Annotated in this window: 53 protein-coding genes and 1 pseudogene (2 of these 54 running past the window's edge); 20 read left to right on the forward strand and 34 right to left on the reverse strand. The window is 61.7% G+C overall.

The window, feature by feature from the left end; genetic code table 11:
- On the forward strand, positions 1–403 hold the end of the coding sequence (locus tag HX613_RS01305; protein ID WP_235343669.1) for an oxidoreductase. The gene continues 491 nt to the left of window position 1, outside the view; the window shows 403 of its 894 coding nt (coding positions 492–894); its start codon lies off the left edge, out of view; its stop codon occupies positions 401–403.
- 1 nt (position 404) lies between these two features.
- Here HX613_RS01305 and HX613_RS01310 read toward each other — a convergent pair whose 3' ends face one another.
- The 3 genes from HX613_RS01310 to HX613_RS01320 all read right to left on the reverse strand — a co-directional run bounded on the left by HX613_RS01310 (position 405) and on the right by HX613_RS01320 (position 4,487).
- Positions 405–1,271, reverse strand: coding sequence for a uroporphyrinogen-III synthase (locus HX613_RS01310; RefSeq protein ID WP_235343670.1), 867 nt, complete (start codon positions 1,269–1,271; stop codon positions 405–407).
- 100 nt (positions 1,272–1,371) lie between these two features.
- Entirely contained in the window at positions 1,372–3,066 is a 1,695-nt protein-coding gene (locus tag HX613_RS01315) for an SLC13 family permease (RefSeq protein WP_235343671.1), read from the reverse strand.
- A 257-nt stretch (positions 3,067–3,323) separates the two neighbouring features.
- The gene (locus HX613_RS01320) at positions 3,324–4,487 is read right to left on the reverse strand and encodes an enolase C-terminal domain-like protein (RefSeq protein WP_235343672.1); all 1,164 of its coding nucleotides are present in this window, start codon (positions 4,485–4,487) and stop codon (positions 3,324–3,326) included.
- A gap of 133 nt (positions 4,488–4,620) precedes the next feature.
- Here HX613_RS01320 and HX613_RS01325 point away from each other — a divergent pair, with 133 nt between their 5' ends.
- Entirely contained in the window at positions 4,621–5,304 is a 684-nt protein-coding gene (locus HX613_RS01325; RefSeq protein WP_235343673.1) for a GntR family transcriptional regulator, read from the forward strand.
- Positions 5,305–5,328: 24 nt separating this feature from the next.
- Here the strand turns inward: HX613_RS01325 and HX613_RS01330 are convergent, their stop codons facing one another.
- Positions 5,329–5,814 (reverse strand): DUF2000 family protein, encoded by a 486-nt coding sequence (locus HX613_RS01330; protein ID WP_235343674.1) that lies wholly within the window; start codon positions 5,812–5,814, stop codon positions 5,329–5,331.
- Between the two features lie 48 nt (positions 5,815–5,862).
- Here HX613_RS01330 and HX613_RS01335 point away from each other — a divergent pair.
- The 7 genes and pseudogenes from HX613_RS01335 to HX613_RS01365 form a co-directional block, all read left to right on the forward strand.
- A pseudogene (locus HX613_RS01335) lies at positions 5,863–6,207 on the forward strand (AraC family ligand binding domain-containing protein); the annotation flags it as partial.
- Between the two features lie 290 nt (positions 6,208–6,497).
- Complete coding sequence (locus HX613_RS01340) at positions 6,498–6,638, forward strand: helix-turn-helix domain-containing protein (RefSeq protein ID WP_235343675.1); 141 nt, start codon at positions 6,498–6,500, stop codon at positions 6,636–6,638.
- 748 nt (positions 6,639–7,386) lie between these two features.
- A complete protein-coding gene (locus HX613_RS01345; protein WP_235343676.1) occupies positions 7,387–8,709 on the forward strand; it encodes an MFS transporter in 1,323 nt (440 codons plus the stop codon).
- Positions 8,710–8,711: 2 nt separating this feature from the next.
- Complete coding sequence (locus HX613_RS01350; RefSeq protein ID WP_235343677.1) at positions 8,712–9,410, forward strand: GntR family transcriptional regulator; 699 nt, start codon at positions 8,712–8,714, stop codon at positions 9,408–9,410.
- A gap of 11 nt (positions 9,411–9,421) precedes the next feature.
- Positions 9,422–10,813 carry a dihydroorotase gene (locus HX613_RS01355; protein WP_235343679.1) on the forward strand — a complete coding sequence of 464 codons (1,392 nt, stop codon included), beginning with the start codon at positions 9,422–9,424 and terminating at the stop codon, positions 10,811–10,813.
- A 15-nt stretch (positions 10,814–10,828) separates the two neighbouring features.
- The gene (locus tag HX613_RS01360) at positions 10,829–11,518 is read left to right on the forward strand and encodes an isochorismatase family protein (protein WP_235343681.1); all 690 of its coding nucleotides are present in this window, start codon (positions 10,829–10,831) and stop codon (positions 11,516–11,518) included.
- On the forward strand, positions 11,518–12,882 hold the full coding sequence (locus HX613_RS01365; RefSeq protein ID WP_235343682.1) for an FAD-dependent oxidoreductase: 1,365 nt from the start codon (positions 11,518–11,520) through the stop codon (positions 12,880–12,882). The genes HX613_RS01360 and HX613_RS01365 overlap by 1 nt, the downstream gene beginning before the upstream one ends.
- 109 nt (positions 12,883–12,991) lie before the next feature.
- On the opposite strand, the gene HX613_RS01370 is transcribed toward HX613_RS01365, so the two are convergent.
- The 3 genes from HX613_RS01370 to HX613_RS01380 form a co-directional block, all read right to left on the reverse strand.
- Positions 12,992–13,804: a 2-keto-4-pentenoate hydratase gene (locus tag HX613_RS01370; protein ID WP_235343683.1), complete on the reverse strand. Its 813-nt coding sequence runs from the start codon at positions 13,802–13,804 to the stop codon at positions 12,992–12,994.
- 85 nt (positions 13,805–13,889) lie between these two features.
- Complete coding sequence (locus tag HX613_RS01375; RefSeq protein WP_235343685.1) at positions 13,890–14,861, reverse strand: NADP-dependent oxidoreductase; 972 nt, start codon at positions 14,859–14,861, stop codon at positions 13,890–13,892.
- A 110-nt stretch (positions 14,862–14,971) separates the two neighbouring features.
- Positions 14,972–15,934, reverse strand: coding sequence for a CPBP family intramembrane glutamic endopeptidase (locus HX613_RS01380; protein WP_235343686.1), 963 nt, complete (start codon positions 15,932–15,934; stop codon positions 14,972–14,974).
- 107 nt (positions 15,935–16,041) lie between these two features.
- On the opposite strand from HX613_RS01380, the gene HX613_RS01385 reads away from it, so the two are divergent.
- Positions 16,042–16,641, forward strand: a complete 600-nt coding sequence (locus tag HX613_RS01385; RefSeq protein ID WP_235343688.1) for a TetR/AcrR family transcriptional regulator — start codon at positions 16,042–16,044, stop codon at positions 16,639–16,641.
- A gap of 53 nt (positions 16,642–16,694) precedes the next feature.
- Here the strand turns inward: HX613_RS01385 and HX613_RS01390 are convergent, their stop codons facing one another.
- From HX613_RS01390 to HX613_RS01420, 7 genes are all read right to left on the reverse strand, one after another.
- Complete coding sequence (locus tag HX613_RS01390; RefSeq protein WP_235343690.1) at positions 16,695–17,651, reverse strand: alpha/beta fold hydrolase; 957 nt, start codon at positions 17,649–17,651, stop codon at positions 16,695–16,697.
- A gap of 8 nt (positions 17,652–17,659) precedes the next feature.
- Positions 17,660–18,358: a TetR/AcrR family transcriptional regulator gene (locus tag HX613_RS01395; protein ID WP_235343691.1), complete on the reverse strand. Its 699-nt coding sequence runs from the start codon at positions 18,356–18,358 to the stop codon at positions 17,660–17,662.
- A 52-nt stretch (positions 18,359–18,410) separates the two neighbouring features.
- On the reverse strand, positions 18,411–19,436 hold the full coding sequence (locus HX613_RS01400; RefSeq protein WP_235343692.1) for a phosphotransferase family protein: 1,026 nt from the start codon (positions 19,434–19,436) through the stop codon (positions 18,411–18,413).
- Positions 19,433–20,656, reverse strand: a complete 1,224-nt coding sequence (locus HX613_RS01405) for an acyl-CoA dehydrogenase family protein (protein WP_235343694.1) — start codon at positions 20,654–20,656, stop codon at positions 19,433–19,435. The genes HX613_RS01400 and HX613_RS01405 overlap by 4 nt, the downstream gene beginning before the upstream one ends.
- 99 nt (positions 20,657–20,755) lie before the next feature.
- Positions 20,756–21,757, reverse strand: a complete 1,002-nt coding sequence (locus tag HX613_RS01410) for an NADPH:quinone oxidoreductase family protein (RefSeq protein WP_235343695.1) — start codon at positions 21,755–21,757, stop codon at positions 20,756–20,758.
- Positions 21,758–21,786: 29 nt separating this feature from the next.
- Positions 21,787–22,569 carry an SDR family oxidoreductase gene (locus HX613_RS01415; protein ID WP_235343696.1) on the reverse strand — a complete coding sequence of 261 codons (783 nt, stop codon included), beginning with the start codon at positions 22,567–22,569 and terminating at the stop codon, positions 21,787–21,789.
- On the reverse strand, positions 22,566–23,075 hold the full coding sequence (locus HX613_RS01420) for a MaoC family dehydratase (RefSeq protein WP_235343697.1): 510 nt from the start codon (positions 23,073–23,075) through the stop codon (positions 22,566–22,568). The genes HX613_RS01415 and HX613_RS01420 overlap by 4 nt, the downstream gene beginning before the upstream one ends.
- A 167-nt stretch (positions 23,076–23,242) precedes the next feature.
- On the opposite strand from HX613_RS01420, the gene HX613_RS01425 reads away from it, so the two are divergent.
- Both HX613_RS01425 and HX613_RS01430 read left to right on the forward strand, forming a co-directional pair.
- Positions 23,243–24,202: a phosphotriesterase family protein gene (locus tag HX613_RS01425; RefSeq protein ID WP_235343698.1), complete on the forward strand. Its 960-nt coding sequence runs from the start codon at positions 23,243–23,245 to the stop codon at positions 24,200–24,202.
- A 60-nt stretch (positions 24,203–24,262) separates the two neighbouring features.
- Positions 24,263–25,660, forward strand: coding sequence for an MFS transporter (locus HX613_RS01430; RefSeq protein WP_235343699.1), 1,398 nt, complete (start codon positions 24,263–24,265; stop codon positions 25,658–25,660).
- Positions 25,661–25,703: 43 nt separating this feature from the next.
- Here HX613_RS01430 and HX613_RS01435 read toward each other — a convergent pair whose 3' ends face one another.
- Positions 25,704–26,513 (reverse strand): SDR family oxidoreductase, encoded by an 810-nt coding sequence (locus HX613_RS01435; protein WP_235343700.1) that lies wholly within the window; start codon positions 26,511–26,513, stop codon positions 25,704–25,706.
- Between the two features lie 159 nt (positions 26,514–26,672).
- Between HX613_RS01435 and HX613_RS01440 the strand changes: the two genes are divergently transcribed.
- On the forward strand, positions 26,673–28,208 hold the full coding sequence (locus HX613_RS01440; protein WP_235343701.1) for an AMP-binding protein: 1,536 nt from the start codon (positions 26,673–26,675) through the stop codon (positions 28,206–28,208).
- 15 nt (positions 28,209–28,223) lie between these two features.
- Here the strand turns inward: HX613_RS01440 and HX613_RS01445 are convergent, their stop codons facing one another.
- The 9 genes from HX613_RS01445 to HX613_RS01485 all read right to left on the reverse strand — a co-directional run bounded on the left by HX613_RS01445 (position 28,224) and on the right by HX613_RS01485 (position 37,086).
- The gene (locus HX613_RS01445) at positions 28,224–28,397 is read right to left on the reverse strand and encodes a nucleotidyl transferase AbiEii/AbiGii toxin family protein (RefSeq protein ID WP_235343702.1); all 174 of its coding nucleotides are present in this window, start codon (positions 28,395–28,397) and stop codon (positions 28,224–28,226) included.
- Between the two features lie 8 nt (positions 28,398–28,405).
- Positions 28,406–28,933 (reverse strand): type IV toxin-antitoxin system AbiEi family antitoxin domain-containing protein, encoded by a 528-nt coding sequence (locus HX613_RS01450; RefSeq protein ID WP_235343703.1) that lies wholly within the window; start codon positions 28,931–28,933, stop codon positions 28,406–28,408.
- A 115-nt stretch (positions 28,934–29,048) separates the two neighbouring features.
- Positions 29,049–29,759, reverse strand: coding sequence for a response regulator (locus HX613_RS01455; RefSeq protein WP_235343704.1), 711 nt, complete (start codon positions 29,757–29,759; stop codon positions 29,049–29,051).
- Positions 29,746–31,428, reverse strand: a complete 1,683-nt coding sequence (locus HX613_RS01460) for an ATP-binding protein (RefSeq protein WP_235343705.1) — start codon at positions 31,426–31,428, stop codon at positions 29,746–29,748. Before HX613_RS01460 ends, HX613_RS01455 begins: the two co-directional genes overlap by 14 nt.
- 78 nt (positions 31,429–31,506) lie before the next feature.
- Positions 31,507–32,484: a LysR family transcriptional regulator gene (locus tag HX613_RS01465; RefSeq protein WP_235343706.1), complete on the reverse strand. Its 978-nt coding sequence runs from the start codon at positions 32,482–32,484 to the stop codon at positions 31,507–31,509.
- Between the two features lie 9 nt (positions 32,485–32,493).
- A complete protein-coding gene (locus tag HX613_RS01470) occupies positions 32,494–33,678 on the reverse strand; it encodes an acyl-CoA dehydrogenase family protein (protein WP_235343708.1) in 1,185 nt (394 codons plus the stop codon).
- 97 nt (positions 33,679–33,775) lie between these two features.
- Positions 33,776–34,897 (reverse strand): CaiB/BaiF CoA transferase family protein, encoded by a 1,122-nt coding sequence (locus tag HX613_RS01475; protein WP_235343710.1) that lies wholly within the window; start codon positions 34,895–34,897, stop codon positions 33,776–33,778.
- Entirely contained in the window at positions 34,898–36,271 is a 1,374-nt protein-coding gene (locus HX613_RS01480) for an MFS transporter (protein ID WP_235343712.1), read from the reverse strand. It abuts the gene before it with no gap.
- A 383-nt stretch (positions 36,272–36,654) separates the two neighbouring features.
- Positions 36,655–37,086, reverse strand: a complete 432-nt coding sequence (locus HX613_RS01485; RefSeq protein ID WP_235343714.1) for a hypothetical protein — start codon at positions 37,084–37,086, stop codon at positions 36,655–36,657.
- A gap of 163 nt (positions 37,087–37,249) precedes the next feature.
- Between HX613_RS01485 and HX613_RS01490 the strand changes: the two genes are divergently transcribed.
- Positions 37,250–38,629, forward strand: a complete 1,380-nt coding sequence (locus HX613_RS01490) for a cation:dicarboxylate symporter family transporter (RefSeq protein ID WP_235343715.1) — start codon at positions 37,250–37,252, stop codon at positions 38,627–38,629.
- Positions 38,630–38,818: 189 nt separating this feature from the next.
- Here HX613_RS01490 and HX613_RS01495 read toward each other — a convergent pair whose 3' ends face one another.
- The 8 genes from HX613_RS01495 to HX613_RS01530 form a co-directional block, all read right to left on the reverse strand.
- Entirely contained in the window at positions 38,819–39,502 is a 684-nt protein-coding gene (locus HX613_RS01495) for a DUF3039 domain-containing protein (RefSeq protein WP_235343716.1), read from the reverse strand.
- Positions 39,503–39,568: 66 nt separating this feature from the next.
- Positions 39,569–39,868 (reverse strand): hypothetical protein, encoded by a 300-nt coding sequence (locus HX613_RS01500; RefSeq protein WP_235343718.1) that lies wholly within the window; start codon positions 39,866–39,868, stop codon positions 39,569–39,571.
- Positions 39,869–39,941: 73 nt separating this feature from the next.
- Entirely contained in the window at positions 39,942–40,352 is a 411-nt protein-coding gene (locus tag HX613_RS01505) for a helix-turn-helix domain-containing protein (RefSeq protein ID WP_235343719.1), read from the reverse strand.
- 220 nt (positions 40,353–40,572) lie between these two features.
- Positions 40,573–41,637 carry a cupin domain-containing protein gene (locus HX613_RS01510; RefSeq protein WP_235343720.1) on the reverse strand — a complete coding sequence of 355 codons (1,065 nt, stop codon included), beginning with the start codon at positions 41,635–41,637 and terminating at the stop codon, positions 40,573–40,575.
- A 48-nt stretch (positions 41,638–41,685) separates the two neighbouring features.
- Positions 41,686–42,687, reverse strand: a complete 1,002-nt coding sequence (locus tag HX613_RS01515) for an alpha/beta hydrolase (protein ID WP_235343721.1) — start codon at positions 42,685–42,687, stop codon at positions 41,686–41,688.
- Positions 42,688–42,778: 91 nt separating this feature from the next.
- Positions 42,779–44,509 carry an FAD-dependent monooxygenase gene (locus HX613_RS01520; RefSeq protein ID WP_235343722.1) on the reverse strand — a complete coding sequence of 577 codons (1,731 nt, stop codon included), beginning with the start codon at positions 44,507–44,509 and terminating at the stop codon, positions 42,779–42,781.
- A complete protein-coding gene (locus tag HX613_RS01525; RefSeq protein WP_235343723.1) occupies positions 44,506–45,744 on the reverse strand; it encodes an MFS transporter in 1,239 nt (412 codons plus the stop codon). Before HX613_RS01525 ends, HX613_RS01520 begins: the two co-directional genes overlap by 4 nt.
- Before the next feature lie 83 nt (positions 45,745–45,827).
- Entirely contained in the window at positions 45,828–46,685 is an 858-nt protein-coding gene (locus HX613_RS01530) for a fumarylacetoacetate hydrolase family protein (RefSeq protein ID WP_235343724.1), read from the reverse strand.
- 62 nt (positions 46,686–46,747) lie between these two features.
- On the opposite strand from HX613_RS01530, the gene HX613_RS01535 reads away from it, so the two are divergent.
- The 4 genes from HX613_RS01535 (at position 46,748) to HX613_RS01550 (ending at position 51,115) form a co-directional block, all read left to right on the forward strand.
- Complete coding sequence (locus HX613_RS01535) at positions 46,748–47,479, forward strand: FadR/GntR family transcriptional regulator (RefSeq protein ID WP_235343725.1); 732 nt, start codon at positions 46,748–46,750, stop codon at positions 47,477–47,479.
- 20 nt (positions 47,480–47,499) lie between these two features.
- Positions 47,500–48,756: a DUF3500 domain-containing protein gene (locus tag HX613_RS01540; RefSeq protein WP_235343726.1), complete on the forward strand. Its 1,257-nt coding sequence runs from the start codon at positions 47,500–47,502 to the stop codon at positions 48,754–48,756.
- 164 nt (positions 48,757–48,920) lie between these two features.
- Positions 48,921–50,090 carry a YbfB/YjiJ family MFS transporter gene (locus HX613_RS01545; RefSeq protein WP_235343728.1) on the forward strand — a complete coding sequence of 390 codons (1,170 nt, stop codon included), beginning with the start codon at positions 48,921–48,923 and terminating at the stop codon, positions 50,088–50,090.
- Between the two features lie 113 nt (positions 50,091–50,203).
- The gene (locus HX613_RS01550) at positions 50,204–51,115 is read left to right on the forward strand and encodes an LCP family protein (RefSeq protein WP_235343729.1); all 912 of its coding nucleotides are present in this window, start codon (positions 50,204–50,206) and stop codon (positions 51,113–51,115) included.
- A gap of 2 nt (positions 51,116–51,117) precedes the next feature.
- Here HX613_RS01550 and HX613_RS01555 read toward each other — a convergent pair whose 3' ends face one another.
- Complete coding sequence (locus tag HX613_RS01555) at positions 51,118–52,287, reverse strand: hypothetical protein (RefSeq protein WP_235343730.1); 1,170 nt, start codon at positions 52,285–52,287, stop codon at positions 51,118–51,120.
- 489 nt (positions 52,288–52,776) lie between these two features.
- Positions 52,777–53,544, reverse strand: coding sequence for an acyltransferase (locus HX613_RS01560; RefSeq protein ID WP_235343732.1), 768 nt, complete (start codon positions 53,542–53,544; stop codon positions 52,777–52,779).
- 269 nt (positions 53,545–53,813) lie between these two features.
- Here HX613_RS01560 and HX613_RS01565 point away from each other — a divergent pair, with 269 nt between their 5' ends.
- Both HX613_RS01565 and HX613_RS01570 read left to right on the forward strand, forming a co-directional pair.
- Positions 53,814–55,838 (forward strand): CDP-glycerol glycerophosphotransferase family protein, encoded by a 2,025-nt coding sequence (locus HX613_RS01565; RefSeq protein ID WP_235343734.1) that lies wholly within the window; start codon positions 53,814–53,816, stop codon positions 55,836–55,838.
- On the forward strand, positions 55,835–57,232 hold the 5' portion of the coding sequence (locus HX613_RS01570) for a hypothetical protein (RefSeq protein ID WP_235343735.1). It continues 495 nt past the right edge of the window; the window shows 1,398 of its 1,893 coding nt (coding positions 1–1,398); it begins with the start codon at positions 55,835–55,837; the stop codon falls past the right edge of the window. The genes HX613_RS01565 and HX613_RS01570 overlap by 4 nt, the downstream gene beginning before the upstream one ends.

Genomic DNA, 57,232 nt, shown 5'->3' on the forward strand with positions numbered 1-57,232 from the left:
GGCATATGGCCAATCCAAGCTGGCCAATCTGCTGTTCGTCCTCGAACTCCAGCGTCGCCTGCGCAGGGCCGGTTCGACTGTTCGCTCTGTGGCCGCGCATCCCGGCTACTCGGCGACGAACCTCGGGACCAAAGGTCAGCCCAAAGCCCTCGTTGCCGCGGCGAATCTGGCAGGACGCCTCTTCGCCCAAAGCGGTGAAGACGGTGCCCTGCCCACACTGTTCGCCGCGACTCAGGACCTCCCTGAAGCCAGCTATGTCGGTCCGGACGGTCGTGGGGAGCTGCGCGGATCCCCGACCTTGGTGGGAAGGTCATCGAATGCCAGCGACCTTGCTACCGCCTGCCGCCTGTGGGAGGTCTCCGAACAGCTCACCGGCGTCAGCTTCGGGCTCGATACGGATTAGTTCACCCGCGGCTCTCCGCCTTTGCCTGTTTCCGGACCGTGAGTTCGGCCACCAATGCGCGCACCAGCGCACCGAGGCGGAATCTGTCGGGAATCAACGGCGTGATTCCGTGCTCCACCAGCGGTGCCCCCGTGACGTTGCCGACCACCGCGGCGAGCACACCATTCTCGTCTGCGAGCGCGGCGAGGACCTCCTGCAGCAGACCCTGGTCACGAGCTGCGTCCAGAAATGCGGTGACCCCGGGCGCCGAGGTGAAGGCCACGGCATCGCAACGACGGTCCGCGACGAGGCCGACGGCTGCTGCCACGGCGTCCGGATCGGGCGCGGGACCCCACCGGTAGACCACCAGCGAGCTGACCTCGGCGCCGGCTGCCGCGAAAGCTTCATCCAGACCATCGGCGCCAGCACCATGGTGCTGCACCGCAATTCGAAGGCCGCGCACCCCCTCGTCGAGCAGGACCTGCTGGATCTCGGAGTTGGTCTCTGATTCGGCAACCCAGGCCGGTGTCAGCCCAGCGGCTTGGATTGCGCCGCGTGCCTTGGGACCGCGGGCGATGATCCGGGCACCGGAGAGCATGGCGTGCCACTGTTCGCTGAGGCCCTCTGCTTCGGCGACTTCGGCCCAGCCGTTGAAGCCGACGCCGGTCGTGACCACAACGACGTCGGGTCGAGCGTCGATGAGGGCACGCGTGCGTACGACGAGCTCAGGATCATCGATGTTCGGGATGACCGACAGTGTGGGCGCGTGCACGATGGTCGCATCGTGACGTTCGAGGGCTGCAGCAAACTGTTCGGCCTTCCGCTGGGCCGTCAGAACCACCCGGCATCCGGCCAGCTGGCCGCTGCGGTCACTTCGAGACTTGTCCATGCACACATCCTTGCTTCCGCAGGACGTCAGGGCAACTCACGGATCGATGCAAGGAACACTGAAATCGGCTCGGTTGCTCTCTCAGAGTCACAACGGCCTCTCACAGAAATGCGGCAGGAGTCGATAGCAGGTCAATCCCCCACAGCCAGGGAAGTACGAGAAACACTGCTGCAATGATGAACGCCAGGGCGAGGATGTTGATCCAGAATCCGGTCCTCACCATCTCCAGGATCGTGATTTTCCCGGTTCCGAACATGATCGCATTCGGTGGTGTCCCCACTGGGAGCATAAAAGCGCAGTTGGCCGCCATCGCGCACGGCACCATCAGCGCGTACGGGTGGATGCCCAGGGCAAGTGCGAATGCAGCCATGACCGGAAGGATCATCGTCGCAGTTGCAGCGTTTGACGTGATTTCCGTGAGGAACAGCACGAGCGCGGTGGAGATGACGATCACGAGGAAGATGTTGATCCCATCCAGGGTCCGCAGCTGTTCGCCGATCCACTCGGAGAGACCACTGTCGACGAAGCCCGCGGCAATTGCCAGGCCGCCGCCGAACAATAGGAGGATGCCCCACGGGATCTTGGTGGAATCCTCCCACCGGAGAATTCGCTTCTCTTGGGTGCCGCGACTCGGCAGCGTGAACAGAACAATCGCGCCCATGATGCCGATGACGCCGTCGCTGATACCCGGAAGCAGGTCTTCCCAGATGAATGAGCGGGTGACCCACATAAAGGCAACACCGATGAAGACACAGAGAACTGTCTTCTCCTGACTCGACATTGCTCCAAGGGCAGCCTTTTCGTCCCTGATGAGTTCTTCTCCGCCAGGCAGCTGTTTGAAGCGGACCTTGAACTTCACGCCTGTGAGGTAGAGCCAGGTGAGAGTCAGCAATATGACGACGATTGGCACTCCGAACAACATCCATTGCGCGAACGAAATGGTCTCGTCGAACAACTCTCCGACCGTTGCAGAGAGCACGGCAAGAGGTGGCGTGCCGATCAGAGTTCCCAGCCCTCCGATGGTGGCCGCGTACCCGATACCGAAGATGATCGATTTCTCGAATTTGGGGAGTTCGTCGTGGTACTCGCCTCCGCGCAGAGATCGCGCGGCCTGGTAAGCGACAGCCAAGCCGACGGGGATCATCATCATTGTGGCCGCGGTGTTCGATACCCACATGGAGAGGAAGCCTGTTGCGACCATGAAGCCGAGCACAATTCGACGTGGACTTACGCCGATCGCCGCGACGATTGAGAGCGCAATGCGTTGGTGCAGATTCCACTTCTCCATCGCGATCGCCAGGGTGAAGCCCCCGATGAACAGGAAGATGATGTCATTGCCATAGGCGGCAACGACCGAATCTCCGTCTAACGCTCGGGTGAGAGGAAACAGGACCACTGGAAGCAGAGATGTAGCAGGGATGGGGATCGCCTCGGTGATCCACCATGTCGCTACCCAGAGCGTGCTGGCGAGGACTGCCTGCGCCTCAGAACTTAGCCCGTCAGGTTTGAAGAAGACGAGAGTGAGTGTGAAGAGCAGTGGTCCTAGAAACAGCCCCGTAAGGCGTGCAGGTGTGTAGCCGGGCCCAATGGGGTCCGGAGCCTTCTCCGACCCGGCCTCGTCGGTGTGGTCGGAGCGAACTGTGGTCGACGTGTTCTCAGCTGCGCCGCTCATTGCCATGGTTTGGATACCGGCTGGCTTCCGGACATTTGAGAACGTGAGGATCTTCTTGATCTCGTAGTGCGACGCCCACAGGCTTCCCCATATGGCGCTGAGATGAGAGTGTGCTGTTGCCATTGCTGTACCTTCTTTGGTCTCTTGCTCGGCGTATGTATTGCAGTGTCAGATCGTGTGTCGCGTGCGAAGCGATGTCCGACTTCGTCATCAGATGGAACCGTGGTGCCGGGTGTGTAGAGGCCGGTCGGTGTGAGAGGAAGAGCCGGCGGCGTTGACGGCGATCGGTTGGCGACCCGGGATGGGCGGATCGTGAGTAACAGCTGGCGGCCCCGTTCTGCCGAGAAGGCCACGGGGGCCGCCAGCCGGATGTGGTGAGATCAGGCGTGCAGGTTCCGCAGCACCTCGTAGAACGCGGCCTTTCCTTCCAGCCCGATGCCCGGTAGATCTCCGGGTGATACACGGCCATTGGAGATGACAGCGTCGTCGGTGAATCCGCCGGTGGGTTGGAATTCCCCGGGATATGATTCGTTGCCGCCAAGTTTGAGCGCGGCGGCAATGTGCAGTGAGAACTGGTGACCGCCGTGCGGGATGCAACGGCGCGATGACCACCCGTGCTGGGCGAGCATGTCGAGGACACGTCTGTACTCTGTGAGGCCATAGCTCAGAGCGGGGTCCACTTGGATGTAGTCACGGTCGGCACGCATGCCCCCGTATCGAATCAAGTTGCGGGCGTCTTGGACAGAAAAGAGGTTCTCACCGGTGGCAATGGGATTGCGGTAGTTCTCCGACAACGTTGCATTGAGTCCGTAATCGAGAGGATCGCCTACCTCCTCGTACCAGAACAGGTTGTACTGGTCGATGGCTTTGCCGTATTCGAGCGCGGTGTGGAGGTCGAACTTGCCGTTGACATCGACCATGAGCCGCGAGCCATCCCCGTCAAGTACGTCGATGACGGCTTCGATGCGCTCGAGGTCTTCGGCGAGGTCAGCACCGCCGATTTTCATCTTGACGTTCTCATAGCCGGCGGCGAGGAAGCCTCGCATCTCGTCCTGCAGGTCGTTCAGTGTCTTGCCGGGCGCGTAATAGCCACCAGCTGCATACACGAAGACGTCATCGTCGGGATTGCCATCACCGTAGTGGTCGGAGATCCAACGGTACAGGGGAACTCCAGCGATCTTGGCGGCCAGGTCGTGGAGTGCCATATCGGCAACGCCCACGGCGACAGAACGTTCACCGTGACCGCCCGGCTTCTCGTTGGCCATCATGATGTCCCACGCCTTAGTTGGGGAAAGCTCGCCGTCGTCGGTGATCTCGTCAATCGATGCGTTTTCGAGTCGTGGCAGGATGCGGTCGTTCAATATGGCAGTGGCGTTGTACCGACCATTCGAGTTGAAGCCGTAGCCGACCACCGGCTTGCCGTCGACAATGACATCGCTGACAAGCGCCAGGATCGTGCAGTCCATCTTGCTGAAATCAATGTAGGCATTGCGCATCGACGAACTGATCGGAATGGTGCCCGCATGAGCAGAGACAATCCTCATGGTCCTCCTTCTTCGGATTAGGATCTTATAAGACTCTTATAAGCTGGTTATACCGTACACTGGCCGGACGAGCGGTACAAGGCCGAAAGGGCCTTTTCTTGGGAATGGGGTCACCATGAATGGCGCTGGCGTAATGCCGAGCAAAGGTTCGCAGGCGTACGCGGAGCTTCGGCGCCGGATCACATCAGGCGAGCTCGCTCCTGGGTCGCGCTTGTCGCAGTATGAACTCGCAGAGAACCTGGGAATGAGCATCACCCCACTTCGTGAAGCAATCCGACGGTTGGCGAGCGAAGACTGGCTCACAATAGATGCCCATCGGGACGCACGCGTCGCCCCGATGAGCGCATCCGAGGCCCGTCATCTGCTGGAGGTTCGCTACTCGCTGGAACCATCAGCCACCGAATTGGCCGCCAAACGCAGAACCGAGAGGGACATTGCCGCAATGAAGGCCGCGGCCGACAACCTGCTGCCTGTGACTCGGGACTGGGGGGAGGAAGCCATCGGTGCGCACAGGGCCTTCCATCGGTCCATCTACGTCGCCTCGCACAATGACGTGATGGTCAAGCTCTTAGACGACCTGTGGGACAAATCCGATCGGTACAGACGCATAGGCCTCGAGCTTCCCGCTGGCGCCAAGCCTCGCACCATCGATCAGAATCAGCACCACCAGATCCTCGAACTGGTCATTGCCGGCGATGGAATCGCAGCCGCCGATCTCGTCCGCACCCATGTCAGGAACAGCCTCGGCGCCGAAGTCACGGGAGCTCTGGAGAACCAAGAGTTCGGCTATTTCCCGTTTGCAGAGCATTTCGCCTGAGAGCCGGGAACCTGCGGATTGAGATCACCCGTGCATCCGCGCGCCTTTCACCAACCGATCCACCGCATTCTTCGGCCCGCGCAGAGCAATGCCGACTAAGTTGAGATCATCGGCCGCGACCGCAGCCACAGCCTCACGGTTGGCGGCATCGTGGCCGGTCGAGAACAGTTCCTGCGTGTACACAGCCATCGGTATCCCGCGGCCCAGTGCCTTCGTCCGAGCCTTGGCCAGCACCTCGGCGCCGGCGGTCATGACGAGGACTGGCTGGCGCAGCATCGGAAGATAGTCGTTGCCGTCGGCATCTCGGTAGCTCTCCCCCACCAGGTTCGGTTCGCTGGTCGCGATGCCGGACATGAGGAACGCGGTGACGTTGAGCTCCTGCCAGGGCAGCAGATCATCGCGCAGGACCACGACGGCCTTCGTGTCGAAGCGGACCACCTCGGTGCCGGTTGCTCCGACCGTATCGGTGGTGCCTGCGACTGTCTCTGCTGTGTTCGTGTTTTCGTGCATGCTCTCACTCTTGTTCAATTCCCCAGGTGGGTCTTGTACGTTTGTGACATGGCTGATGTGATCCACGCGTGGCACCCGGATGTGCCCCTGGTGCAGGAGGTGCTCCACGCACAGTTCGAGCGTCATGCCTATCCGTCGCACACTCATGATTCATGGACGGTTCTGCTCGTCGATCAGGGCACCGTCACCTATGATCTGGACCGGCACGAGCACCAGACGACGAACTCGACGGTGACGCTGCTGCCGCCCCAGGTGCCCCACGATGGTCGCTCGGCGACTCCTGATGTCCCGTTTCGCAAGCGTGTGCTCTACCTCGAACCCGAATGGCTGCCCCTGGACGCCGTCGATGCCGCAGCGCAGACACCGATGCTCGTCGACCCGGGCGTCACCTCGACGGTCGGCCAGATCCATGCCGCGTTGAATGACCCGGCCGATGTCCTCGCAGCCGAGTGCGGAGTCCTTGCGCTGCGTGACCTCGTGCAGCCGCACCTGAAATCACCAGTCGACACGGCTTCTGACAAGCCACTTGCTCGTCGTCTGCGCTACCTGCTCGATGATCGCCTGGACGAGACCTTCACCATCGCCGAGGCGGCCGCTGACTTAGGTTCCCACCGCAGTCACCTGGTTCGGGTGTTCACCCAGACTTACGGGATCGCCCCGCACCAGTCGTCATCGGCCGTCGCGTGGACCGCGCACGCAGGCTTCTCCTGTCCGGATTCTCCCCCGCCGAGGCGGCCGCCCAGTCAGGCTTCCACGACCAGTCCCATCTCACCCGGCACTTCCGCCGGACCTTAGGAACGACCCCGGGTGTGTTCGCTGCGTGAACCTATGCACCGGCGCAGGAGCGCTTCATGCAACCTGAACGCGCCCACCAACTGTCACGTGCTCAAGCGCGATACTCCTAGTCGGGACACATACCCTCGGGGTGACGGGAGCCAAATCCACCCTCTGGGAGGATCTACTTGTTGCGGGTGAGATCGACATCGACCAGAGTGAGATCAGCAGTCGCGACATTCTCTACGACGTGACCTGGATTGCGAGTTTCCGGGATCGGAACGATCTGCTCCCCCTGAGCGAGAAGCCAGGAAAGAGAACTGTGCAACGGCGGCACCCTTCAACGTGGCGAGCTCAGTGAGCTCGCGAGTGGTGGCCTCGATGAACTCCTTCACGATACCGGCGACGTCTCCGACGGGGACATTGCTGTCCTGACAGTGCTGGTGGAACTCGTCGATCTAGTCCGGTCACAAACGGTTCAGCACGGACGCCAACTACCTCTCCGGAACAACCGCCACTTGTTGCCGTAACTCACGTCCCCGCTTTGTCGCCTGCAACCAGCAAGATTGCCTTCCACACAGGGCTTTCCTGCAGCAACTCCGGTGCGGCAACTACTTGATCCGCGAATCCTCATCAATCGAGTCGCCGGGGAAGTTCCCGACGGCGGCCGGGGCTCCTGAATCGACTCCGGCCGCATTAACCGCAGGATCTTATTGAACTGTCGACAGTTTACTGTGTACAGTGACGATGGAGGACTTTCCTCCACTTCACTCAAACCAATGTTGCAGAGAGATGAGCATGAGCACGAGCGCCAACGGTCAAACGGCCAGTTCGACTTCCCCCGAGAAGATCTCCCCAAAAGTTGTTATCGCAGGGGCGGTGGGATCAGTTATTGAGTATTTTGACTTCGGCGTCTACGGGTATGTCGCGACTATCCTCGCTGCCCACTTCTTTGCGAGCGGAGACACTGTCTCCAGTCTGCTCAATACCCTTCTCACCTTCGCGGTCGCGTTTGCGTTGCGACCGGTCGGGGCGCTCCTCTTCGGCCATTTCGGTGATCGCCTGGGTAGGAAGAATGCGCTGGCCGCCACCGTAATTCTCATGGCGGTCGCCAGCGGCCTGATCGGCGTGTTGCCGACCTATGCCGCCATCGGCCTCGGCGCTACGCTCCTCCTCGTTCTAGCTCGCTGCCTCCAAGGGCTTGCTGCCGGCGGCGAACTTGGCGGGGCCGCCTCCTATGTTTCGGAGAAGTCCCCCAACAGTCGCCGTGGCCTTTTCGCTGCGACCACGCAGATGGGCGCATTGGGCGGCTCGCTTCTCGCATCCTTGTGCATTCTTCTCCTCAACGTCACACTCGGCGAAGACTTCATGGCTGACTGGGGGTGGCGGATCCCGTTCCTCATCGCCATTCCGATCGGCTTGTTCGGGCTCTGGATCCGCAGCGGACTGGAAGAGTCTGAGGAATTTAAGCAGTTCAAACACGTCCGCGCGACCGCTGACACAAAACAGCGCCCTATCCGAGACCTTTTCGTCCAGTATCCGGGCAGGCTGGCCCAGGTGGTCGGTTTGTCGATTCTGCTGTTCTCTGCCTATTACATCTCATACGTCTATGTCAGCCTCCACATGCAGACATCGCTGGGGTTCTCAGCGAGCTTCGCTCAACTGTCGACGACGATCACCCTTATCGTCTCAGTCGCCCTCATGCCATGGTTCGGCCATATCTCGGATCGAGTCGGGCGCAAGCCAGTCTTCATCGGTGCCACGATCGCGGGCATCGTGTTGGCAGTGCCGGCTTTCCTGCTCTTCGAATCGGGCGGTATCGTCGCCATAATGAGCCAAGTGACCCTCGGACTGGTGGACTCGGCACTCATGGGTGTCGCAATGTCGACCTTCGCCGAAATGTTCCCCACCCGAGTCCGCTACACAGGTATCGCGTTCGGGTTCAGCGTCGGAGCTGCATTGGCCGGCGGCACATCGCCATACATTGCCACATGGCTTGTCGAAGTCACCGGCAATCCGCTATCCCCTGCCTTCTTCCTGATGGCAACGGGCGCTATCACTTTGATCGCAGCCCTCTTCCTCAGAGAAACCCAGGGAATCGACCTACAGGACGTGAAATAGACATGCCATCCAACTCCTCACGGACAATCAGTCGCCCATCGATTCCTTCCCAAGCCGAAGAGATCCTGCGTGGAATGATCATCGATGGAACGCTCGGCCCCGGCGAGCGTCTGAACGAAGTGGCGCTCGCCGAGTCGATCGGAATCAGCAGAGGTCCACTGCGGGAAGCTATCAAAAGGCTCTCCGGACAGGGCTATCTCAAGATGGAAACCCATCGCGGCTCCTTCGTCAGAAGCTATGAGCCGCAAGAAATCATCGACCTCTACGAACTACGCGCAGCGTTGGAACTCTACGCAGTGCGTCTGGCGGTTGAGCGCGCCAGTGACAACGCCCTCGAAGTGCTTGACGATCGCCTGGTCGACGAGCAGGATAGGGTCCGGCGTCATGCCGAAAGCGCTGATGAGGAGCCCTACGCCTCGGAATTGGACTTCCACCAGCAGCTCGTCGCACTCGGCGGCAATCATGCGATCAGTGAACAGCTCTCTGACGCCAATCACAGGCTCTTCCTCGCCCTGCGCCCGACTCACCGCACGGAGATACGAAAAGGGCATGCCGTGGCCTCCCACCGGGACGTGCTTGAACACGTACGAGCGCGAGAGGCCGATGCCGCAGTCGCGCTGCTGAGCACTCACCTGACGGACTCGATGAGCAACAGCCTCCACGTGCTGGGCCTGTCGGACTCGGACGCAGAAGATCTATGAAAGGACACCCCATGAGCGAGAGCTACGACCTGAGAATCACCGGTGGAAACGTCTTCCTCGGAGGACAGGGGGTCTCCGAGGTCGATCTTCTCGTCCGCGACGGCCGGATCGCAGCGATTATCGACCGCCACGAGGCGACCACTTCCGCTGAGACAGTAGACGTGGCCGGAAAGCTAGTTCTCCCCGGCGCGATCGACCCGCATGTGCACCTTGGCAAAGACATCCGGGTTCCACGCGATCCCGACGATGCCGAACGCGAGACTGCGTCAGCTGTATCGGGCGGAATCACGACGATGCTCATCTACCTCATGAGCTCGGAATCTTACGTCGGCGAATTGGAGTCCGCACGCGCCGCTATGGATTCGAACTCACACAGCAACTACGGCTTTCACTTCGTACTCGGAACCCCCGAACACCTGGAGGAGTTCGAGAGCTACGTCGACCTCGGCGTCTCATCGTTCAAGTTCTTCATGAACTTCCGCGGCGACGAAGGCAAGTACCTCGGGCTTCCGGGCAACGACGACTCATTCATGTACGAAATCCTCCGAAAGAGTGCGGAACACGGGGCGATGATCAACCCGCACCCCGAGAACATCGAATTGGTGCGGATGTTCCGCGATGCCGATCGCGACAACTCGCTGTCCGCACTCGAAGCGTGGAACGCCGCCCGTCCCCCGTTTGTGGAGGCCGACGCGGCACAGCGCGTCGCCTATCTGGCCAGCGTCACAGGCGCTTCGGTCTACTGCGTTCACACGAGCAGCAAAGAAGCGGTCGAGGCGCTCGTCCGACAGCAGGAGGCCTACCCGAACATCTTTATCGAAACGTGCACGCAGTACCTGACCCTCGACACCACCTCGAAGGCGGACGTGTATGCGAAGGTGAATCCCCCGATTCGCCCGCGCGAGGACGTCGAGTTCCTGTGGGAAGCGATGAAGGCAGGGCAGATCGACTCAGTCGGATCTGACCACAATGCACGCCACCGCACGAATAAGGAAAAGGACATCTGGAGCGCCTCCGCCGGGTTCCCAGGGACAGGCGGCGTGCTGCCGCTCACCCTTTCCGAGGGCCTGTTTAGGGGCATCGGTCTCGATACGATCGTGGACGCGGTGAGCACACGTGCTGCAAAGCTCTTCGGCATGTATCCGCAGAAGGGAACGATTGCGGTGGGCTCTGACGCCGACCTCGTCGTCCTGGATATGGAATCGCCGTCGACGATTCGTGCCGCCACTCAGCATTCTGCTGCTGAATACACCCCGTGGGAAGGAACCGAGCTGCCAGTGTCGATCGTCCACACGATCGTCGGAGGAAAGTTCGCCCTTCGCGACGGCGTACTCACGGACAACCGCGAAGGCCACTACATTCATCGAGCCCGAAGCGGTGCTGCTGCTTTGGGACAACTGTAAGAGTAGGAGGAGCGTATGGCACGCTTCAGTTCTGACTTTATTGATCGCGACACGATGGAGCGCTACGACGCGGCCGGATTCGGTCGCCCCGTCGGCATGGGCAGCAAACCGGCTTTGCTGATCATCGACGTGCAGTATCGCACCACCGGCACAACCCCGCAGCCTTTCGACAAGGCCATCGAGGAGTTTCCGACCAGCGTCGGCAAGGTCGCGTGGCAGGCCGTGGACAAGATCGCCGAGCTTCTCGAGGTCTTCCGGGCCAACCAGTGGCCCGTCCTCTACCCACACGTGGCTCCGAAGACCAGCTTTGATCAGGGTGCGCTCGGTGCCAAGGTGCCCGCGATCATGAATATCGCCAGCCATGGATACCATTTTGTCGAAGAAATCGCACCGCGTGAGGGCGATATTCTTCTGCCGAAGAAGCACCCGAGCGCGTTCTTCGGGACCCCGCTCGCGTCTTACCTCATTCAGACGGGTGCAGACTCGCTCGTCGTCGTCGGATGCTCGACCTCGGGGTGTGTGCGGTCCACCGTGATCGACGCGTTCTCATATAACTATAAAGTCAGCGTTCCCAACGACGCAGTCTACGACCGCAGCCAGGTTATTCACGACGTGAGTCTCTTCGATCTGGACCAAAAATACGCCGACGTGAACACTACCGAAAACATCATTCAGACACTCGGACAGATCAAGGAGGCTCGTTGATGGAACGCGATGTTGATGTCATCGTTGTCGGCGCAGGTGGATGTGGGCTCACTGCCGCCATCGCCGCCGCAGAGTCGGGCGCCAGCGTTGCACTGCTTGAGAAAGAGGAACGGGCCGGCGGAAACACTTGGCTGAGCACTGGCTCAGTACCGGCAGCAAACTCCCGTTTCCAGCGCGAAGCCGGAGTCGAGGACAGCCCCGAGATCATGGCGGCAGACCTCCTGCGCAAGAGCGGGCCGCACGACGCGGAAGCCACCACAAGACTTCTTGCGCAGGAATCAGCTTCATTGGTTGAATGGCTCGTGGATGAGCACCAGGTCGATCTGCGATTGATCACCGACTACAAACACGTCGGCCACAGCATTACTCGGCTTCATGCGCCAGCCGCACGCAAGGGCGAGTATTTGGTGAAAGATCTAGTGATTGCCGCAGAACGCCTTGGTGTCGATGTCATCACCGGGAATCCCGTCGCTGGCCTTCTCGTTGAGGACGGCGCAGTTATGGGCGTTCGTGTTGCAGGTGAACGCATCGAGGAATATGAGATTCGTGCAGGCGCTGTTGTTTTGGCGGCCAACGGATTCGGCGGCAACCGAGAAATGCTGCGCACATGGATCCCCGAGATCGCGGATGCCGAATACTTCGGTGCTCACGGCTCCACTGGCGAGGCCGTCACCTGGGCGGAAAAGTTGGGGGCATCTCTCGGCAATATGAATGCCTACCAGGGTTATGCGGCCGTCGCATACCCACACGGTTCGATCGTGTCGTGGACTACCGTGGAGATGGGCGCATGTGTCCTCTCCCCTGCGGGCGAGCGGATGGGAGATGAGTCAGTTGGCTACTCTGCCTTCGCACCTGCGGTCTCAGCAGTCGCCAGTGAGTCGTGGGTCGTTCTCGATCAGCGTATCTGTGACTATGTACGAGGCAACGAGGAAGAGTTTGCGGACCTCGTGGATCTCGGTGGGATCACTGCAGCAACAGACGCTGCAGCTGTGGCAGACATCATCGGCGCAGAGACTGCGACCGTAGAGGCCACGCTCCACGAGTACGCCCAGGTCGCGCAGGGTGAGAAATCCGACCCATTCGGACGCTCAGAGTTCGGGTTCGGGCCACTCGTCGCCCCATATTGTGTCGTTCGGTCAGTACCAGCACTGTTCCACACTCAAGGTGGGGTCGCTGTCACCGACACCGCCGCAGTCTCACGTCCAGATGGCACAACCGTTCCAGGGCTGTTCGCCGGCGGGGGCGTGGCAGCTGGAATCTCAGGCAGAGATGGAGCAAGCGGCTACTCCTCAGGCAACGGCCTTCTCACGGCAATCGGCTACGGCCGCATTGCCGGTCTCAACGCGGCTGCAGCAGCCAAGTAGTCACGAAGAGGGGCTCGGCACTCAAGTCGGGGCCGAGCCCCGCTCCTGACGAGGTTGGGATTCTCGTGCATCACGAGTTTCCCGGCCCGAAACCCACCGACGAACAAGCTCAGTCCACGAATGTGCAGGTGACGACACCCAAGTCGTCAAACCTCGCAGACAGCGAATCGCCTGGTTCCACCGGGATGGGTTCGCTGCAGGTGCCGGTGGTGATGAAGTCACCGGGGACAAGTCCGATGTCGATGGCTGAGAGCTCGTTGACCAACCACGTCAGTGCGGCAACAGGATCGCCGAGGACATTTTTTCCCACGCCCTCGCTGGTGCGATGGCCCGAGGGGCCGTCGACGTCTGCAGTCATCGACACCGCTGCCAGATCTGCTGGAGCCCAGGTGGTCTTCACCGCAGAGCCCAGCACGAATCGGTGGCCGCAGGCGTTGTCGGCGATCAGTTGCAGAGCGCCGGCGGCGGTGACGTCGGTGAAGCGAGTGCTGGGCAGTTCGATGCCGAAGTGCAGAGCAGTCACCGCTTCCAACACATCATCGAGCGTGTAGGGGTTTGTGCGCGGGGCAAGCGCGGAGCCGAGTACGAACTCGGGCTCTGCCAGACACATGGTATTTCCGTTCAGGGACACTGCGTCCCCGTCTGCATGGGCGCGGTCAGAAAGTACACGTCCGCCCAGAGGGCCGTCGACGTTGATGTGTCGTTGCCCGGCCTGACTCGTCGCCGCGATCTTCCACCCGACAGTGGGTTGGCCTTCCAGCTCGGCATAGCGAGTTTGCACCGCATAGGCTTCTGCCCGAGTTGCAGGCACCGCCTCTGCGGGGAGCGCATCGATCACCGAGTTCCGCAGAAACGTCTGGCGCAGTGCAGTGGCACAGCGCTCGATCTTCTCCATCGAAGACATCGTGTTCACATTCGTCATGGAATCAGTGTGACATGACGCGATTCGCCAGCGCGCCTGCGACCGCCAAGCGGTCAGTCGCGCAGACAAGCCACCAACCAACCACTCACACGGTCACCGTCAGCACTGTCTTAGACAGGTGGCCGTCGTCCATCTGCCGATGAACCTCCACAACGTCCTCGAGCGGGGCCGTGGCCGGAGCAGGCACATGAAGCTCCCCGGTCTCGATGAGCTCAGCCACGTATTCGAGCGCAACATGATCCGGTTCGACGATGACGTTCGTCCAGCGGACACCCGCCTGTGCGGCAACCGCGTCGAGGCCCTGTTGCTGCCCCGAGGGTACTCCGACGACGATCCCGTCCGGTTTGGTCAGTGGAACTGCGCGGAGGGCGAACTCTCCCCCGATGAGGTCGATGACGATGTCGACATCACTGAGTCCTCCGGCACCGAGGTTGGGCTCGTCGAATTCCTCGCTCACATAGTCGATCACTCGGTCCACACCGAGAGACTCCAGATGTTTCAGTTTCTCCCCCGTTGCGTGACCGATGACAGTCGCGCCGAGCTTCTTCGCCATCTGCACGACATAGGTACCCACGGTGCCACCGCTGCCGAGGACGAGGACGCTCTGCCCGCTGCGCACATCCGCAGCTTCGTGCACGATCTGGTACGCCGTCGTGGCAGGCAGAGGGATCGACGCAGCAGTCGCGGAATCCAGAGAATCGGGAATGCGCACGAGGTGGCGAGACGGTGAGGTCACAAATTCGGCATACCCGTTGGCCGGGTACGGAAAACGGGGCATCCCGAAGACGCGATCACCTAGTGCGAAGCGATTCACCCCATTGCCCAGGGCGGAGACCTCGCCGGCGATATCCCATCCGACGGTGACGGGGAATGCGCCCATGAGCTTTGCCACTGAAGCTCCGCCACGAGTCTTTCCGTCGACCGGGTTGACTCCCACATGGCTGACGCGCACCTGGACCTCGGTGGGAATGGGTTCGGGGATCGGTGCGTCGTGGATCAGGGTGAGGACTTCCGGCCCGCCGAATTCGTTCTGGACTACCGCACGCATCTTGCTCATGTTTCCTCACGTCTGCTTCGCTCTGGCCTGCTGCAGTGACACATCGAGGGCAGAGGATGGGGTCAGACATTGAGCATATCCCGCACATCGGCATCACTGGAGTTGACGTCTCACTCCTCGTCTCCGCGTTGGAACTTATCACTTGGGGTGTAAGCGGGGCCCGAGTTGCGTGTCCACCACCAGATGATCGCCGTGATGACCACGATGACGAGGGCGGGAAGCAGCTGGTAAGGCGTTCCGACCCCGGCGGATCGGTCTCCGATGGCCGCTCCGAAGTCAATCCTCAGGTAGAAGGCTGCAATGAAGCTCAGGGTGTTGAGCAAGGCGTGGAGGACGATTGCGATCTCCAACCCACCCGTGCGCCAAGTAATGATGGACAAGCAGGTGAACAGAGTCAAGTACCAGGTGATGATGTACGGATCGGTGGATCCATGCATGGCGGTGAATGCCGCGCTGGTGACGACGATTCCGATGATCAACCCGAGGCGCCGGCTGTGCGTCCAGCCCCCGAGGATGCGGAAGACCAGTCCGCGGAAGCCGTATTCCTCACCCGCCGCCTGCAGCGGAGTCAGGAGGAAGGTGATGAGGAACATTGCGATGAGATCCGCGTGCGACCAGGGGACTTCTTCGACTGGTCCCAGAAATCCGATGGCGTTGACGATGAGCCACGCGGGACCGAACACCAGAAGCGATTTGCCGAGCAGGTCGAATCGGAACCGCAAGGACACGGAATGCAGCGATCCGGCTGGCACACCGTAGAGCCAGCGTTGGATGAGCATGCTCCACGGGATGAGAAGTGCGAGGCCGATCATGCTCCCGGCATGCCGGGCAGGCGTGTAGTCGGTTGGACTGTTTCCCAGCCCCGTGTCGATGACGGCGCTGAGCCAGTTGGTGGCGAGGGAGAAGAAGACCAGTCCTGCCAGCAGCAGCACGATCGCAAGGATGCCGCGTCCTATGCGCCGATGGCGGCCGGCGAGGACTCGGTGATACTCCACTCCGCTGGGAATTGCGGAGAAGTCCTTCGGCTTCCCCTCAGGGCTGAGAAGCCAGACAGGCCTACTTGACGTCGTCATGAGATTCCTTCCACGGTGACCACCGGAATGCCCGCTGGGGCAATACAGTGTATTGGTGACGTGATGGTCACTAGCGTAAACTACTAATACGGCGTAATGGAAGGGGGATGATGGAACTTCAGCCACCAGAGGGCATCGGCAGCAGAGACAAAATCCTGTGGGCTGCCGCGACGATGCTCGGAGAAGAGCCCGGAGCGATGATGAGCGTGCGGGCAGTTGCCAAGCGGGCAGGAGTGAGCACGGGGTCGCTCCAACACCACTTCCCCACCAAACGTGCGCTGATGGATGAGGTGATCGCTCGGGTGTATGACCTGATCATTCCCGCAGACGCAATGCACGACACCTCAATACCTGCACGGGAGAGACTCGTGGCATGCCTGCAACGACTTCTCGTATCGGCCGGAGCCGATCCGCGAGACGCGTGGCGTGAGACCTTCGACCGATACATCGCAAACGAGCCCTCCGAAGACGCCAGGGCACAGTACCTGGCCAGCGAACGAGAGCTTCACCGCCGCATCGAATACTGCCTGAATACCCTCGAAGACGAAGGCGCATTGCCGCCAGGTGACAACGCTCGACGAGCCCGCATCCTCTTCACCTTCATCAACGGACTCTCGATCGCACAAGCACTGCCGTCTGACGACACGCATCTGCCCACCGAAATCGACGCGCTGTATGCGGTCTCAGATTGGGTCTTATCGCAATGACTATTTGGCGTTGGCGGCGCGGACACCTTCGATCGGCACCTGCCTGCCTGCACCTATGAAGCCGAGTGCTCCCGCGCCAAAGCGATGGCCTCACTCGCGATCTCGCCGGGGTGCGATTCCGGGAGCCAATGGGATGCGCCTTCGAGGGGGACAAATCGGTATGGGCCTTCGACATACTCGGCGGTCAGCTCCGCAGTGGCGCGAGGGAAGGCAATGTCCTCACTGCCCCACACGAAGGTCGTCGGCACTGTGACTGGGGTGCTCGACAATCGAGCTCGGCCGTCCGCCGCCTGGTAGTACTTCAGCACCGAGTCCATTGCTCCAGGCTCGCTCAAGCGCGCTGCGTAGGAGGCCGCCATGTCATCGGGTACGTCACCGGCGTAGAGATCGATGAGTCGTTCTCCACCGTTGCGCAGCAGAGTGCGGGCAACTCCGTCCGGATGGTCCTGGATCGAGCGCATGTACTCCATGCGCTCGTACTGGTCCGGGTCCGCCTGCACCTGCTTGGCATGGGCGATCGGATGTGGAGTCGAGACGACGGTGTTCGTCAGCAGACGCTCTGGATGGTTCGCGGCGTAATGCCATGCGACCATCCCACCCCAGTCGTGGCCGACGAGGTGGAAGCGACCCAGTCCCACCGAGCGTGAGTTCTCGTCGAGATCCGCGACCAGATGGGGCATCGTGTACTCGTCAACAGATTCCGGGCGCGCTCCCGGCGAATATCCTCGCTGGTCATAGGCGACCACGCTCATCCCCTGCTCGAGGAGCAGCGCGGCTGTCTTCTCCCAGCAGGAGGCGTATTCTGGCCACCCGTGCAACAGCAGCGCATCTCCCAGCTGCGGATCCGGACGAGCAGGTGTCGCCTGGAAACCGGCGAACTCCCCGCCCGAGGTGCTCACCGTCAGCGCTCGAGCATTCGCAACGAACGGCAGTTCGAGCAGGCGAGCGGCCACCGAAGCGCTGTCGAATGGAGCGCCAGTGCTGGTGGCAGGTGTCGTTGACGATGTCACGGAGACTCCTAGGTCCGGCGGGAACCGTCGGCGGGGATGCCCAGAGCGTTGACCCACAGCTTCGTTGCGGTCTCAACCAGGAGGTCGTCCGAGCCCCAGTCCGGTTCGTCCAATGCGTATTTGTAGTAGGCCATGCGCCCGACCATCAGCGACAGTGCGCTTGCTGACATGACCGGGTCGAGACTCGGATCGGCGTAGCCCTCGGCCTGGAGCTTCTTCACCCATCGGCAGTTGCGTTCGGCGAAGGCCTTCCCCCGGTCCAACCGCAGGCGCCTGAACTTCGGGTCGATCGCTGCGACCTGCTCGAGCAGGAGCATGAGTTTGGCGTTGCGTTTGTAGGCGTCGACATAGGCCCGGTTGCCGGCCTCGAGTGACTCCACGACGGTGCGATCCGCGTGTTGTTCCTGCGGGGGCCCGGGGTGGAGCATGTCTTCTTGAGCCTCGTGCAGAACTGCGGCCAGAGCCTCTTCCTTGCTGTCGAAGTAGGTGTAGAAGGTGCCGGTGGAGCACCGGGCCTCCTTCGTGATGTCCGTCAGTCGCGAATCGATGTATCCATCGCGTTCGAAGACGGTGCGGGCGGCGGCCACCAGGGACGCGCGTGTGCGGACGCCTCGTGGGGTGGACGGGAGCTCGCGTGTCAGTGTGGGGTCGACCAGCGTGGGGACGTCCTCTCCCTGTTTCTCGCCCTGTTCTTCAGTCTTCGCCATGGTCAGCCCATCATACAATCCGGCGAGGCACCGACGACCGGCACCGAGGCGGTCATGAACCCAGTCCGTTCTCTCTGGCTACGTCCCACCCATGGTCGATCAGCGCTTGTATGTTCTCGGGTGTGACGGGGACTCCGGCGGCGTTCTCAGGGTTGTCGAGGACCCTGCGATAGACCCCCTCGGCGATGATGGCGACCTTCCACACTCCCAACACATGCCAGAATCCCAATGCCTGCCCATCGCGCCCCAAGGCGCGCAGATACTCTTTCGCCATCTCCGCCCGCGTGGGGAAGCCGTCCAGCGCAGAGGCGGCGAACATTCCGCCGGGCATCTCACCGGCCTGTGTCCAATACGCGAGTGCGCTGCCCATATCGGCCAGCGGATCTCCCAGGGTCGAGAGCTCCCAATCCAGGACGGCTCGGATGTCGCCCGTGCCCTCATCGATGATGACGTTGCGGATATGGAAGTCGCCATGGACCAGTGCGATCGCGTCAGGGTCCGGAACGGTGTCGCGGAGCAGCTCGGTCAGCGCGTCGAGGTCGGGTCTGGCCTGAGTTCTGCTCTCCTCCAGCTGTCGGCTCCACCGTTTGAGCTGCCTCGGCGCGTACGGCTTTGTCGACGCCAGATCGCCGAGCCCGACGGCGTCGATGTCGACCGCGTGGATCTTCGCCAGTGTCCGTGCCAGGTCGAGGCCGAGCCTGCGGCGCACCTCAGGGGTGAGCGACCGGGCGGTGTCCTCATCATCGACGACCGTGCCCTCGACATGGGCCATGAGAAAGACGGGGACGTCGGCAACGGCTAGATCCGTGCACACTCCGATGGTGTCGGGGACCGGCACTCCTGTTCCCTGCAGCGCGGACATGATCCGGTGTTCGCGGGTGACATCGTGGGCCGAGGCCAGCAGCCGCCCCAGCGGGGGCCGACGCGCGATCCATGACCCTCCGGCCTCGTCGTCGATGCGGTACGTGAGATTCGACTGCCCGTAGCCGACTCGAGTACCCGTCAGCGCACCGACGACGCTCTCCCCCGCCTCGCGCATCCAGGCGGCGAGCGCCCTCAGGTCGAGTTCGACACTCATCCGGCTTCCCGGGCCGTCTTCCGGTGGCGCAGTTCTCGCCGGGCGATCGAGCGCTTATGCACCTCGTCGGGCCCGTCAGCCAATCGCAGTGTGCGCAGGTGCGCGTAGAAGCCGGCCAGCGGGAAGTCATCCGTGACGCCGCCGCCGCCGTGAACCTGGATGGCCCGGTCGATGATCGTCAGCGCCATCTCGGGAGCCTTGACCTTGATGGCCGCGATCTCCGTCGCCGCTTCCCTGTTGCCAACGGTGTCCATCATCCAGGCTGCCTTGAGCACGAGGAGGCGGGTGGCTTCGATCTCAATGCGCGCCTCAGCGATCCAGTCCTGGATGTTGGCACGGTCGGCGACGGGCTGTCCGAAGGTGACTCTCTGCTGGGCTCGATCGATCATGAGTTCGAGTGAGCGTTCTGCCATGCCGATCGTGCGCATGCAGTGGTGGATGCGCCCGGGTCCCAGGCGGGCCTGGCTGATGGCGAACCCGTCGCCCTCGCCGGAGAGCAGCGCGGTCTTCGGCACCCGGACGTTTTCGAAGAGGATCTCTGCGTGTCCTTCCCGGTCCATGTATCCGAACACCGGCAGTCCGCGGACCACGGTGATGCCAGGGGTGTCCTTCGGCACGACGAGCATCGACTGCTGGCGGTGGGTCTCCGCGTTCGGGTCGGTCTTGCCCATCACGATGAAGACCTTGCAGTTGGCGTGCAGCGCGTTCGAGGCGAACCATTTCCGGCCGTTGAGGACGTAGTCGTCGCCGTCGGAGGTGATGCTCATTTCGATGTTCGTCGCATCGGAGCTGGCGACCTCGGGTTCTGTCATGCAGAAGGCGGAGGCGATCTCCCCGGCCAGCAGCGGTTTGAGCCATTTCTCCTTGTGCTCATCGGTGCCGAAGAGTGCGAGGACTTCCATATTCCCGGTGTCCGGTGCGTTGCAGTTGATGGCTTCGGGCGCGATCTCCGGGCTGCGGCCCGTGATCTCAGCGAGGTGTGCGTACTGCAGGTTCGTCAGTCCCGCACCCCACCCTTCGTAGGGCAGGAACAGGTTCCACAGTCCCTGCCCCTTCGCCTCCCGTTTGAGGTCGTCGAGGATCGGCGGGTGGAAGTTCGGGTCACCGGACTCCGCGCGCTGGCGGTGGTAGACGGGCTCGGCCGGGTAGACGTATTCGTCCATGAAGGCATTGAGTCTGGTCTGATAGTCAAGGGTGGTCTCATCGGGTGCGAAATCCATGGTTCCTGCTTTCTGGTGGGTTCGTATGAGTGGATCAGAATTCTCAAGGGCGCCGAGGTTGTGCGTGCGGGTGCTTGCCCATCGCGCGCAGGCGCAGGCTCAGGTGCCCGTCGCGGCTGTTGCGCTGCCATCGCCGTTGACGTCGAGGAGCACCTTGCCCCGCACGGAGCGGGAGTCGATAATCTCCAGTGCCTCACCAGCTCGATGCAAGGGCAGGACCGTGTGGATCGCGGGGTCGAGCTCCCCGGCAGACAGGTGAGGCCACAGGGACTCCCACTGCTGGGCCACCATCTTGGGCCGGCCCGCCAATGCCGCTCCCCAGCCCACGCCCGCGACGGAGATGTTGCCCAGCAGCAGCCGGTTGACCTTGACCTCGGGGATCTGGCCCGCGGTGAAGCCCAGGACCAGGAGCGTGCCGAAGGTCGTCAGGCACCGCAGTGAATCAGTGAAGCGATCGCCTCCCACCGGGTCTGCGACCAGGTCGACTCCGCGCGGGTAGATCTCTTTGACTTCCGTCTTGAAACCATCGGCGAAGACCACATGCTGAGCGCCGAGGTCGGCCACCATGTCCGCCTTCTCCTGGGTGGAGACGACGGCGACGACCTCTGCACCGTAGGCGAGTGCGACCTGAACCAGGGCACTGCCGAGTCCGCCGGCGGCCCCGTGGATGAGGACGCGCTGTCCCTTCTCGAGTCTCCCCCGCACCCGCAGAGCGAAGTCCGCCGTCAGCAGGTTCATCGGCATTCCCGCTCCAGACGCCAGTGACACTGACTCCGGCAGGGGCAGGACGCTCGCGGCGGGAACTGCCATGACCTCGGCGTAGGCGCCGGTGCCGGCAACGCCGACGACTCGGTCACCGACGGACAGGCCGGTGACATCCGCCCCCAGTTCGCGGACCGTTCCGGCCACCTCGGAGCCCATTGTGTAGGGCAGCGGCGGCTGCATCTGATATTGGCCGCGCGATTGCAGCAGTTCGGGGAATGTCACTCCTGCATAGGCGACGTCGACGAGCACCGTGCCTGGGTCGGCCGTGGGTGCCTCGACGTCTGCGAGCGCGAGCGAACTCGGCCCGTCGGTGGCGCTCAGCTGTACTGCCTTCATTATCTTCGTTCTTCCTTGTCCGTTGTGTCTCAGAATCCCGTCGAGGCGACGACACCGCCGTCGACGGCGATCGTCTCCCCGACCACATAGTCACCGGCGCGCGATGCCAGGTAGGCCGCGGCTCCGGCCATGTCCTCGGGGCGGCCGATTCTGCCTGCGGGGATGCGTGTCTGAACGTCGTCGCCGTGGTCGCGGGCGTCCTTGTTCATCCGTGAGGGGAATGCTCCGGGTGCGATCGCGCTGACGATCACGCCCTCGGGTGCGAGCTGTGCGGCCAGTCGCTTGGTCAGATGGATGACTCCGGCCTTGCTCGCGTGGTAGCTGTAGGTCTCGTTCGGGTTCGTCCTGATGCCGTCGATGGAGGCGATGTTGATGACCTTGGCCAGATGGTCCCCACCGGCGGCCGCCGAACGCAGCTCGGGTGTGAGTTTCTGGGTGAGGAAGAACAGGGCCTTGAGGTTGAGGTCCATGACCTTGTCCCAGCCGTGTTCCGGGAACTCGTCGAACGGTGCGCCCCAGGCGGCTCCGGCGTTGTTGACGAGGATGTCCAGGCTCGATTCGTGCTCACGCAGTCGGGACACGACGGATTCGAGTCCCTCCGGTGTCGAGATGTCCCCGGGGAGGGAGACGCAGGTGCCCTGCTGGGACAGCTCGGCGGCCGTCGCATCGCATTCTTCGGCCTTGCGAGCCGTGATGTAGACGCGCACGCCGAGCTGGACGAAGCCCTCTGCGATCATGCGACCGATTCCGCGCGAACCACCGGTGATGAGCGCGCAGCGTCCGTCGAGATCGAACAGTGTTGACATGTTCATGCTGATTCCTTTGCTCGGGCCGACGACTCGACATCGGCTCCGTGTTCGGTGAAGTACCCGATCGATTCGGCCACACAGACGGGTTTGCCGATCCCCTCGGCCTCGAAGACCTGTGTCGTCGTGATCTGGGCAGATCCGGGCTGACGTCGCTCCACCTCGGTGACGGTGGCATGCATGCGCACCCGCGAGCCCACCGGTCGCGGACTCGGGAAGCGCACCTTCCCATACCCGTAGTTGAGGCTGTGGGCGAAGCCGTCGAAGGCCATGAGCTCCTCCATGAAAGCCGGACCGAGCGAGAGGGTGAACAGGCCGTGGCCGATCGTTCCCGCGAACGGTCCCTTCGCCGCCCGCTCCTCGTCGACGTGGATCCACTGGTGGTCGTTCGTCAGGTCGGCGAAGGTGTTGATGTCGTCCTGGACGAGCACATGCCACCCGGTGGGGCCGAGTTCCTGACCGACGAGTGCCTCGAGGTCGGCGATCGAGGTGGGACGGATGGGAGTTGTCATTGTCTGCCTTTCGGTGGGCGCCGCACAGTGCAGGCGAAGGACCTCGAAGCCAAACTTGAAATTGACTTCATATTCGATAACGTAAGACTAGCCGCGTGAGCACCGTCACTTCAAGTGGCTGTGGTTTCCGCCGCACGGCCGCTCGACGAAAGCGAAGGAGCAGCACCATGACAGACGTGCACACTGTCACCGGCACCATCGACAGCAGCAGCCTCGGCAGGACCCTCGTCCATGAACACATATTCGTCCTCAGCGAGGAGATGCGGCAGAACTATGACACGACATGGGACGAGGATGAGAAGATCGCCGATGCCGTGGCCAAGCTCAATGACCTCAAGGGTGCGGGAATCGACACGATCTTCGACCCGACCGTCGTGGGCCTGGGCCGCTACATTCCTCGCGTCCAGAAGGTCGCCGAGCAGACCGACCTCAACATCGTCGTGGCCACCGGCCTCTACACGTTCAACGATCTGCCGCATCAGTTCGACCATCATGGCCCAGGACTGCTCATCGACGAACCGGAGCCGCTCGTCGGCCTGTTCGTCACTGATATCGAGAACGGGATCGCCGACACAGGGGTCAAAGCAGCCTTCCTCAAGTGCGCCATCGAAGAGCCCGGCCTCACCACTGGAGTCGAGCGCACGATGCGAGCCGTCGGCCAAGCGAGCGCGCAGACCGGTGCGCCCATCACGGTCCACACGAACCCAAGCACAGGATCAGGCCTGGTCGCGCAGAGAGTACTCAAGGAAGAGGGCGCGGACCTGACGAAAGTCGTGATCGGCCACTCCGGCGATTCGACCGATATCGACTACCTGATGAAGATCGCGGACAACGGATCCTTCCTGGGAATGGACCGCTTCGGAATCGATGCGTACCTTCCAACCGAGCAGCGCGTCGAAACGATCGTCGAACTCGTCAGGCGCGGATACGTCGACAAGATCACCCTTGCCCACGATGCATCGTGCTATATCGACTACTTCACGCAGGAGGAGAAGAAGGCGGTGCAGCCGAATTGGCATTTCCGCCACATCCCCGACGATGTTCTGCCGATGCTGTTGACGAAGGGAGTGTCCCAGGACGACATCGACACCATGCTCGTGAAGAATCCGAGACGATACTTCGACTGATTCCCGCTCGAACCACACGGGACAGTTCTCGAGGAGTTTTCAACGACGAAAGGAATCCTCATGCCAGTCAGTTCTTCAACAAGTACAGGCCAGAGCACAACTGAAGATCGAGCCGGAAAGCACGGGCGCCTGCGTGCGGCCGGACTCATCGGCTCATCGATCGAGTGGTACGACTTCTTCCTCTACGGCACCGCCGCCGCACTCGTCTTCCCGCACGTGTTCTTTCCGGACGCGGAGGGCATCAACGGCGTACTCCTGTCGTTCTCAACCTTTGCCACAGGCTTCATCGCCCGACCGGTCGGCGGGCTGCTCGCCGGCAACTACGGCGACAAGCTCGGCCGCAAACCCATGGTCGTCATCTCATTGCTGGCAATGGCGATCTTCACGTTTGCCATCGGGTGCCTGCCTTCGACAGCGAGCATCGGCCTCATCGCACCGATCCTGCTCGTGACGTGCCGGTTCCTCCAAGGCATCGCCTGTGGGGCACAGTGGGGTGGCCTTGCGCTGCTGCTCAGCGAATCGGCCGGGCCCAAGCATCGTGCCTTCTCGGGCTCCTTCATGCAGGTGGGAGTCCCCTGCGGAGCCCTGTTGGGCAATCTCGTCTTCGTCATCGTCTCAACTTCCATCAGCCATGAAGCCTTCATCTCGTGGGGATGGCGGGTCCCGTTCTGGGCCACAGCGCTCCTCGTGCCGGTCGTCATGTACATCCAGCTCAAGATCGAGGACTCCCCGGAGTTCGAAACGCTCAAGCGCGAAGTCTCGGCGGACAAGCCTGCTGTCGTGCGTGCACCTCTGTGGCAGGCCGTGAAGTCGCAGTGGAAGACGATCCTCCTTGCCTCCGGCACGCTGTCGGCCACGAACTGCGTCTTCTACATCACGATCGCCGGCGCCCTGTCATATGGGACGACGTACCTCGGCATGGACTACAACAGCATGCTCATTGCAGCCATGCTCTCCACCGTCGTCGCAATCCCGGTGACTCTGCTCGGCGGCAGGTTGGCCGACAGGATCGGACGTCGACCGGTCATCATCATCGGCGGCGTCGGGATTCTCATCTGGGCTTTCCCATACTTCGCTCTCATCAACGCAGCGAACATGGCCATGTTCACGATCGCGGTCAGCGTTGCCGCCGTGTTCCAGTCGCTCGTCTATGCTCCGGTCGCCTCGTATTTCGGCGAGCTGTTCGCACCGCAGATCCGCTTCTCCTCGGTGTCATTGGCCTATCAGCTCAATGCGATCATCGTGTCGGGATCGACGCCCATCGTGATGACCTGGCTGATCGCGAAGATGGACGGGTCGACCGTGGGCATCACCCTCTTCGTGTGTGCCATGGCGGTCCTCACTGTCGGATGCGCCATCGCGCTGAAGGAGACCAACTCCAAGGAAGTCAGGCAGTCGGCGACGGCTGTTCCGGGCGAACACCTGCATTCCAACAGCGTTGCCGGCTCCGCGGACTGAGAGTCAAAACCGTCTGGAGATTCAGGACCGCTCAATCGTTTCGTCAGCGCCCTGCAGCCGAGGTGCCCTGCAGCTTCGCCTGGTAGCGGCGCATGCCGCGCAACCACCTGTCGTAGTCCGACCCCTTCATGCGGTACATGTCGAGGACTTCGGGATGGGGCAGGATGAGGAAGGTCTCGGCCTCGATGGCGGCCATGACGGTGGTGGCGACGTCTGCCGGCTCGAGGACGTTGCCCGCCTCGGCGACTGCTCGCTGTCCGGTCAGCGCGTCCCCGGTGATCGCCTTGAGATCCTCGCCCCACAGGATCTTCGTGTTCACACCCATGGGGGCGAGCACGGACACGCGCAGCCCCTCGGCGCCATAGGTCACGGACAGCCATTCGGCGAAGGCGAGCGCGGCGTGCTTGGTCACCGAGTATCCTGCCTGTCCGATCTGGGTGAGCAGTCCCGCCGCCGAGGCGGTGGCGACGAAATATCCTTCCCCGCGCCCTGTCCACTCGGGGACGAGTCGTTCGGCAGCGCGAATGTGGGCCCGCAGATTGACGTCGATGACTCGGTCCCAGTCGTCCTCGCCGCCCAGGCCGGTGGCTCCGGTGATCCCGGCATTGGCGAAGTAGAGATCGACCTGCCCCAGTTCGCTCTCGGCGGCGGCGAGCAGCCCGGTCACGCCCTCTGCCGAGGACACATCCCCCGTCCAACGCGGTTGCCCCAGCGCTCCCGCGGTGTCGGCGACCTCCTCGGCGAGGTCGGCGAGGAGCACCCGCGCCCCGCGTTCATGCAGGGCCGCTGCGATCGCGGCACCGATCCCTCCGGCCGCGCCGGTAACTACTGCGTTCCGTCCTTTGAGCTCCATCGACTTCCCCCTTCAGCACAATGCCCCACCTCATTGTGTGCAGGGCCACATCCATCTATAGTTGAACCCGCACTCAGTTTCAAGTAAACAGAGCGGCGATGATGGGCGCCGGACCCAGCACGGGTCCACTCCTGCACCGTCGTGACCCGAAGGAGTCTCATGGCCGCGACCCTGCGCACGTCAATCATCGATCTGCTCATCCCCTGGGCGCAGACGATCCCGGACTCCATTGCAGTGCGCACTCCCCCTGGCCCGGACCGGGTCTCGCTGTCCCAGCTGCGCTTCCTCGGCGAGATCGAAGCCGCACGCGATCGCTGCCGTGCCTCCGGGCTTCGCCCGGGTGATCGGACGGTGCTCATCGCCCCATCGTGCCCGGAGTTCCTCATCGAATTCCTCGGCGCCCACGCCGCCGGACTCGCGACCGTCGCCGTCAATCCGCTCTCGACGGCCCGGGAGCTGGACTACATCCTCGAGGACTCGGACGCACGTCGGCTTGTGGCCCACCCAGCCATGGCCGAGGCCGGACGAAGCGCTGCGAGCGGCCGCGACATCGACTTCGACACCCTGCCGCTGGTCGGCAACGAGGGGCCGAGCCTTCGGCTGAGAGAGGACGGCGTCGCCGAATTCGATCGTGTCGAATTCGGCTGGGACGACCTGGCTGCCCTGCTCTACACCTCCGGCACCACCGGCAAGCCGAAGGGTGCCATGCTGTCCCTGGGTAATTTCATCGCCACCACGGACATCGTCAAGGAGATGACTCAGACCTCCCCTGATGACCGGTCGGCCACCGGCCTGCCGCTGTTCCACGTCTTCGGGCTCGCCGACATGGCCCTGCCCGCGCTGAGTGCCGGTGCCCCTCTCACGCTTTTCCCGCGGTGGGATCCGCAGGCCTTCGTCGACGCCCTGGCGAAGGACGAGGTCTCCATCATCTCCGGTGTGCCCACCATGTGGATGTCGGTGCTCACGAACGCCGATGGGGCCGCGACACCGAACCTGCGACTCGTCAGCTCCGGCGGTGCGGCGATCGCCGGAGAGGTGATCCGCAAGGTCGAAGCGCGATTCTCTGCCCCTGTGGCAGAGGGATACGGACTGACGGAGACGGCCGGGCTGGGCACGTTCAATCCGCTGTTCGGGACGCGGAAGGTCGGAAGCGTCGGCCTGCCCACTCCTGGGTTCGAAGTCAAGGTCATCGACCTGGACGGATCACGCCTTCCTGCAGGTAAGGTCGGCGAAGTCGCCCTCCGCGGCCCGGCAGTCATGCTCGGGTATTGGAATAAGCCCGAGGCCACCGCCGAGGTGCTCGATGACGAGGGCTGGTTCCGCACGGGAGATCTGGGCAAATTGGATGATGACGGGTATCTGTTCATCGTCGACCGGATCAAGGACCTCATCATCCACGGCGGCTACAACGTCTACCCGCGTGAGGTCGAAGAGGTCCTCTACGAGATTCCGGGAGTCGCTCAGGCCAGCGTGGTCGGCACCCCCGATGAGAAATACGGGCAGCAGGTCACCGCTGTCATCGCCCTATCCCCCGGAGCTCAGCTCGACGCTGAAGAAGTGGAGAGATTCGCCAGGGAGAATCTGGCCGCGTACAAGATTCCGCGGATCATCGAATTCGTCGAGGAGCTGCCCAAGGGGCCCAGCGGCAAGATCCTCAAGCGCGAGATCGTGGCCATGTATACGAAGAGTCCGTGACGGCAGGGGCAGCCACTACTGTGCGCGACGGAAGCTAAATGTGCGCACACAGAATTCTCGCACGGAGTCCAGCTCAGGCTCTGCGGCCCATAGCAGCTGCAGATCCACCAGGTCATGGGCGCGGGAGTAGTCGGGGTCCGTCAACGCGCGGATCTTCTGCGCAAAGTTCAGTGGTGTCGCGGTGTTCATGCAGCGTCCTACTGACCTGTCAGATTCGCGACGTCGTGGTTGTCGATCAACTCGCGCTGACGTGCCTGTTCGACCAGCGTTTTCCACCGCTCCGATGGCATCCTGTCATGCACGTCGACGAGAGCACGACGAACAGTGGTCGCGGGGATGCCTTCGTAATGCGTCAGGTCCTCGTCAGGGACATCCATCCGCGTCTCGAGGCCAACCCACTCGGGAAGGGTCCTGCGCACTCGGCGACGGGTCGCCACCCGGATGCGGTGCGGATTGAACTGTCCCAGACCCAGCAGATCGAACACAGTCTCCCGCTCAAGGAATGCTCCGTCACCGGCCAGCGCCGCCGCCACCGCCGGCTCGGTCAGGTCTGTCGTGGGCACACTACGGTGGATGTACACGCCCTGGCCATACGCCTGCAGTGCGCCGCGGTGGGCAAGTTTGCGCACCTCGACAGCGGGCACCCCCGCGTCCTCAGCCTCGGTGATCGTGACGACACCGTGCTGTTCTGCAGCGATCTCCCACAGATCGTGTCGGTAGCCCATGACTCCGCCTCTCGCCCTATGTCAAAAGCGTACCAGTTCCGGTACAGTTTTGACATTCTCGGGAGATCGATTCGTCGTGAACAACTCCTTCGGCGCACTCAGAGGGGCCTCAACCTCAAACCCACCGATACTCATACTCCGGGCGCCCTGGAGTCCCATACCGCGGCTGCTTGACTGCCTGCTTCGTCTTCACCAGATGCTCCAGATAACGGCGCACCGTCACCCGAGAGAGCTCCAAGGTCGTTGCCACCTCGGTGGCCGACACAGCAGAGTCAGCATCCCGCACGACACGGGAGATCGCCGTCAGCGTCTCCTCGATCAACCCCTTGGGCAAGCGGCCCGATGAGACAGAGCGCAGGGCGCTGAGCGCATTGTCCACCGAGGCCTGCGTGGCCAAGGAACCGGCGCCCGAACCGTCAAGGTTGAGGCGGAAATCCCGCTGGTTCTCCAGCTTCTCGCGGAAGATGGTGAAGGTGAACGGTTTGATCAGATACTGCGTCACCCCGCTCGAGATCGCGGACCGAATAACCTGCAGGTGGCGCACCGCAGTGATCGCGATAATGTCGGCACCATAGCCCTTCGCGTTCATGCGCTTGGCCACGTCGAGCCCGTGCGAATCGGTGAGGTTCATATCCAGCAGCACAATGTCGACCGGCTCTCCACTCACTCCGAAAGACTCGAACTTCTCAAGCGCATCGTGGCCGGACAGGCAGGTGCCGGCGACAACGAATCCGGGCACCCGGCGCACGAAGTCGGCATGGGCCTCCGCAGTCATCGGGTCGTCTTCGACGATGAGCACACGCAGGTCGCGTTCAACGGCCATCATCGCCTCCTCCCCGTTCGTTCCCGGCATCGCTGCTACCCTCGTCGAGGCTATCGGCAGTCAGCGGCAATGTCACCGTGAAGATCGCTCCCCCGTCGGATTCGACCTCGAGATCTCCGCCGAGTCTCGTCACAGCCTGGCGCACCAGCACCAGTCCGAACCCGCGCCCACCGGATCCAGCCGGAGCAGCCTTCGCAGAGGTGCCGAGATGGAAGATCGCGTCGATCTCCTCCGTATCGATCCCCGACCCCGAGTCCGCAACCGTGATGATGAGCTCCCCGTCGGCGGCAACGAAGTCCGCCCACACATGCCGCTCCTCAGAGTTCGCTGCAGCATCGAAGGCATTGTCGAGGAGGTTGCCGGCCACGGTGACCAGGTCGCGGGCGTCCAGGCTGCTCGGCGGCAGCTCACCGACAGCGGTGACGGTCAGTTCGATGCCGCGTTCGTGGGCCTGGGCGGCTTTGCCGATCATCAGCGCGGTGATGAAGGGCTCATCAAGGGAATCGACGAACGAATCGGTCAGCCGCTGCGACTCCTGCTGATCCCGAACCGCGAAGTCCAAGGCCTCCCGCGAACGCCCCAGTTCAATCAACGTCGCCACGGTATGCAGACGGTTCGAATGCTCGTGAGTCTGGGCCCGTAGAGCCTCGGACAGGGTCCGCATCGTCTCGAGCTCACCGGTGAGTTCCTGAATGTCTGTGCGATCGCGCAGGGTTGCCACCGTTCCCCCAGAACTGGAGCTGGAACCGAGCGCACCCCGATCGGGCTGGCTCGCCTGCTTCTGGTTGACCACGAGCACCCGGTCCCGAGTCAGGTGGATCTCATCGACGGCATCCCGACCCGACGACAACAACGATGACACGGACGAGGGCAGGGCCACCTCGGCGAGGGGAATGGGGGTGCGCTCATCGGGCTCGGGCAGCCCCAGCAGCTCGGCGGCCTCATCGTTGTAGAGGACCAGCTGCCCATCATCGTCGACGAGGATGAGGCCCTCGCGCAACGAATGCAGCGCGGAGTCGTAGAACGCGAACAGGGACTTGAGCTGTTCGGGCCCGTAGCCGAGGGTGACTCGGCGCAGGTAGCGGCTGAGTATCCAGGAGCCCAGCCCACCGAGGCCGATCGCGGCGAGGCCGACGATGATGATCTGCGGCAGTGCGGCAGCCCGGGCCACCGACAGGGTCTTCAGCGTCACTCCGACCGCGACCATGGCTGTGACTTCACCCGATGAGTCGGTGACGGGCACGATCGCGCGCACCGACTCACCCAGGGTTCCTTCGTACTCCTCGACCTGACTTTGACCGGTCAGGGCCTGGTCGATGCTGCCGATATAGTCCTTGCCCAGCTGCTTGGGGTCCGGGTGCGTGTAGCGGGTGCGATCGCGGTCCATGATCGTCACGAAGTCGACCTCGGCGGTGTCGATGACGGTCAACGCATAGGGCTGGAGCTTCGCCGAGGCATCAGAATCACCTGCGGCCTCCACCGAGGAGATGACGAAGGGGTCATGGGCCAAGGTCTCGGCGATGGAGAGCACCCGCTCCGAGGTCGCCTGCCGGGCAGAGCCCAGCGTCGAGACGTAGCTGGTGATGGACAGTGCGGTGCAGACGATGACGATGAGCGCCAGCTGGAGGAAGAAGAGCCTGCGCGCCAACGGCATCAGCTTCATGCTGCTCATGAGTCGTCCATTAGGCTCTTCACTCCTGTTCTCTTCAGCGGGTCAGGCGACCGCGCTGCAGACACAATCTATGCGAGCCTACCCTCGGGTTGCCAGATCTCGGATCGCTGCCGCATATGACCCGTGCTTGGCGAACCCGTTCTCTGTCGCATCGGTCCAGCCTTTCAATGACTGTTGGCACGATTCCATGAGCTGGTGGGCGGCTTGGCTCAGTCCGGACCGTCGGAAGACGAAGCCGAAGGGGCTTTCGATGAGGGGGTCCGTGTCGAAGATCGTCGCGCCCTGCCGATATGCAGTGAGTGCCATGCGCAGCGGGAGAAATGTGAACATGTCTCCGCTGAGCACGAATGCCAATTGGGTAGAGCGGTTTGGGCAGATGGCCTGTGGGGCGAATTTCGCTCCACATTCTTCGAACACTTTTGCCACTGCGGTGTTCTCTCGGTTTGCCATATGCGAGACTGCAATGGGAATCTCTGGGAGCTCTGAAATGCTGACGACGTCCTTCTCAGAGACATCAGCCAAGGAATGGCCCGAATTCGGTGGTGCTACGAGCAGGAGTCTCTGCGTCCCAATCGTCAAGGAAGATAGCTGTGGGTGTTGGGCTATCGGCAATGAAGTGAACCCGAGTTCCGAATGCCCGGTTTCCACGGCAGTCGCCAGGCCCGCAGCACTATCAGCCTCTGAGATGGAGTATTGGAGTTCAGGATTGCTGCGCATGAAGGCCGATGCCCACGAGACGAGCGCGTCACTGGAGAGCTCTGGCATCGTGGTGATGGTGAGGATCCCCGTTTTAGCGTCCTGGATCTCTCTCGCGTGATCCGTCACGGCCAAGACGCCCCGCAGCGCCTTGCGTGCATCGGAGACCAATGCCAGTCCGGCCGGAGACGGAGTCAGTCTCCGGCCTGTCCTCACGAACAGATCTACTTTGAGTTCTCGTTCGAGAACCCTCAGCACTTGAGAGATGGTCGGCTGTGCGACGTGCAGTGCCTCTGCAGCTCGGCTGACTCCGCCGTGGTCGACGACAGCGACGAAATACTCAAGGTGCCTGAGTTCCATCCTTCAATTCTATTTCACTCGGTATGAGTCAGGCAGGGTCTCATCCTTCGCCATCTGTTTGATCATCGCTCGACCGAGGTTTCTGCGATGGATTGGCGACGATCCTTCGTAGATCCTCAGGCCTCGAACGTCTCGCCACATTCGTGGAACAGGGTGGGGGCCGACGATTCCCTCGCCACCGAGCAGTTGAACGCATTCGTCGGCGACTCGGCTGGCCATTTCTGTGCAGTACAGTTTTGCGGCCGAGATCCGATGCCGGGCGATGATGCCTTCGTCGAAGGTGCGGGCACTTTCCAAGGTCAGAGCTCGGCCGGCTTCGAGCTGCGCGAAACACTCGCCCAGTGTGTTCTGCACGACGCCGAGGTCCGCCAGCGGAGCCCCGAACTGAGCGCGTTGGCTGACATGGGCAACGGCTTCTTCCAGCATCCGTGTGGCTTGCGCGACAGCGGTCGCTGCCACGTGCATTCGGGCGTGATTGATTCCCCGCAGCGCCATTTTCATTCCGGTTCCTTCGGCGTCTCCGACCAGCGCGCCGACAGGTACCGCGACCTCATTGAGTTCGATTTCCGCAACTGGGCCGGTTTCATGACCGTTCATCATGTCGGCGGCCCGCGTTGTCACTCCCTCGCTCAACCGGTCAACGATGAAGCAGCTGGGGTCCTCCGCCTCGTCCGTGTTCGCGAAGATGAATAGCTGGTCTGCCCAGGCGGCATTGGTGATGTATCGCTTACCGCCGTTCAGCACCCACCCGTCAGCGGTCTTCCGCGCGTGAGTGCCCAGCGCCTTGGCATCCGAGCCTGCCTCCGGTTCGGTCAATCCGAATGCGGTGACCGTGTCGCCCCCGGCCATCGCCGGCAGCCACTTCTCCCGCTGTTCTTGTGTTCCGAATTCGTTGAGCCCCTGTGAGCAGAGGCCGATGACGGTGGAGAATCGCGAACGGTACACGGCCGATGCTCGGGTGAATTCCAGGGTCAGCTTGACCTGTTCTTCCATGGACCAAGCCAGACCACCGAGTTCTCGAGGGATGGAGATTCCGAAGAGTCCCAAGGATTTCATGTCCTCGACGATCCGTTCGGGTACGGCCCCGGTCCGAACCATTTCGGCCTCGCCGGGGATGAGCACCTCGCCTGTGAATGCGGCGACTCGTTCCAGATACTCCGAGAAGTTCAGTTCTTTGATAGCTGGGTCAATCATTTCTAACTCTTTCTATAACGGTCGGGAGGGGCTGTGGAACAGCGTTTGAGGGCCTGACAAGCAGGCCTATTGGTGCGAGCGTGTTTGTGGGAGTGCGTCAGTTCGTCACGCGGATGCCTGCACCGACGGGCGGGGCGCCCTGGGTCGAGTCGCCACGCTCGCCATTGAAGACAACGGGAAGGGTCGGTAGCAGCAGCCGCTCTCCAGCCGATGATTCGACCTCAGACAGCATCCCGCTTGCCTGCAGATCCGGATCCTCGCGGATCTCGTCCAGGGTCCTGATCAGTCCGCATACGATCCCCGACTCACGGAGCATGTCCACCGCGGCGACCGCGCTCATGCCGCTCAAGGCATTGGTGATTGCTTCGAGCAAGGCTGGTCGGTTCTCTACTCGGCATCTGTTCGTGGCAAACTTGTCATCGCCGAGGAGATCTTCTCGGCCGATGGCCTTACACAGGGCCGTCCATTTCGCATCCGTGTATGCGGAGAGGACGAAGCTTGACCCGTTCACGGTGATGACTTCGGCAGCGGGGGCAGCATGCGGTTGGCCATTGCCTTTGCGAGTCGGCGCTTGCCCCGTCATTGCGTACTCGGCCCATTGCGCGCCCTGGGCGTGAACGGTGGCTTCCATCAGAGAGGTCTCAACCAAAGAGCCGTGCCCGTCACGGTCACGAGCGACGACTGCGGCGAGCACTCCGCTGGTCAATGCGTGGGATGCGAGTACGTCGGCGACGGCGAAGCCGACTCGTTGAGGCTCTCCGTCGGCTTCGCCGGTCAGGCCCAACACCCCGAATTCGGCCTGGGCCATAATGTCCAAACCTGGGCTTCCGGCGTGTGGGCCCAACCGCCCGAAACCGGAGACCACTCCGCAGATGAGCTGAGGGAAACGCTGCGAGAGTGTCGACCAATCAACTCCCAGTTTCACTGCGGTTCGAGGCAGGAAGTTGTGGATGACCACATCGGCGGTGGCGGCCATGTCGTAGAAGGTCGCTCGACCTTCTTCAGTGCTGAGGTCAAGCGCGCAACTGGTCTTTCCGCGGTTGCAAGCTTCGACCATCGTGTCTCCGAAGAGCCCGATGTTGCGGGCCTGCTCACCATGTAGTGGTTCGATCTTAATGACCTGGGCCCCCATGTCTGCGAAGTTCTGACCTGCGAGTGGAGCAGAAATATACTGTCCGAGGTCGAGAATCGTCAGACCCTGCAGTGGCTGCGTACTCATTCAGTTCTCCTTGCGGCTTGCGTATTTAGCGCTCGCAGCCAACAGCTTGCGACGCGATTTCTCTGGATCTAGGAGACTTCCGCCCAGGAGTGCACAGACGATAATGGCGACCCCGACGACGCGGAACGCCAGACCGTATCCTGCTTCGACGCTCGAGGCGCTGTCGACCAGAAGTCCGATCACGTAGGGGGCCGAGATTCCCGCGATGCTGTAGAAGCCGATGATGCACCCGAAAAAGGGAACTCGCTGCTTGGCAGGCAGGAAGTCCGCTGCACCGGCGAACGCAATCGAGAAGGCCACGCTGTTGATCGAGAAGGCGGCGACGACGAAGATACTTTGGATGAGTCCCGAATCGATGGAGCTGAAGATGATGAAGCTGACACCAGCGAAGATCAGGGCGAATGCGGTGAGGTAGCTGCGGGCGAACTTCGAGGAGAAGCCTCGTTTGATCAGCCATCCGGACAGCGCGCCCGAAGAGATGAGGACAACGACGGCGAAGGCGTAGGGCAGAGTCACCAGTGTGCCCGTGAGTTCCTGGGAGTACCCCAAACCTTCGTGCATGAAAACAGGTAGCCAGGAGGTCTTGGCGGAGGTGATGATGTAACCGCCGAAGCTCAGTATTCCCAGCCCCCAGAACGAACTCAACCGGAAGTAATAGTAGAACGGAACCGTGATGTCCCCATTTGGGTCGGCTCGGCCGCTGGTATCTTCGAGGCGGATGCGTTCACCGGCAGGCAGATTGGAATTGAACATCTGCATTTTTCCCCGGTTGACGAACCACCAGATACCGACCCAGATGAGTCCGATCGCGATGAGGACCATGAACGCAGCGTGCCAGTGATATTTGACGACGATCCAGGTCAGAATCGGCGCGCTGAGCAATGGGCCCAATGATGATCCCGCGTTGACGATGGCACCGGCCAGTGCGCGCTTCTCTGCAGGGAATCTCAGTGCGACGATTCCTTGACACAACGCGTGCGCGGGCCCCTCGAAAAAGCCCAGGACCATTCGGGAGAGGAACAGAACCAAAAAGCTGGTTTCCATGGTCAATGGGATCATCGTGGCAACCCAGGCGAGCATCAGTATGGGCGCTGCCCACAAGAGGTTGATCCACTTGAAGAGTGCGGCAATGCCGACGGCACCGGCGGCGAAGAGCCAGAAGAAGCCGCTGCTGAGAAGCCCGTACTCCGAGTCACCTATCCCCAGGTCTGTTTTGATCTGGGTAGCACTGAAACCAATCGAGGCTTTGTCTGCGAAGTTCAGGGTGAAGAACACCAGGAGCAGCGCGACAATGACCCAATCCCGCCGGGTCGGGGTGATGCCGACGGACGGTTTTATGCCGGTCGGAATTTCTGAAACCTGTGTTTTGTGCATGGACTCATCTCCGTTGACGATTGTTGTTTCAGAATCTCAACTTCGATGAATGCGAACAAGACGAAACCATTGCTAGAAGCTATAGGCCGTACCTATATCAGTGGACTACGGAGTGACCGCAACCCAGACTTGAGCCAGCAGCATGGGTGCGTTCCTTGACGAATGCCCGCGGCCGCGCCTGGCCGGGGCCACGACGCCGGCGTAGGTCTGTGGTCGCGACGGCAGCGTTCGTCCGCGTCGTCACATTGCTCGTAGCCGACGTTGCGGGGCAATCGAGGGCGATGAGCGCCAGCTGCATGCGGAAGAGCCGCCGGGCCAGGGTGCAACTGCGTTGCTTGCGCCCTGGCCCAGCGGCTCTCGGTGACTCATGGCCTCGATGAGAACTACTTCTTGAGCTTCTTCTTTTTCTTGTCCCCGGTCGTGAACATCAGTGCCAGTCCGATCGCGGCCAGCCAGGTGTCCTTGGCCACGGGGATGCCGTCTTCGGAGGGGCGAATGCCGTCGTCTTGGGTCATGGAGTCGATGGAGAAGTAGTTCGCAACGAGCCCGGCGGAGAACGTCGTCAGAGCGGCTCCGGCGATGCGGGTGGGCACGAAGGGCAGCAGCAGTGCGGCACCGACGGCGATCTCACCGTAGGACAGGAACTTCCCAAACTGGGCCGGCGTCATCTCTTCAACGAACGGGACACCATTGGCAGCCATCTGCTGCAGGCCGGCGGCGGATTCCTCATCGAGGCCGAGCTTGCCGATGCCGGAGTTGAGGATGAACGCACCGGGAACGGCGCGCAGAAGTGCTGTATCGAGTCTCATGAGCATTCCCTTCGTTTCGTCATGTCGTACAGCCCCACAATAGTCGACGATGTGATCGCGGCCATGAACACTATGAACGCAACCGAGACAGCCGTCACAGTCTCTGGAATGCTCATGGAGAAATTCTTCGCGACCCGATGTCGCGAGCACCACCACTCAAGGAGGAGACATGGCAACGTTGCCATCAGACAACACCGTCGCCGAGGCGGGTCCCACCCCACCGCAGCGTAAGAAGGACCGCACGCACTGGCTCTACATCATGGTCATCATCGCCGTGTTCGCCGGCGCAGCCATCGGACTCATCGCCCCCGAAGCCGGTAAGGCACTCGAGCCGCTGGGCACGGCCTTCATCGCACTCATCAAGATGATCATCGCCCCGATCATCTTCTGCACCATCGTCTTAGGCGTTGGCTCCGTGGCCAAGGCGGCCACCGTCGGCAAGGTCGGCGGCATCGCTTTGATCTACTTCCTCATCATGGCCACCTTCGCCCTGGTCATCGGCCTCGTCGTCGGCAACCTCATCCACCCGGGTGAGGGTCTCAAGCTCGAACCCTACGAGGCGGCTGCCGGCGGGGAATCCAACGGGACCGTTGACTTCCTCATGAGTCTCATCCCCGGTGACATCGCGGTGCTGCCGACCCTGGTGCTCGCACTCCTCGTCGGATTCGCCCTGCAGTCCATGGGCAAGGCCGGCGAACCCGTTCTCAAGGGCATCGGCCACATCCAGGCCGTCGTCTTCAAGCTCATGATGATGATCATGTGGGCCGCTCCCGTCGGCGCCTTCGGTGCCATCGCCGCAGTCGTCGGCAAGACCGGTTGGGCCGCGATCGGTGCGATGGCGACTCTCATGGGTGCCTTCTACCTCACCTGTGCCCTGTTCATCGTCATCGTCTTAGGCTCCATCCTCAAGATCGTCACCGGCCTCAACATCTTCCTGCTGCTGAAGTACCTGGCCCGTGAGTTCCTGCTCATCTTCTCCACCTCGTCCTCGGAGTCGGCTCTGCCGCGTCTGATCGCGAAGATGGAACACGCTGGAGTCTCGAAGCCCGTCGTGGGCATCACCGTGCCCACCGGGTATTCGTTCAACCTCGACGGCACCGCCATCTACCTGACCATGGCCTCCCTGTTCGTCTCCACGGCCATGGGCATGCCGATGGGCCTGGGCGAGCAGATCTCGCTGCTGGTGTTCATGATCATCGCCTCGAAGGGCGCCGCCGGAGTCTCCGGCGCGGGACTGGCAACACTGGCCGCGGGCCTGCAATCACACCGTCCCGAACTCCTCGACGGCATGGGCGTCATCGTCGGCATCGACAAGTTCATGTCCGAGTGCCGTGCCCTGACGAACTTCACCGGCAACGCCGTGGCCACTCTGCTCATCGGCAAGTGGACCCACGAGATCGACATCGACCAGGCACGTGCAGCCCTGAATGGCTCCAGCCCGTTCGACGAGCTCTCGCTTGAGCCTGATGTTCACGGTTCGGCTGCATCGACCGAGACCGGTCCCGGAGCGGTACCAGAGGAACGGGAGAGGGTCTCCTCCAACGCCTGATCCATTCGCCGAGGCGGCCGCGCCCTGAGCACGTCACCGTAGCTATCCCACGGGTGCCGACATTCCCCTCAATCGGGGAAGACCGGCACCCGTGGGATTTCGTCTCCTCTTACTGAGGAAACGGGAAACAAACGATTACATCGCCATCTGATTGTCTACCCTTGGCTATCCAGCTAAAGCTTCCCGAGATCAGCTGTTGCCACCCACTTCCAAATCACCGTAGGCGTCAGCGCATACAGGACAGACGTCGAGACCGTCAGGATTCGTCGTTGGAACGAACCACACTCCACACAAGCCTCTCACTGCGTCCCCGTCGACCGACGCGCCCACAATCTCATGTTTCCTCGCGTAATGCGCCCGAACCGCCAGACGGAAGTTGGACTCTGCGATCGAGTCGGGCAACTCACCCAATTCCACTGCGCTTACTGCCGTACCGATGACCTCTCTCGCCACAAATGTTGACCAAAACAGTTCGCTCCCCGAGCCAGGCAGCAGTCTCCACTTCTCGACAACCGGCTCCACTATCTCCCGAATCGAGCTGACTGCGTCTTCGACGAGGTACGGTTTCGACACATCTTGCGAAGAGACGTGCAACGTAAGTTCGATCAGCTCTTCATCTTCGAATTCCTCACGGTCGACATCAAATTCCAAGTGGAGCAGCGGGACTTTGACTGCGCTTGGAGACGGGGCAGGAACGTGGAGGGGAACCGTTCTCGCCTCACGGTAGGCACGCTCAATACAGATCAGCGCAGAAAGCTGGATCTGACTGTGCCAGGCTTCCATACGCGCGATTTTCGCTTCAATATTCTGGAGCCGACGGTCGTGTTCGTCCGGAAGGAAGTGACGCGCCCCGTCTGTCGCAATTCGACGCATGAATGAACGATAGAAATCTCGATCGTCGCCGGCAGCGCGCAATCCGCCTGCACAGAGCCAAGCCTCCTACTCTCCAACCATGTTTGTGTCGGTGGCAGCACCTCGCCAGCGAGAGACCTTCTGCTTCCACCAATGTGGTTCTGTAAGGCCGCTGATACTTTCCCTGCGAACCTCGGCACCAGCAAACGCGAACGACGCTTTGAAGCTGCGGACAAGAGGGTGGTCCGCCATCCCGACACTGGGCAACGATTCCAACAGAATGGCGATCTCGCTGTCCTTGTCGCCGGTGCGCACGGCATCCCACAGTGCCTGGTATTTGCGATGTTGAGCAACATCGCCCCAGTCCTCAGTCAGGTCTTCGCACAAGCAACGTAAGGTTACACGACGTATATAGTCCACATTGTCACAGTATCGCTAGCCCCTGACGTAGAGATTTATCTCATCCCATCTCGTCAAGAGCACGCGCGCGATTTTCCCGTCGTCGCGCTGCAGCGTGAGCCGCACTCTTCCGAACGTTCTCAGTCTTCTCGACAAAGGCGCGGAGATCAGCCATCGAGATGCGCCGATCACGTTTCCCCACGACGGTAAAAGGTATCGCTCCCGAATCCAACACCTTATAGAGGTGAGCGCGGCTGACGCCGAGGATTTTTGCGGCGGCCGAAGTCGTCACAGCGTCGTCGGGAGAGGCCATCACGAGGTCGTTGCCCGAGCGTAAAGTTCTAGCGAACGCTTCGAGAGCTTCGCGGACGGTGTCGTTTTTCAACGAACTGGCGAACGCGTCGATTTCCGCGAGCGTCTCTTCAGGAGTCGCCGAAGACGGGACGGTAAGGGTAGACATGATCTCCGCCATTTGTTTAGTCACAAAATTATTAGTCAGTTGAAGTACACGCTGAATCCGTCAGCCTAAAACTATATGTCACAAGTGTCACACGTCGAGGATCATGGGTCAACTCAGTCGCGAATGATCACTGGGGTTGCCCCTCCTGACCGGATCCCCTCACCCAGGCAGCCCTGCACTGACCGCGTCACCGTGGCAACACCGCTCAGCGCCACAATGCCTATCAGTCAGTTCAGGACGCTGGCGGCGGGCCGACCACGACGAGGTCGAGTTCTGCCTGCGCCTTCTCGAATCCCGCTGCCGGGAAGTGGGGTGATCCGCCTTCGACGTAGACGTATTCCTCGGTGGGGTCGTTCATGTATTCGAAGAACGGCTCAAACACCGGGGGCGTGAGCAGGCCGAGCATGTGCGTGTTGTTCGCTGCGAGGGAGAAGCTGTGGATCGTGCCCGCCGGCGCATGGAGGAAGTCGCCAGGGGTGAGGATCACCTCTTCGCCGTTGGCATGGAGCTTGACCCGACCGCCGAGGCAGAGGAAGTTCTCCGAATGCTCCTGGTGAAAATGCAGCGGAATATAGGGTGCCTTGGCGCCCCTCGTGTCCATCGCGAAGAACCTGCCGCCGGTATTGCGGGCCCGAACGGGATAGGCGTTCACCTGCTCGAAAGTCTCGAACCGATCACCGTGGCCGGCCGCATTGACGAAGGGCACCTCACCGTCGGGCAGATGATTGCCCGGACGATCGACGTCAGCACCGTGGTGAGCGGATTCGCCGCCGCCATGGATCGTGACCCCATATCCATCGACGAGTTCACTGCGAAGCAGTTCGGAGACCGCCAAGGCGGGCCGCCTGGAGAAGATGTGCGATCCCGTCGATTCCCCGACCTCGCTGGCCAGGCGGTGAAGCCATTCCTCGGTTGAGTAGAAGAAGAGCGAGTTGATCGTGGCCCCACCTTTCAGTGAGAAAGCGACTCCGGCTGGAATCGATGCCGAGTCCCCGCCGATGAGGCAGTGATCGCGTCCCTCGAAAGTCAGAGTCACCTCGCCCTCGATGATATGGACGAACGAGTGCCCCGGACCCGACAGGACCGGTGAGCCCGAACCACCCGGAAGGGCAATCCGGTACAGCGAGAACTCCCCACCGGTGTCCATGTGCCGCGCCATCGTAGTCACATGCCAATCGCCGAGGTGGTGGCGCAGGCCCTCGCCCGAGGACAGTACGAATGGAGCGAGCTCCCCGGGAAGCTCGTCGTGGAGAAGGGCAGTCCTTTGGACTCTCTCCCAATCGAATGAGGTAGTCATTGTCGGCCTTTCGTCGATGATGGATTGTGTGTTCGGCACAGTGCCCGGTCAGCGCCGGACTGCGCCGAGGTGGTGGGCGAAGAAGTTGCGGACGAGCTCGAAGGACGGGTATCTCCCCCGTGGATCGAAGCCGCCGCGGTTGTCAGCGGTGAAGGGGGTCTCGGGTTCGGCCTCGAGTCGGCCGTTGTCGAGTCGGACGCCGGGCCCGAGTTCGAGCACCTCTCCAGGGTTGAAGAATCCATGGCCAAAGCCCTCGATGAGGTAGAGCAGGGACTCGCCGCCGTGCGCGCTCAACCGCTCGTGGAATTCCCGGGACTGAGCAGCCGGCACTGCGGCGTCCACGGTTCCGTGGAGAATGAAGAAGGGCGGGGAATCGGTGATGTCCAGGAGTGCGGGGCTCGCCTCGCGAGCCCTTTCCCGCAGAGCTTCGTAAGCAGTCGCGGTGGAGGGAAGTCCGCCGAGGAGGTCCTCCTCGGGCGTGGCTGCGCGCCGATATCGCGGCCCCGCCTCCCGCCCCCGCTCAGGCTCAGGCTCAGGCTCAGGCTCAGGCTCAGGCTCAGGAAATCCTGGCAGCAGAGCCGCGATATCCGCGGGGCCGTAACCGTCGACGACGCAGGCCACCTCGGTGCTCAGGTTCGCGTAGTCGGCGGGGATCGTCTCCCCGGGCAGCCTCGGTGTGGGTGCGCTCAGCGCCGTGAACGCGGCAATGTGAGAGCCTGCCGACGACCCCCACAGGCCGATGGAATCGCTGTCCAGGCAGAACTCGTCTCCATGGCTGCGCAGCCACCGGAGCGCTTGGCGCAAGTCATGGACCTGTGCCGGATGTGGGTGTTCGGGCGCGCGACGGTAGTCGATGGAGACCATGGCGAAGCCGGCGGAACAGAAGTGCCGGGCGAAGTCCGGTCGGGCAGTGCGGTCCTGCAGCCTCCAGCCACCTCCGTGGATCCAGACGATGACGGGCCACCCCTCCTCCGGCGGCTGTCCCGAGGGGAGCTCTAGGTCGAGGAGAAGCTCGGGATGGGCCGGGTCGAATGCTGCAGTGTGGGTCATGAGGCCTCCCTGCGTTGAGTCGTGCCCTGCGGCTGCGAGTTCCCAGGCGGCAAGCCCTGCGGCCGTGAGTTCTGCAATCGTGTGTCCGCCTTCAGTCCAGTCGTCGGGAGCCCGACCGCTCTGAGCAGCGCCGAGGCAAGGACCATATCGGGGCGGTACGCCTGCCGGTACCCGCCACTTCAATCACTCCGTCCCCCTCACCTGCGGACGCATATGCAGCCACCGATGCAGTGGCCACAATATGGAAATCGGGCCGCACGAGCACCAGATCCTTACCCCACAGCGCTCGTGCCGTGTCAGCATCGGCCCCGGACAGACGAATCACCCGCAGAGGGATCGTATTCCCCCGCGCCGTGAGTTCGAGCTTCTCGGTCGAAATGTCCTCGCCGGTGACGAACACGGTGAAGCCGCGCGCATCGAGATACACGCTCGCTCCGCCTACAAGTCGAAAATGCGGCAGCAGACAACCAGGCAGAGCCTGGGGACGATACTCGACGGCATCGACGAAGGGAGCCGGACCAGAGGCGACGCGGGAAGTGCCCGCATACTCATATCCGAGGACGAGACCTTCGGAATGGAATTCGCTGGCCTTGACCGCCAACGCCTCGTGGACCCGTGCGCGCACCACGTCTCCCTCGGCTCCGGCCGCATCGAGCAAGGGGTCGATGAAGTCGTAGGCGAGTGCTTTCCCGTTCGCCGCAGCATCGGCGATCATCCGGGCGGCCACGGGACGCCGCTCTTCTTCGTAGCTGTCGAGGAGGCTCGGGTCGGCCCATCCATCATGGACGGCGATGAGCTTCCAGGCGAGGTTCTCTGCGTCGGAGATACAGGTGTTGAAGCCGTGCCCGCCCCAGGGCGGATTGAGATGAGCTGCGTCCCCGACGAGGAAGACACGGCGGTCGCTCTCCGCACCGCCGTAGGAATCAGCGAGCAGCATCCGCGCGGTCCACGAATCGGTGGCAAGCACCTCGATGTCGACGTCGGGGCCGACCCCAGCCATGGTACGGATCGTTGCGGCCACCTCGGCGGGGTCATCAATGGGGTCACAGCCCTGGAGGATGGCCCACCAGGTGCCGTCCCGATCGAGTTCGCCGATCATTCCCGAAGTGGTCTCATTGACGATCCACCACTGCACGGCCGGATCGATGCTCACCTGCCCTCTCAGCCTCGCCGAGGTGAAGACGACGTTGAAGTTCGGGCGCGGGGCGCTCGTTCCCTGGAAATTGATGTCCAGAGATTTGCGTACTCGCGATGTGCCGCCATCGGCTCCGATGATCCACTTCGCCGCCAATTCGACCACATCGGCATCGGCACCGTCGCTGGCGTCCGAGGCAACGCTGACAGTGCCAGACGAAGGATCTGCGCCCAGTGCTCGGGCTCCCGTGATGTAGGTGATGTGGTTATTGCGCGCTGCCGCCTCGCGAAGCACCTGTTCGACCTCAGGTTGCGGGATCTGCTGACCGCATTCAGGCGAGAGATCGTAGTCGCCGGCGACAAGCTGGAACGCATGATGGAAGCGCCGGAGCTCGTGACCCCTCAGGCTTGTACAGAAGACGACGTCCTGCGAAAAGGCAACCGGCAGGGCCGCACTCTCGCGGACTCTTTCGGCCAGCCCGATGCCGGCCAGCAGTGACATGGTCCGCGCGTTCGTGGTTTTGGCCCGGGGCCGCAGCGGGTCGACCTCGGCTCGTGGTTCGATGACGACCGAGTCGACGCCGGCAGCCGCCAGGCGCAGGGCCAGGTAGGTTCCACTCGGGCCGCCACCGGCGATGGCGACAGTCGTACGGTCGGGGACCTTGTCGAGTCCGTGGACGATGGTCACGCAGAGGCTCCTTCGGTGGACATGGGCTTGGCGGGCACCGCCATTCTGTCACGCAGCGGCATGGCGATAGCGGCGATCACGCCGAGCACGGCGGGGATCGCAAACCACATTGCTGCGGCTCCCGGGAAACCGCCCACGGTGGCGGCGATCGCACCGTAGGTGGGTCCGGCGATGGCGCCGAGGCGGCCGGCGGCGAGCGCCCAGCCGAGCCCTGTGGCGCGGACCTCGGGCGGATAGTACTGGGCGATGTGATCGTTGATCATGTTCTGTGTCCCCATTCCTCCCACACCGGCGAAGAAGATCGCGGCGAAGAGAAGGAGGTGACTCTGCGTCATCGAGACTGCCAGCAATGACAGTGCGGCGATCGAGAAACCGAGGATGACCATGTACTTCGGTGCCGACTGCTGAGCGATCCATGCGATGACCACGGTACCGATGATGCACCCCAAAGAGTAGATCGAGAGGAAGGCGATCGAGGACTGGGCGGCAAATCCGGCATCCTGCATGATGACGGGCAGCCAGGTGGTGATCCCGAACATTGTGAGCATGCTGATCGCGCACACGATCCAGAACAGCAGCGTTGGTACGAGCTGCTTGACTGTGAACAGTCGTGAGACCCCGGAGACGCGAGTGCGACCGGGTGCCGCTGGTGCGGCTTTTGCCGCAAGGAAGACCTCGGACTCCGGCAGCCACCGCCACACGGCGAGCAGCAGGAGGAATGAGAGCCCGCCGAGTGCGTAGACGGGGCGCACCCCGTGGTCGACGACGAGGGCGGTGGCTGTCAGTGCTCCGATCAGCGAACCCACAGGCGGTCCGGTGAGCACGGCTCCGACGGCGAGGGACACCTTGCCTTTGGGCGCGGACTCGTTTGCGATGGCCACCGCGGTCGGCAGGACACCGCCGACTCCGATGCAGGTGATGAACCGGAAGATGGCGAATGCTGTGAAGTTCGGTGCGAGGGCGCACAGGATCATGCCGATGCTGAAGATGCCAAGCGAGGTCATCAGCAGCTTCCGTCGGCCCAGCCTGTCGGTCAGGGTGCCGGCCGCCAGTGAGCCGAGCAGCATCCCGATGAGGGCGATGCTGCCGACGGTGCCAGCAAGGCTCTTGGTCACTCCCCAGTCGGGGCTTCCGAGGAAACCGGGCAGTGTCGCGCCGTAGACGTAGAGGTCGTAACCGTCGCAGAGGAGGGCAAGCCAGCAGATGAGGAGGATGGCCCATGTGGGTGTTCGCATGTGTGGTGTCATTGGTCTTCGCCTTTGAAGTGGTGACTGTCGGTGGGTGATGAGGTGAGCAATGGATGAAGAATGCTCTGTACTCAGTTCGCGCGTGCGGTGATGCGGTTCCTCAGGGACCCGAGTCTGTCGACCTCGACCTCGACGATGTCGCCGGGATGGAGGAGCCATTCGGGTTGACGCGTGTAGCCGACGCCCTCAGGTGTTCCGGTGGCCAGAAGATCCCCCGGCAGCAGAGTGAAGGTGCGTGAGATGAGGGCCAGGGTCGACGCGGGAGAGTAGACGATGTCGGCGGTGTTGCCGTCCTGGACGGTCTCACCGTTGACCCGGGTACGCACGCGCAGACCGTCGGAGAGGTCGCCGACCTCGGAGGCAGGGACGAGTGGACCGAGCGGACCGGAATTGTCGCCGTTCTTCCCGAGAATCCACTGGGAGGTGAGCTTCTGTGCGATACGCGAGGTGACGTCGTTGAAGGTCGAGTAGCCGACGATCGCGGCCTGCGCTTCATCGTCGCTGGCATCGGCGAGGGTATCTCCGACGTACGCGACGATCTCGCCCTCCCAGTCGAGGCCGCGTTCGTTGGCAGGCACTGGGATCTCGGCACCGTCGACACTGAGACTGCGGGTCCAGCGAGCGAAGAGCGTCGGATGCTCGGGGAAGGCCTGATCTTTGAAGCTGCCCTCTGCATGGTGGGCCCGATAGTTCAGTCCGATGCAGATGACCCGCGCCTCGGGCAGCACCGGCGGAACGACACGGTAGTCGGCGATGGAAACGATCTCACCGGCGGCTTTGTGGTCAGCAGCGTCGCCGGCGGCAGCGATGTGTCCAGCAGCATCGGACCAGAACTCCCGCAGCTCCGCGATGACCCGGGCCTCGGTCTCCGAGATCCTGTCGGCCACGAAGGTGGTTCGGTCGGGCGATTCCAGTCCAATGAGCTTCATTGCGTCTCCTCGCAGAGTAAAGAACTTAAACATATGTATGTTTCGTATGGTTAAATAGAAATATGGCACAGATCACCGACGATGTCCAGAACTCCGCCGAGGCGGTCCTCCCGCAATCGGGCAGCCGTTCCCGTCCGCTCTCCCGCGGGGAACACCTCGCCGAATCGATCCGCGAAGCCATCGGTGAACGCAAGTTGGCTGCCGGCGACTTCTTCGGCACCCTCGAGTCCATCCGCGATGAGACCGGGCTGGCGCGGACGACCGTGAGCGAGGCAGTCAAGCTCCTCCGCGATCGCGGTGTCCTCGTCGTCAAACCGGGCCGGGGCGGAGGCCTATTCGTGGCGAAGACGACCCCGATCGTGCGGTTGCGCCACACCCTCATGCGCGTCGACGGCGATCCGGCGTCGGCTGCCGATGCCATCGAACTGCGTGAATCGCTCGAGGAGCTCATCGCCCTCAAGGCCGCGCTCCACCGCTCAGCAGCCGACTGCCGAGAGCTCGAATCGGTTCTCGACGAGATGCGCGAGGCCCGGACTTGGGACGACTTCATGCAGAGCAACTGGAAGCTCCACGCCGCGATCGCGGCGATCTGCCCGAATTCGATGGCCCGACCCGTCTATGAGAGCACTTTGGGGTTCCTTTCAGATGCCCACGCCGAGCAGGACGGAGAGGTCGACTCGAGCTACTGGGGCACGCGTGTGCGGGTGCACGAGAACCTCGTCGCCGCCATCTCCGCAGGTGACGTCGAGGCCGTGCGTGCGGCCGTCGCTGACCACGCGTCCTCACGCGGCTGAGCGTCGAAGGAGAGACTCTGATGACCCATGAGAATTCCACGCCGTTTCGCCAGTTCATGTACCCGCCGGGGCACCCGAGGATCGAGGACCTCAAGGAGCTCAACGCCTACGAGTACCGTGAGGTCGCCAAAGCACAAGGCACCTTCACCGGTGGCCTCGTCGCCGGCTGGGAGCCCCTCTACCTCAATGACTTCACCGGAGTCACGAATGATGGGCAGATCATCCAGGGACTCTACCCACTCGCTCCTGCCGAGCCGGGTGAGGAAGCACCGGTCACGGAAATGCTCAGCGCTGCCCAGACACTGTTCGATACCTGCTCCGCCGACGAGGTGGAGAAGCTGCGCTACCCGGTCGATGCGGTCGAGTGGCAGACTTGGGCTAATCCCGAATTCATGCAGTTCGACACCGGCCTGCGGCTCGAGTTCACCTCAGATCAGGTGCGGCAAGCCGCGCTGGACCTTGTCCGGGCGAGCCTGAGTGACGAAGGATTCGAGCTCACCCATTCGATGATGCTCATCAACGGATTCCTCGGGGAGGTCGTGGGACTGGAGAACATCCTCGGCGAGTTCTCGTACAACTTCGCTGTCTACGGAACTCCCGATGAAAGGGCGCCTTGGGGTTGGCAGCTCTACGGCCATCACTGCGCCGTCAACTGCCTGATCGTCGAGGGCCGGATGACGATTTCACCGGTGTTCCATGGGGCGGAACCGAACGAGATTGATGCGGGACCACACGTCGGCCTGCGTTCCTTCGATGATCGTGTCGACGCGGGTACGGACGTGATGGCGCTGCTGAGCCAGGAACAGCGCGCCGAGGCGGTCGTCTACGAGCAGATCGTCGATCCGGCCATGCCCGAAGGTCGCGTCCATCCCGGTGACGAACGACATCTTGCCGGAGCGTTTCAAGACAACCGAGTCATCCCCTACGAGGGAGTGCGGGTGGGCACGCTGGATGCTCGGACGCAGGAGGCTGTTGTCGCCCTCGTCGCGACCTTCCTCAAAATCCTGCCCCAGGGCCCGTGCCGCGCGAAGCTGCGCGAAGTCGGAGAGCACCTGCACGACTCGTACTTCAGTTGGATCGGAGGAACCGAGCCGGGGGATGTGTTCTACTACCGGTTCCAGTCCCCGGTGCTCATCGTCGAACTTGACCACCACTGCGGAGTGTTCCTCGACTACGACGTTCCCCAACGCTTCCATGTTCACACGCTCATGCGCGTACCCAACGGCAATGATTACGGCCGCGCCTGGGTTCGCCAGTGGCAGCAACAACGAATCTGAAACCGAGCCCAGCGTGAGTCCACATGAACCTCCCTTCGGCCTGTCCCGAAACAAGACAGTGGGATCATGGTTCGTGAGCGAGACAGCATAGAGTGGCCGACGGCGACTCAACAACCATTCGTCGAGCTTGCCAACTGTTGCCGCCGACCGAAGGGGCCATTGCTGTGGGCACGACCAACACCACCGTCATCCGCGGCACCCTCGGACTGGCTCTGGCCATGGGAATGGGCAGGTTCTTCTACACGCCCGTCCTCCCGCTCATGGTCGCCGCATTGCACTGGAGCTCGGCTCCAGGTGCCTGGATCGCCACACTCAACTACGTGGGATACTTCATCGGTTCCCTGGTCATCGCCCGCGGCTGGGTTGAACCTACCCGAGGCGTCTACCGCTTAAGCCTCATCGTCTCCACCCTGTGCCTGGCCGCCATCCCCCTGACGTCGAATCTGATCTGGCAGGGATCGGTGCGCACGCTGGCCGGAATCGCTTCGGGCCTGATCTTCGTCTGCATCACCCAGCGCATCCCGTTCGTGGCCCGCAGACCTGCCGATGCCGGCCTCGTCTATGCGGGAATCGGCACCGGCATCCTCATCTCCGGAGCCATCGTCCTGACCGCCGGTTCTCTTGTCGATTGGCGCGAGCTGTGGCTCATCTGCGCACTCCTCAGCGCCGTATTCACCGCCATCGCCTGGACCTGGCCCATGCCTGCACGCGGAGGCGATGGGGCTGCCGGTCCGCCCGCCGAGGTGGTCGGCGCGAGCGAGCATCCCGCCGCCATCACCCCGACGGCACCGATCATCCGCCGGGCCATGGCGGTACTGACGGCCGGCTACTTCTTCCAAGGCTTCGGCTACATCATCATCGGCACCTATTTGGTTGTTCTTGCCAAACCGGTCTTCGGTGAGACAGCTGCCGCATCAACCTGGGTCGTCGCCGGCATTGCGACGGCGGCCTCACCGTTGATCTGGTCGAACGTCGCCGCCCGCATCGGCACCCGCCGCGGGCTCGTCGTCTGCTACTGCCTGCAGGTCGGTGGAGCCGCGATCGCGGTCTTCGGCACCAATCCGGTCCTGCTCCTCATCTCCGCGGCACTCTTCGGTGGGACCTTCGTCGGGGCGGTCATGATGACCATCGGCGAGGGCACCCAAATGGGCATCACTGCAGCTGCCGCGAAACTCACGACCTGGTACAGCCTCGGCCAGATCGCCGGCCCCGCACTGGTCGCCCTTGCACTGAGTGAGACCATCACCGGCAGCTTCATCGCCGCCGCGGTTGCCCTGCTTCTGGCCATGACTTTGACTCTGCTCGGTTCGCTGGCCGGCAACGGCAAGAGATGACCATCGAGGTGACCGGGCCCTCCCCTACCCACCCAACGACACCTGTTGCATCGTCCCCGCTATGATTGATACTGCAGGATAAGTACTGATCACACCGAGGAAGGCGCACCGCGATGGCGAAGCTGAAGAAGATGGTCTCGGCAGTAGGTTCCATCAAGGACCTGGGCAGCGCCCGAGCCGAATTCGACGATGCCTCCCGAGTCCTGCCCGACGAAGCGATCTTCCCACCCGACGACATTCGTCCGGCAGACACCGAGGCTCGTACTCTCCTGCTACGGATCACGCATGCCACCGAGGCGCAGGAGACCACGAGCCAGGGTGATACCTTCGCGGTCATCCATATCCCAGCGGCGAATGACTTCGCGGCCGTGATGACGCTCAACCCTTCCGCACAGATCGAATCGAGTCAGACCTTCGCCACCATCGCTGATGAAGGTGGTTGGCCGGTCACCGTCGCCATGGTCGAAGACATCCTGGGTGTGCGCATCGATCACGTGGCCGAACTCGAATCCTCAGCACTGGGCCAGGTCGTCACCGAGCTCGGCGGCCTGCCGGTCTACAGTCGTGCCGCATTCTGTGCCGACGGCACGGACTTCGTCGAGGGCACCAACCATCTCGATGCCGACACCGCGGGAGTCTTCGCCTCGGCCGATCCGATCGACGATGCCGGGCAGACACGGACCCGCAATCAGCGTGCAGCACTGCGTGCGCTCATCCAGGCGCTCAAGGCTGGCGGTCTGGCCAAGGACCCCAACAAGGGTGCGACTGTGCTCGGTCATTTCGCCAGCGGTATCCACCACGATAAGGCCCTGACGACAGTGGAGCTGGCCAAGATCGCCAACAGCCTCCGCCAGCTTGAATCAGATGACATCGCCGTCGTCACCATCCCCACGACTTCCCGCCGAGACCACGAAGGCACCGTCATCATTGACCTCGATGCCGAGGCCATGCCCGCGCTCAAGGGCGCACTTGCCAGCAACGACCTGCCCGACTTCTTCCGGTACCTGGTGTCGCTGGGGTACTGACCCTACTTCTTACGCATGATGAAGACAGTCACTGAGCTTCCAGCCAGGTCGATATTCAGCTCGTTGTCTTCGCCGTCAGCATCTGCGCTGGCTGTCTTCTTCGGTCCGCTGTAGGGCACTGTGTCCGGAAGCGGGTTGTACGGCACCACTTTGGTAGCGCTCTTCGCTTCATTCGACGGCCCGTAGACCTGTGTTGCTCCCTCGACGGAGAATCCGTCCGGCATTTTGAGAGTCGTAGGATTGCCACCAACCTCTGCATCGTCGTTGGCGTTGATGACGGTAGTCACCAGTGTTTTGCCGTCGTCCTTGACCACTGTGTAGGCGTTCATGTTCCCACCTCCGTTGACGGAGGTTTTTGTGAACGTTCCGCCGACGCTGGGCGCGAGGAGTCGCAGCCCGAGCATATTGGGACGCGGTTCGAAATTTTCCGAGGTCTGCCCGTGATCGGCAGGATCACAGATCAGGGACATCGGCGCCCCGCCACTACACGCACCGAGCATCGAATGCATGGCCATGCGTTCGACACCGAGCGTCGCTGCGTGCAGCGCGTAATCCGCCGCCCAGAGTGCCGAGGCGTTCGTCAGCGAGGTGTCATTCGTTCCCGGGCAACTCGTGGGTCCGGTTTCTTCGAGCCACAGCGGCAGTCCTGCGGCATCAGCTTTGTCCTTGCCGATGCCCAGGCTCTTCGCCGCCGACTTCTTCGCTAAGGGGTCAATGAGGTTCTCTGCCTGCGGGCCACGGCCCGGGATCTTGTCAGATTCACATTCGTAGAGCTGGTACCAGTGTTGGGAGATCGCAGTCTTCTGACCCACATCGGAATCAGCGAATGCCTCCATCCACGCACCGTCATAGACGTCGGGCCCGATGATCGGAGCATCGGGCCGTTTGGCATGGATCGCCTTCGCATATGCTTCGAGCTGCTGAACGTATTTCTTCTTGTCCCAGGTCTTCCCGCGCACAGCACCGTTGGGAACGTCCTTGACCGTGTACCCATTGGGCTCGTTGCCGATGGCTAGCCCTTCCAGCGAGTCGCCGAGGATGTCGACCGCGTGTGAGGCCATGTCGGCTCCTCGTTCCGGGTCGTATGTTCCCAGTGGGATACCCATGGTCACCTTGGATCCCGTGACATCAACGAGCTTCTTCAGTCGTTTGAGGTCCTCCGGTGTCACCACGATCTGTTCCGAACTTTTGGCCGACTCCCCTGACGACGTCCAGAACACCCGCCGGTCGAGTTCGTTCCCACCGAAACGCAATGCTGGGGACCCCAGTGAGGTGAGCAGATCCTCGAGATTTGACGATCCCGGATCCAGTCGGGCATCGGAAAGAGTTGTAGATTCGAATGAGATCCCAATGTTGTCAGCACGGAAGCCCTTGTTCGTCTTCTCGTCTGAGAGTGAGAGTGTGGCTGCTTCTCCGTGGGTGTCCGACGAAAAATTCTGTTCGAACTCAGTCTGGGTAGGGGTCGGCTCTACCGGTTGAGAGGCACCCCCGGAGGATGGGCCTGAGGTGCAAGCACTGAGTAGCAGGACCATCGACGCAGACGACGTCACAACCGTTCGCCTGTTCACCATCGCCCGATATTTCCCTCCAGACAGCGTGCATTGCCATAGTCATTTGTTCCACGAATGAGTTCGCGCCGACGAAGAGCTGCCAGCTGCAGTTCACTTCATCTTCGCATATCCGAACCGGTACAGGATTCTGGTAACTATGCCCGGCGGTTCTTCAGACACGGGTGGCTCGGCGTCGAGAGTCTCGTTCCAATAGTCGTCGCTCTTCGTCACATATGTGACATCAGGCTTGTACGGTGGCGGCACGAACGACAGGTGGGGGCGTTCCCATGCGATGTTGCGACGCACGACCCTGACTGGAGAACCCACTGCAATGCAGTTGTTCGGCACTCGCCCCGTGACGAGACCTCGAAAGCCGATGACCGAGCCATCCGCCACATCGGCACCAGCGAGTGCCACAGCCTGCCTGCCGAACCACACATGGTTGCCGATCGTAATGTCCTTGACCGGGTTCACCCGTTTGCCGCTGCCGAGGTCGAAGATCGGGTGTCCGTCGTCAGCTCGGAATTCGTTCTCGCTGGCGAGCATCACATCGTTGCCCAATCTCACGGTTGCCCCTTCTACCGCGCTGATGGTGCATGTCGTTGTCGAAGTCACGTCGGCACCGATGATCACACTGGAGTCCTGTCCGACTCTGATATTCATCGCGAATCCGTGCCTTGCATTCGGCCCAATGACCAAAGTGCCGTTGTCGCAGTCGAAGACCACGAACAGCCTCTTGATTTTCGCACGGGGATCAATCGAAATCCGATTGTTCGTCCCGCGGATCGTCACGGCCACATTCCTGTCGAAAACCGTCGGCGAATCGATCCTGTTGCCAAGTTCGTCGCTGTAGTCCGACAACTTCGTCAGCTTCTTCACGTCGCTCAGTCTATCCGGGAAGAACGATTACTTACCCCTCACGACAAGGGCGCTTCACCTCAAGCCCTTCACTACACATGATGTGTATCATATCCATCTGTAGTTGATCGCTATTCTTCTGTAGTCCCGACAGCTTGGCGTTCAACGCTCACTCAGGCTGCTCCTGCTCCACGCGGACGTTGGTTACTGTTCAGCGGTCATTCATGTAACATACCTTGCAGGTTCAGACTGTCGAACCAGACCAACGTTGCCAGTACTTCGAGGATCGCATGTCCGAGCAAGAACCACTCCTGACCGTCGTCATCGAGGCGGCCGAGCCGCTCGACAAGGAGTCAACGACGTATCGTCGCTTGATGTCGGCTCGATTGCAGTGGGAGACGTCGTTCGTTATCACGGTCGACAAATCTCCGTTGACGACGCCGCGAATTGCTGAGATCTGCGCTGCACGCCCGAGCAAGTACATTGTCTTCGTCAAGCAGAGCCATCAGATTTCGGCAAATTTTCTCAGTACAATTCTCAAGCACATCAATTCGCGCACCGTCTATATGGCCGAGCCATTTATTTACAGCGGATCGATCCCGAAGAAGGTCGGGAAGCCGAGAAACGAGCTCACCTACGTCTACGATCGCGATACCGATATTCACGGCGTGGTCTTCAACGCTGGCCGCTTAGCTGACGCTCTGGATGCAGTCAGCGATATCGACAGGACTGCTATATACCTGGCTTATCGGCTCTATTGGTCAATTAACGACATCAACCCACTGGAGACAGGGTATTCTGTCGCATCGGTGACAAAGTCAGCCATTGGGCTCACCACCGGCCAAGGCCCCCGTCGATTGCTCCCGTTGATTCCCTCGAGCTCATCGAAAGTGCGGCTCCACGTCCTTCGCCTGCTGATCTTGTTCCTCAGAGGCCTGCGCGAGTCGGAATCAACCGATGTTCCGCTCGATCATCTGCGCGACATCGTAGAAACATATCAGCTCACGAATTATCTCAATTACCCCGAACCGATGCACCCGTTCGAGTGCGCATGGATCAAATGGCTTGACGATCCTCACGCACCGCAGCAACTGTTCAAGAGACTCTCTGACAAGGATGCGTACTTCGAGTTCAGTGACGCCGACAATTCATTGGACTCGGACATCGAGTTGCACAGAATCTCTTTCGGTAATGAGACTGTAGCCGTCAGCAAGTCGTACCTGCCGCACGAGCGGCGGCCGGAACTCGATTCTCCGGAGGTGTATGACTTCTACTCGCGGCCCATCACCACGAATTCGACGATCATCTTCTTTGATCGGCCGATGCAGGCCGACGACAACGCCGAATACCTCTACGCCCATTTCACCCAGCAGCACCCCGAGTTCGACAAGGTCTACTTTGCGCTCAATCCGAAGTCACCGGACTGGGAGAGGCTGAGCCAGTGCGGATTCAAGCTCATCCCCATCTTCACACCCGAATTCAATGAGCTGTTCCTTCGATCCGACCTTGTCGTCTCATCTCAGATCTACAACCTCAGGCACAAGGGCAAGACGCTGGCGAACTCACGCTTCGTCTATCTGCAGCATGGGGTCCAGCTCAATGACATGACGAACTGGGTGAACTCGAAGTACTTCGACATCTTCGTCGCCACCGGCGTGGTAGAGGCGGACTACCTGAGAGAAGTTGCACCGGTAGAGGTCATCAATTCGGGATTGCCACGGCTCGAGACCCTGCGGAGCAACGCGGACCGAAGCGGGAACCTCCTGTTCATGCCGACCTGGCGCTTCAACCTGCACCATGCCAGCCCTGATCAATTCCGGGATTCCCAGTACTACCGAGCGATCAGCGATCTACTCACAGACAAGACGCTGCTCGAGTTCCTGGAACGCACGGATAGAGAACTCCACGTCAAGCTGCATCCCAACGTCGAGACGAGGGCCGGGGCATTCCGATTCTCCGACCGAGTCATCAAATCGGATCTCAGCTATCGGGAGGCCATCTCCGACGCGGAGGTGGTCTTCACCGACTACAGCTCGGCCGTACTCGATGCTTCATTCGTAGGAACGCCGATCGCCTACTACCAATGGGACACAGAAGACTTCTACCTTGAACAGCCATACCAGAGCCGCCTCGACTACCGACAAGACGGACTCGGGCCAGTGTTCACTGAACACAATGACGTCGTCGCTCATTTGGTCAGTGAGCGATACTCAACGCCCGATCCTGAGCTCGAGGCACGCCGGGACACATTCTTTGCCGGAGTCGATGTCGACCGAATCAATGACACAATCATCGACCGAATGCTGAGCCTATGAAGAACCCCATCAACGCCGTCCGGCGCGCCATGACCGAGAGCGCGAAGAGAATCGCCTACTCACCACAGGTGCGCAATGCCGCACGCACGGTGCTCACATCGGACGCAGCTAACCCGGTGCGCAATGTCCTCGCCGACAAAGGCTTGGAGGGGCACCTACAGCGATTCACGTCGGAGAGCCTCCCCGAGGACAAATACTTCGCCAAACTGACCATTGAGAACTGGGAACAGTTCAACGGCCAGAGCTTCCGCCTCTACCAGGATTCGACGGTAGCCTACGGGAACGAGATCGAACCTCCAGCCAAGGGCTTCCCATTGGAGTACCGGAACCTCATCGTCACTTCCGCAGACGTCTCAGACTTCACCCTGGACATTGATTCGCCGTATACCCTGCAGATTGGCAAGGGCGCCTTCACCACTCCCCAACAGGTTTCCTATGACAAGCAGTACGGAGTCGAACAGCATGGCGATGTCTTCTACTCCAAGCGGGGAAACACAACTTCACCGAAGAAGCTGTTCATCACATTCCCCGGGTTCGGCCCCTCAACATCACGCATCTCGTATGCAGTCAGCTACCTCAAAGGAATCACAGAGGCGGAACTGTCCGATACGTTGATGATCTGCTTCCAAGACCGCTACCTCGCAGCTGGGTCGTACATGCTCGTCGACAATGCAGGACGTTCATTGGTCGATCGGGTCAACGAGGTCATTCAGAGCTTCATCGACAAGCACAGCATCCCCAAAGACCAGATCCTCTTATTCGGAGCATCGAAGGGCGGCAGCATCGCCGTCCAATACGCCGACCACTACCCCGAGGCGCAGCTTCTACTCGCGGTTCCGCAGATGCACTTGAAGTACTACCTCGACAAGCCGTTCTTCAAAGACAACATCTACAACGAGAGCGGCATGCACTCGGTACCCCAACCAGAGTCACTGATTCGCCGGTACTTCGATCAGGGACGGACGATCGACTACTTCTATACGAACTCAGACGAACAGAGCAACTTCTCACTCATAGAAGCCGTGACCGAAGTTCCAGGACTGACGAAGTACCGCATCGACGGAAAACACGGGGACGTTGCCAAGAAGGCTCTCCCCACCATGATGGGAATCATCAGACGGTTCGTGTCAGACAACTCTCTGAAAAACGACCTCATGGCCGAGGATATCCACGTCTTCGACGATGGGGACACGTTAGGTGTTCAGATCAGGATCGATGACGACTGGTCTCCGTCTGGTACTGCTAATTGGTACCTGCAGAATACACTCGGCCGCACACAATTCTTGCAGATGCTGACCGAGCACGACCTGCCATTCGTCAAATACACTAACCCGGATCAACGCCTCATTCCTGATCTCGATCGCGCGGATAGCGACTGGGCACTAGTCGCAGTC

The sequence above is a fragment of the Brevibacterium sp. UCMA 11754 genome (assembly GCF_021532275.1).
In the GTDB taxonomy this organism is placed as follows: Bacteria; Actinomycetota; Actinomycetes; order Actinomycetales; family Brevibacteriaceae; genus Brevibacterium.

Excerpts from the sequence above, each read along its gene's own strand:
- HX613_RS01310 (WP_235343670.1), bottom strand. The coding sequence starts at position 1,271 with ATGGACAAGTCTCGAAGTGACCGCAGCGGCCAGCTGGCCGGATGCCGG.
- HX613_RS01315 (WP_235343671.1), bottom strand. The coding sequence starts at position 3,066 with ATGGCAACAGCACACTCTCATCTCAGCGCCATATGGGGAAGCCTGTGG.
- HX613_RS01320 (WP_235343672.1), bottom strand. The coding sequence starts at position 4,487 with ATGAGGATTGTCTCTGCTCATGCGGGCACCATTCCGATCAGTTCGTCG.
- HX613_RS01325 (WP_235343673.1), top strand. The coding sequence starts at position 4,621 with ATGCCGAGCAAAGGTTCGCAGGCGTACGCGGAGCTTCGGCGCCGGATC.
- HX613_RS01330 (WP_235343674.1), bottom strand. The coding sequence starts at position 5,814 with ATGCACGAAAACACGAACACAGCAGAGACAGTCGCAGGCACCACCGAT.
- HX613_RS01345 (WP_235343676.1), top strand. The coding sequence starts at position 7,387 with ATGAGCACGAGCGCCAACGGTCAAACGGCCAGTTCGACTTCCCCCGAG.
- HX613_RS01350 (WP_235343677.1), top strand. The coding sequence starts at position 8,712 with ATGCCATCCAACTCCTCACGGACAATCAGTCGCCCATCGATTCCTTCC.
- HX613_RS01355 (WP_235343679.1), top strand. The coding sequence starts at position 9,422 with ATGAGCGAGAGCTACGACCTGAGAATCACCGGTGGAAACGTCTTCCTC.
- HX613_RS01360 (WP_235343681.1), top strand. The coding sequence starts at position 10,829 with ATGGCACGCTTCAGTTCTGACTTTATTGATCGCGACACGATGGAGCGC.
- HX613_RS01365 (WP_235343682.1), top strand. The coding sequence starts at position 11,518 with ATGGAACGCGATGTTGATGTCATCGTTGTCGGCGCAGGTGGATGTGGG.
- HX613_RS01370 (WP_235343683.1), bottom strand. The coding sequence starts at position 13,804 with ATGACGAATGTGAACACGATGTCTTCGATGGAGAAGATCGAGCGCTGT.
- HX613_RS01375 (WP_235343685.1), bottom strand. The coding sequence starts at position 14,861 with ATGAGCAAGATGCGTGCGGTAGTCCAGAACGAATTCGGCGGGCCGGAA.
- HX613_RS01380 (WP_235343686.1), bottom strand. The coding sequence starts at position 15,934 with ATGACGACGTCAAGTAGGCCTGTCTGGCTTCTCAGCCCTGAGGGGAAG.
- HX613_RS01385 (WP_235343688.1), top strand. The coding sequence starts at position 16,042 with ATGATGGAACTTCAGCCACCAGAGGGCATCGGCAGCAGAGACAAAATC.
- HX613_RS01395 (WP_235343691.1), bottom strand. The coding sequence starts at position 18,358 with ATGGCGAAGACTGAAGAACAGGGCGAGAAACAGGGAGAGGACGTCCCC.
- HX613_RS01400 (WP_235343692.1), bottom strand. The coding sequence starts at position 19,436 with ATGAGTGTCGAACTCGACCTGAGGGCGCTCGCCGCCTGGATGCGCGAG.
- HX613_RS01405 (WP_235343694.1), bottom strand. The coding sequence starts at position 20,656 with ATGGATTTCGCACCCGATGAGACCACCCTTGACTATCAGACCAGACTC.
- HX613_RS01410 (WP_235343695.1), bottom strand. The coding sequence starts at position 21,757 with ATGAAGGCAGTACAGCTGAGCGCCACCGACGGGCCGAGTTCGCTCGCG.
- HX613_RS01415 (WP_235343696.1), bottom strand. The coding sequence starts at position 22,569 with ATGAACATGTCAACACTGTTCGATCTCGACGGACGCTGCGCGCTCATC.
- HX613_RS01420 (WP_235343697.1), bottom strand. The coding sequence starts at position 23,075 with ATGACAACTCCCATCCGTCCCACCTCGATCGCCGACCTCGAGGCACTC.
- HX613_RS01425 (WP_235343698.1), top strand. The coding sequence starts at position 23,243 with ATGACAGACGTGCACACTGTCACCGGCACCATCGACAGCAGCAGCCTC.
- HX613_RS01430 (WP_235343699.1), top strand. The coding sequence starts at position 24,263 with ATGCCAGTCAGTTCTTCAACAAGTACAGGCCAGAGCACAACTGAAGAT.
- HX613_RS01435 (WP_235343700.1), bottom strand. The coding sequence starts at position 26,513 with ATGGAGCTCAAAGGACGGAACGCAGTAGTTACCGGCGCGGCCGGAGGG.
- HX613_RS01440 (WP_235343701.1), top strand. The coding sequence starts at position 26,673 with ATGGCCGCGACCCTGCGCACGTCAATCATCGATCTGCTCATCCCCTGG.
- HX613_RS01445 (WP_235343702.1), bottom strand. The coding sequence starts at position 28,397 with ATGAACACCGCGACACCACTGAACTTTGCGCAGAAGATCCGCGCGTTG.
- HX613_RS01450 (WP_235343703.1), bottom strand. The coding sequence starts at position 28,933 with ATGGGCTACCGACACGATCTGTGGGAGATCGCTGCAGAACAGCACGGT.
- HX613_RS01455 (WP_235343704.1), bottom strand. The coding sequence starts at position 29,759 with ATGATGGCCGTTGAACGCGACCTGCGTGTGCTCATCGTCGAAGACGAC.
- HX613_RS01460 (WP_235343705.1), bottom strand. The coding sequence starts at position 31,428 with ATGAGCAGCATGAAGCTGATGCCGTTGGCGCGCAGGCTCTTCTTCCTC.
- HX613_RS01465 (WP_235343706.1), bottom strand. The coding sequence starts at position 32,484 with ATGGAACTCAGGCACCTTGAGTATTTCGTCGCTGTCGTCGACCACGGC.
- HX613_RS01470 (WP_235343708.1), bottom strand. The coding sequence starts at position 33,678 with ATGATTGACCCAGCTATCAAAGAACTGAACTTCTCGGAGTATCTGGAA.
- HX613_RS01475 (WP_235343710.1), bottom strand. The coding sequence starts at position 34,897 with ATGAGTACGCAGCCACTGCAGGGTCTGACGATTCTCGACCTCGGACAG.
- HX613_RS01480 (WP_235343712.1), bottom strand. The coding sequence starts at position 36,271 with ATGCACAAAACACAGGTTTCAGAAATTCCGACCGGCATAAAACCGTCC.
- HX613_RS01485 (WP_235343714.1), bottom strand. The coding sequence starts at position 37,086 with ATGCTCATGAGACTCGATACAGCACTTCTGCGCGCCGTTCCCGGTGCG.
- HX613_RS01490 (WP_235343715.1), top strand. The coding sequence starts at position 37,250 with ATGGCAACGTTGCCATCAGACAACACCGTCGCCGAGGCGGGTCCCACC.
- HX613_RS01495 (WP_235343716.1), bottom strand. The coding sequence starts at position 39,502 with ATGCGTCGAATTGCGACAGACGGGGCGCGTCACTTCCTTCCGGACGAA.
- HX613_RS01505 (WP_235343719.1), bottom strand. The coding sequence starts at position 40,352 with ATGGCGGAGATCATGTCTACCCTTACCGTCCCGTCTTCGGCGACTCCT.
- HX613_RS01510 (WP_235343720.1), bottom strand. The coding sequence starts at position 41,637 with ATGACTACCTCATTCGATTGGGAGAGAGTCCAAAGGACTGCCCTTCTC.
- HX613_RS01515 (WP_235343721.1), bottom strand. The coding sequence starts at position 42,687 with ATGACCCACACTGCAGCATTCGACCCGGCCCATCCCGAGCTTCTCCTC.
- HX613_RS01525 (WP_235343723.1), bottom strand. The coding sequence starts at position 45,744 with ATGCGAACACCCACATGGGCCATCCTCCTCATCTGCTGGCTTGCCCTC.
- HX613_RS01530 (WP_235343724.1), bottom strand. The coding sequence starts at position 46,685 with ATGAAGCTCATTGGACTGGAATCGCCCGACCGAACCACCTTCGTGGCC.
- HX613_RS01535 (WP_235343725.1), top strand. The coding sequence starts at position 46,748 with ATGGCACAGATCACCGACGATGTCCAGAACTCCGCCGAGGCGGTCCTC.
- HX613_RS01540 (WP_235343726.1), top strand. The coding sequence starts at position 47,500 with ATGACCCATGAGAATTCCACGCCGTTTCGCCAGTTCATGTACCCGCCG.
- HX613_RS01550 (WP_235343729.1), top strand. The coding sequence starts at position 50,204 with ATGGCGAAGCTGAAGAAGATGGTCTCGGCAGTAGGTTCCATCAAGGAC.
- HX613_RS01565 (WP_235343734.1), top strand. The coding sequence starts at position 53,814 with ATGTCCGAGCAAGAACCACTCCTGACCGTCGTCATCGAGGCGGCCGAG.